The organism is Nocardioides panacihumi (genome assembly GCF_039530925.1).
Lineage (GTDB): Bacteria > Actinomycetota > Actinomycetes > Propionibacteriales > Nocardioidaceae > Nocardioides > Nocardioides panacihumi.
The window spans coordinates 139186-196217 of the sequence record NZ_BAAAPB010000005.1 but is presented as its reverse complement, the minus strand read 5'-3'; the positions used below and the strand labels follow the sequence as shown (position 1 = coordinate 196217).

General features: G+C 71.2%; 52 protein-coding genes (1 of these 52 running past the window's edge). 26 read left to right on the top strand and 26 right to left on the bottom strand.

Annotated elements, in window-relative coordinates; genetic code table 11:
* From ABD205_RS19890 to ABD205_RS19880, 3 genes are all read right to left on the bottom strand, one after another.
* Positions 1-564 carry the start of a multicopper oxidase domain-containing protein gene (locus ABD205_RS19890; RefSeq protein WP_344047900.1) on the bottom strand. 804 nt of this gene lie to the left of the window's left edge, so the window shows 564 of its 1368 coding nt (coding positions 1-564); it begins with the start codon at positions 562-564; its stop codon lies beyond the left edge, outside the window.
* A gap of 18 nt (positions 565-582) precedes the next feature.
* Positions 583-1854, bottom strand: coding sequence for a multicopper oxidase domain-containing protein (locus tag ABD205_RS19885; RefSeq protein ID WP_344047899.1), 1272 nt, complete (start codon positions 1852-1854; stop codon positions 583-585).
* Between the two features lie 97 nt (positions 1855-1951).
* Positions 1952-7327: an IPT/TIG domain-containing protein gene (locus ABD205_RS19880; protein WP_344047897.1), complete on the bottom strand. Its 5376-nt coding sequence runs from the start codon at positions 7325-7327 to the stop codon at positions 1952-1954.
* Positions 7328-7733: 406 nt separating this feature from the next.
* Between ABD205_RS19880 and ABD205_RS19875 the strand changes: the two genes are divergently transcribed.
* The 6 genes from ABD205_RS19875 (at position 7734) to ABD205_RS19850 (ending at position 11316) form a co-directional block, all read left to right on the top strand.
* Entirely contained in the window at positions 7734-8405 is a 672-nt protein-coding gene (locus tag ABD205_RS19875; protein ID WP_344047895.1) for a response regulator transcription factor, read from the top strand.
* 1 nt (position 8406) lies between these two features.
* A complete protein-coding gene (locus ABD205_RS19870; RefSeq protein ID WP_344047893.1) occupies positions 8407-9510 on the top strand; it encodes a sensor histidine kinase in 1104 nt (367 codons plus the stop codon).
* A gap of 88 nt (positions 9511-9598) precedes the next feature.
* Positions 9599-9946 carry a UBP-type zinc finger domain-containing protein gene (locus ABD205_RS19865; protein ID WP_344047891.1) on the top strand — a complete coding sequence of 116 codons (348 nt, stop codon included), beginning with the start codon at positions 9599-9601 and terminating at the stop codon, positions 9944-9946.
* 161 nt (positions 9947-10107) lie between these two features.
* Complete coding sequence (locus ABD205_RS19860; RefSeq protein ID WP_344047889.1) at positions 10108-10497, top strand: hypothetical protein; 390 nt, start codon at positions 10108-10110, stop codon at positions 10495-10497.
* 62 nt (positions 10498-10559) lie between these two features.
* Entirely contained in the window at positions 10560-10757 is a 198-nt protein-coding gene (locus ABD205_RS19855; protein ID WP_344047887.1) for a hypothetical protein, read from the top strand.
* 145 nt (positions 10758-10902) lie between these two features.
* Positions 10903-11316 carry a DUF5994 family protein gene (locus ABD205_RS19850; RefSeq protein WP_344047885.1) on the top strand — a complete coding sequence of 138 codons (414 nt, stop codon included), beginning with the start codon at positions 10903-10905 and terminating at the stop codon, positions 11314-11316.
* Between the two features lie 36 nt (positions 11317-11352).
* On the opposite strand, the gene ABD205_RS19845 is transcribed toward ABD205_RS19850, so the two are convergent.
* A complete protein-coding gene (locus ABD205_RS19845) occupies positions 11353-11907 on the bottom strand; it encodes an LURP-one-related/scramblase family protein (RefSeq protein ID WP_344047883.1) in 555 nt (184 codons plus the stop codon).
* A gap of 214 nt (positions 11908-12121) precedes the next feature.
* Here ABD205_RS19845 and ABD205_RS19840 point away from each other — a divergent pair, with 214 nt between their 5' ends.
* Positions 12122-13414: a cation:proton antiporter gene (locus ABD205_RS19840; RefSeq protein ID WP_344047881.1), complete on the top strand. Its 1293-nt coding sequence runs from the start codon at positions 12122-12124 to the stop codon at positions 13412-13414.
* Between the two features lie 15 nt (positions 13415-13429).
* Here ABD205_RS19840 and ABD205_RS19835 read toward each other — a convergent pair whose 3' ends face one another.
* Entirely contained in the window at positions 13430-14068 is a 639-nt protein-coding gene (locus ABD205_RS19835) for a hypothetical protein (protein ID WP_344047879.1), read from the bottom strand.
* Positions 14069-14108: 40 nt separating this feature from the next.
* Positions 14109-15137, bottom strand: coding sequence for a glutaminase A (gene glsA / locus ABD205_RS19830; protein ID WP_344047878.1), 1029 nt, complete (start codon positions 15135-15137; stop codon positions 14109-14111).
* A 167-nt stretch (positions 15138-15304) separates the two neighbouring features.
* Between glsA and ABD205_RS19825 the strand changes: the two genes are divergently transcribed.
* Entirely contained in the window at positions 15305-15700 is a 396-nt protein-coding gene (locus ABD205_RS19825; RefSeq protein ID WP_344047876.1) for a VOC family protein, read from the top strand.
* 62 nt (positions 15701-15762) lie between these two features.
* A complete protein-coding gene (locus tag ABD205_RS19820) occupies positions 15763-16743 on the top strand; it encodes a magnesium transporter CorA family protein (RefSeq protein ID WP_344047875.1) in 981 nt (326 codons plus the stop codon).
* Between the two features lie 28 nt (positions 16744-16771).
* On the opposite strand, the gene ABD205_RS19815 is transcribed toward ABD205_RS19820, so the two are convergent.
* Both ABD205_RS19815 and ABD205_RS19810 read right to left on the bottom strand, forming a co-directional pair.
* Entirely contained in the window at positions 16772-17371 is a 600-nt protein-coding gene (locus ABD205_RS19815; protein ID WP_344047873.1) for a GNAT family N-acetyltransferase, read from the bottom strand.
* Positions 17372-17432: 61 nt separating this feature from the next.
* Complete coding sequence (locus ABD205_RS19810; protein WP_344047871.1) at positions 17433-19343, bottom strand: hypothetical protein; 1911 nt, start codon at positions 19341-19343, stop codon at positions 17433-17435.
* Positions 19344-19495: 152 nt separating this feature from the next.
* On the opposite strand from ABD205_RS19810, the gene ABD205_RS19805 reads away from it, so the two are divergent.
* Entirely contained in the window at positions 19496-19618 is a 123-nt protein-coding gene (locus ABD205_RS19805) for a hypothetical protein (RefSeq protein ID WP_344047869.1), read from the top strand.
* 75 nt (positions 19619-19693) lie between these two features.
* On the opposite strand, the gene ABD205_RS19800 is transcribed toward ABD205_RS19805, so the two are convergent.
* Positions 19694-20764 carry an S-adenosylmethionine:tRNA ribosyltransferase-isomerase gene (locus ABD205_RS19800; protein ID WP_344047868.1) on the bottom strand — a complete coding sequence of 357 codons (1071 nt, stop codon included), beginning with the start codon at positions 20762-20764 and terminating at the stop codon, positions 19694-19696.
* Positions 20761-21459, bottom strand: a complete 699-nt coding sequence (locus ABD205_RS19795) for an SDR family oxidoreductase (protein ID WP_344047866.1) — start codon at positions 21457-21459, stop codon at positions 20761-20763. Before ABD205_RS19795 ends, ABD205_RS19800 begins: the two co-directional genes overlap by 4 nt.
* Before the next feature lie 56 nt (positions 21460-21515).
* Here ABD205_RS19795 and soxR point away from each other — a divergent pair, with 56 nt between their 5' ends.
* Together soxR and ABD205_RS19785 are read left to right on the top strand one after the other, a co-directional pair.
* Positions 21516-22004 (top strand): redox-sensitive transcriptional activator SoxR, encoded by a 489-nt coding sequence (gene soxR, locus ABD205_RS19790; protein WP_344047864.1) that lies wholly within the window; start codon positions 21516-21518, stop codon positions 22002-22004.
* 78 nt (positions 22005-22082) lie between these two features.
* Complete coding sequence (locus ABD205_RS19785; protein ID WP_344047862.1) at positions 22083-23453, top strand: dipeptidase; 1371 nt, start codon at positions 22083-22085, stop codon at positions 23451-23453.
* A 54-nt stretch (positions 23454-23507) separates the two neighbouring features.
* Here the strand turns inward: ABD205_RS19785 and ABD205_RS19780 are convergent, their stop codons facing one another.
* From ABD205_RS19780 to ABD205_RS19745, 8 genes are all read right to left on the bottom strand, one after another.
* Complete coding sequence (locus tag ABD205_RS19780; protein WP_344047860.1) at positions 23508-23951, bottom strand: hypothetical protein; 444 nt, start codon at positions 23949-23951, stop codon at positions 23508-23510.
* The gene (gene gadC, locus ABD205_RS19775; RefSeq protein WP_344047859.1) at positions 23948-25411 is read right to left on the bottom strand and encodes a glutamate/gamma-aminobutyrate antiporter GadC; all 1464 of its coding nucleotides are present in this window, start codon (positions 25409-25411) and stop codon (positions 23948-23950) included. Before gadC ends, ABD205_RS19780 begins: the two co-directional genes overlap by 4 nt.
* Positions 25412-25478: 67 nt before the next feature.
* Positions 25479-26603: a M24 family metallopeptidase gene (locus ABD205_RS19770; RefSeq protein ID WP_344047857.1), complete on the bottom strand. Its 1125-nt coding sequence runs from the start codon at positions 26601-26603 to the stop codon at positions 25479-25481.
* Between the two features lie 48 nt (positions 26604-26651).
* Positions 26652-27992, bottom strand: a complete 1341-nt coding sequence (locus ABD205_RS19765) for a threonine/serine exporter family protein (RefSeq protein ID WP_344047855.1) — start codon at positions 27990-27992, stop codon at positions 26652-26654.
* Positions 27993-28164: 172 nt separating this feature from the next.
* Positions 28165-28632 (bottom strand): methyltransferase family protein, encoded by a 468-nt coding sequence (locus ABD205_RS19760; protein ID WP_344047853.1) that lies wholly within the window; start codon positions 28630-28632, stop codon positions 28165-28167.
* Positions 28633-28648: 16 nt separating this feature from the next.
* Entirely contained in the window at positions 28649-29008 is a 360-nt protein-coding gene (locus ABD205_RS19755; protein WP_344047851.1) for a YciI family protein, read from the bottom strand.
* A gap of 183 nt (positions 29009-29191) precedes the next feature.
* Positions 29192-29635, bottom strand: coding sequence for a hypothetical protein (locus ABD205_RS19750; protein WP_344047849.1), 444 nt, complete (start codon positions 29633-29635; stop codon positions 29192-29194).
* Positions 29636-29725: 90 nt separating this feature from the next.
* Positions 29726-30616, bottom strand: a complete 891-nt coding sequence (locus ABD205_RS19745; protein ID WP_344047847.1) for an NADP-dependent oxidoreductase — start codon at positions 30614-30616, stop codon at positions 29726-29728.
* A 135-nt stretch (positions 30617-30751) separates the two neighbouring features.
* On the opposite strand from ABD205_RS19745, the gene ABD205_RS19740 reads away from it, so the two are divergent.
* Positions 30752-31204, top strand: coding sequence for a hypothetical protein (locus ABD205_RS19740; protein ID WP_344047845.1), 453 nt, complete (start codon positions 30752-30754; stop codon positions 31202-31204).
* A 180-nt stretch (positions 31205-31384) separates the two neighbouring features.
* Positions 31385-31687 carry an STAS domain-containing protein gene (locus tag ABD205_RS19735; RefSeq protein WP_344047843.1) on the top strand — a complete coding sequence of 101 codons (303 nt, stop codon included), beginning with the start codon at positions 31385-31387 and terminating at the stop codon, positions 31685-31687.
* 259 nt (positions 31688-31946) lie between these two features.
* Here ABD205_RS19735 and ABD205_RS19730 read toward each other — a convergent pair whose 3' ends face one another.
* On the bottom strand, positions 31947-33182 hold the full coding sequence (locus ABD205_RS19730; RefSeq protein ID WP_344047841.1) for a ScyD/ScyE family protein: 1236 nt from the start codon (positions 33180-33182) through the stop codon (positions 31947-31949).
* A 310-nt stretch (positions 33183-33492) separates the two neighbouring features.
* On the opposite strand from ABD205_RS19730, the gene ABD205_RS19725 reads away from it, so the two are divergent.
* Together ABD205_RS19725 and ABD205_RS19720 are read left to right on the top strand one after the other, a co-directional pair.
* The gene (locus ABD205_RS19725) at positions 33493-35877 is read left to right on the top strand and encodes a GH25 family lysozyme (protein ID WP_344047840.1); all 2385 of its coding nucleotides are present in this window, start codon (positions 33493-33495) and stop codon (positions 35875-35877) included.
* Between the two features lie 5 nt (positions 35878-35882).
* Complete coding sequence (locus tag ABD205_RS19720) at positions 35883-36197, top strand: hypothetical protein (protein WP_344047838.1); 315 nt, start codon at positions 35883-35885, stop codon at positions 36195-36197.
* A gap of 12 nt (positions 36198-36209) precedes the next feature.
* Here ABD205_RS19720 and ABD205_RS19715 read toward each other — a convergent pair whose 3' ends face one another.
* Positions 36210-37472, bottom strand: coding sequence for a lytic murein transglycosylase (locus ABD205_RS19715; RefSeq protein WP_344047836.1), 1263 nt, complete (start codon positions 37470-37472; stop codon positions 36210-36212).
* Between the two features lie 139 nt (positions 37473-37611).
* Positions 37612-39177 (bottom strand): caspase family protein, encoded by a 1566-nt coding sequence (locus ABD205_RS19710; protein ID WP_344047834.1) that lies wholly within the window; start codon positions 39175-39177, stop codon positions 37612-37614.
* Positions 39178-39356: 179 nt separating this feature from the next.
* Here ABD205_RS19710 and ABD205_RS19705 point away from each other — a divergent pair, with 179 nt between their 5' ends.
* Together ABD205_RS19705 and ABD205_RS19700 are read left to right on the top strand one after the other, a co-directional pair.
* Positions 39357-39755 (top strand): hypothetical protein, encoded by a 399-nt coding sequence (locus tag ABD205_RS19705; RefSeq protein WP_344047833.1) that lies wholly within the window; start codon positions 39357-39359, stop codon positions 39753-39755.
* Between the two features lie 64 nt (positions 39756-39819).
* Entirely contained in the window at positions 39820-40005 is a 186-nt protein-coding gene (locus ABD205_RS19700) for a hypothetical protein (RefSeq protein ID WP_344047831.1), read from the top strand.
* A 36-nt stretch (positions 40006-40041) separates the two neighbouring features.
* On the opposite strand, the gene ABD205_RS19695 is transcribed toward ABD205_RS19700, so the two are convergent.
* Positions 40042-41655 carry a DHA2 family efflux MFS transporter permease subunit gene (locus ABD205_RS19695; RefSeq protein ID WP_344047829.1) on the bottom strand — a complete coding sequence of 538 codons (1614 nt, stop codon included), beginning with the start codon at positions 41653-41655 and terminating at the stop codon, positions 40042-40044.
* 156 nt (positions 41656-41811) lie between these two features.
* Between ABD205_RS19695 and ABD205_RS19690 the strand changes: the two genes are divergently transcribed.
* Both ABD205_RS19690 and ABD205_RS19685 read left to right on the top strand, forming a co-directional pair.
* Positions 41812-42924: an S-(hydroxymethyl)mycothiol dehydrogenase gene (locus tag ABD205_RS19690; protein WP_344047827.1), complete on the top strand. Its 1113-nt coding sequence runs from the start codon at positions 41812-41814 to the stop codon at positions 42922-42924.
* Positions 42921-43532, top strand: coding sequence for an MBL fold metallo-hydrolase (locus ABD205_RS19685; protein ID WP_344047825.1), 612 nt, complete (start codon positions 42921-42923; stop codon positions 43530-43532). Before ABD205_RS19690 ends, ABD205_RS19685 begins: the two co-directional genes overlap by 4 nt.
* 2 nt (positions 43533-43534) lie before the next feature.
* On the opposite strand, the gene ABD205_RS19680 is transcribed toward ABD205_RS19685, so the two are convergent.
* Positions 43535-45226: a glycosyltransferase gene (locus ABD205_RS19680; protein WP_344047824.1), complete on the bottom strand. Its 1692-nt coding sequence runs from the start codon at positions 45224-45226 to the stop codon at positions 43535-43537.
* A 557-nt stretch (positions 45227-45783) separates the two neighbouring features.
* The gene (locus tag ABD205_RS19675; RefSeq protein ID WP_486348422.1) at positions 45784-46359 is read right to left on the bottom strand and encodes a phosphatase PAP2 family protein; all 576 of its coding nucleotides are present in this window, start codon (positions 46357-46359) and stop codon (positions 45784-45786) included.
* A gap of 183 nt (positions 46360-46542) precedes the next feature.
* Here ABD205_RS19675 and mptB point away from each other — a divergent pair, with 183 nt between their 5' ends.
* The 4 genes from mptB (at position 46543) to ABD205_RS19655 (ending at position 50209) form a co-directional block, all read left to right on the top strand.
* On the top strand, positions 46543-48033 hold the full coding sequence (mptB, locus tag ABD205_RS19670; RefSeq protein WP_344047822.1) for a polyprenol phosphomannose-dependent alpha 1,6 mannosyltransferase MptB: 1491 nt from the start codon (positions 46543-46545) through the stop codon (positions 48031-48033).
* Between the two features lie 59 nt (positions 48034-48092).
* Positions 48093-49019, top strand: a complete 927-nt coding sequence (locus ABD205_RS19665) for a slipin family protein (protein ID WP_344047821.1) — start codon at positions 48093-48095, stop codon at positions 49017-49019.
* Between the two features lie 34 nt (positions 49020-49053).
* The gene (locus ABD205_RS19660) at positions 49054-49728 is read left to right on the top strand and encodes a response regulator transcription factor (protein WP_344047820.1); all 675 of its coding nucleotides are present in this window, start codon (positions 49054-49056) and stop codon (positions 49726-49728) included.
* 100 nt (positions 49729-49828) lie between these two features.
* Positions 49829-50209 (top strand): response regulator, encoded by a 381-nt coding sequence (locus tag ABD205_RS19655; protein ID WP_344047819.1) that lies wholly within the window; start codon positions 49829-49831, stop codon positions 50207-50209.
* Here ABD205_RS19655 and ABD205_RS19650 read toward each other — a convergent pair.
* Together ABD205_RS19650 and ABD205_RS19645 are read right to left on the bottom strand one after the other, a co-directional pair.
* Positions 50162-52201, bottom strand: a complete 2040-nt coding sequence (locus ABD205_RS19650; protein ID WP_344047817.1) for a hypothetical protein — start codon at positions 52199-52201, stop codon at positions 50162-50164. The two genes, ABD205_RS19655 and ABD205_RS19650, sit on opposite strands and share 48 nt — an antisense overlap.
* 1 nt (position 52202) lies before the next feature.
* A complete protein-coding gene (locus ABD205_RS19645; RefSeq protein WP_344047815.1) occupies positions 52203-53498 on the bottom strand; it encodes a sensor histidine kinase in 1296 nt (431 codons plus the stop codon).
* Between the two features lie 202 nt (positions 53499-53700).
* Between ABD205_RS19645 and ABD205_RS19640 the strand changes: the two genes are divergently transcribed.
* Together ABD205_RS19640 and ABD205_RS19635 are read left to right on the top strand one after the other, a co-directional pair.
* Positions 53701-54480 carry an ABC transporter ATP-binding protein gene (locus ABD205_RS19640; RefSeq protein WP_344047814.1) on the top strand — a complete coding sequence of 260 codons (780 nt, stop codon included), beginning with the start codon at positions 53701-53703 and terminating at the stop codon, positions 54478-54480.
* 3 nt (positions 54481-54483) lie between these two features.
* The gene (locus ABD205_RS19635; RefSeq protein ID WP_344047812.1) at positions 54484-57030 is read left to right on the top strand and encodes an ABC transporter permease; all 2547 of its coding nucleotides are present in this window, start codon (positions 54484-54486) and stop codon (positions 57028-57030) included.
* The last annotated feature ends 2 nt before the right edge of the window (positions 57031-57032 follow it).

Below are 57032 nucleotides of genomic sequence, written 5' to 3'. Positions count from 1 at the left end.
CCCCGACTCGTAGAGGTAGGTCCCCGGTGAGCCGGCGGTGAACTCGTAGGTCACCGACCCGTCCGTCGCGTCGGCGGGCTGCACGAGCGACATCATCGCGCCCGTGTCGGTCAGCTGCGGTTGGGCGGGCTTGCCGTCGGCCGTGACCGCGCTCTGACCCGGGAACACGATCGACGTGGCCTCGCTGAGGGCGTTGTGGAGGATCACCCGGACGTGCGCCCCGGAGGGGACGCACAGGACCGGCCCGGGAAGCTGGAACGACCCGCTGCTCGGGCCGTAGCCCCACATGTAGATCGAGTTGCCGTCCGGCGTCGAGACGTAGCCGTCGCGAGCGGTGAGCGAGAACGTGTTGTGTGCGTCGGAGAGGCACTCGAGTCCCTCCGAGGTGGGCGCCGCCTCGGCGTGGGCCCCGAATGTGCCGACGGCCAGTCCAACGGTCGCGAGGGTGCCGGCCAGCAGCGCGGCGGCGTACCTTCGCTGCGCCAGCCGTGCGGTCAGCCGAGTGCTCAGCAGTGAGGTCAGGCCGCGGTCCGGCCGGCGCAGGTGCGTGGTGAGGGTTCGCATCGTGTCTCCTCGGTCCGGTCAGGCATTCGCGGCGGTCTGCGGGCCGAGGGTCCCGGCGGGATGGACGACGATCCGCGTCATCATGCCGCCGTAACCCGGCCCACCACCGTTGTCGAGGTAGGAGTAGTTGCGGTCGTAGAGGAGGAACTCGCCCGGCGAGGGAGCAGTGAAGATCAGGTCCCGGCTCTCGCCCGGGCCGATGTCCACGCCGTTGGTGACCAGGTAGTTGCTGGTCCCGTCCCGGCCCCGCAGCAGCGAGGCGTCCTTGGCGATGACGGTGAGGTCGAGGTTGTCCACACTCATCTGGTGGTTCTGGTAGCCGAGGTTCGACAGCCGTAGCAGCACCCGGTCGCCGGCGTTGCAGGAGACCATCGACGAGATCGGCTGGTACTGCAGGCGTCCCGCGGTCGTCACCAGCGGGTTGCCGTTGGGCTCGAGCGTGTCCGGGTAGCCCCGGCCGTTCATCAGCCAGAAGCTGGCCGCGTAGTCGGTCCAGTCGTTCACCTGGATGTGCGCATCGCGGTAGTGGGCGGCCGACCACAGCTCGGTGAGCATGAACGCGAACTCCCGGTCGTACCGGGTCGATCCGTCCCCGTCGTTGTAGGCGTACTTCGTGCCGGCCGGGTCGCCGTTGACCGGGGTCTTGTTCTGCCGGGGGCGGATGAACACCATGCCGGTCATGCCCATCTGCACGTGCTCGACGTCCTCGAAGTGGCAGTGGTACATGTAGGTGCCCGGGTCGTGGGGGCGGTAGAAGTACGTGAAGTCGCGGCCGACGGGCACCGCGAGCGAGAGCTCCGGGACTCCGTCGAACAGCGGGATCGCGTTGACGAAGCCGTGCCAGTGGAGGGTGTGGCCGTCGAAGAGGTCCGGTCGCTGCAGCAGCCCGAGGTTGCTCAGCGTGATGAAGATGTCGTCCTCCTCGTCGAAGCTCAGCATCGGTGCGCTGATCTGTGCGTGCCCGCGCTGCGCGGCCACCTGGGTGGCGGAGAGCCCCGTCACGTCGCGGAAACCGAAGACGTAGGTGTCGAAGCCTGCGGGCGCCAGGGAGTCGGGGAAGAACGGCGGGTCCGCAGGCGCGCCCTGGGGCATGGACACCCATCCGTCCGTGCCCGCCAGGTGGACGGTCTTCTGCGGGTGGACTCCGGCGGCCGTCGGGCGTAGGCCTCTGACCGGATGGGCGCCCTGGTTCGGCCGGCCGCCGACGAGGACGGCGGCTCCGGCCAGGCCGGCGGTGCCGGTGAGGAACATCCGCCTCGAGAGCGGTCCCGGGTGCAACTTGTCGGTCATCGTGTGCTCCTCGTGCTGTCACGGGTGGTGTCGCAGGTCGACAGGAGGTCAAGAAGGTGGCCGCAGGGCAGGGGGTCGGCTCCGCGGCCACCTTCAGTCAGGGCTTCAGCTGGTCCGATCCGGCGTCGTACCTGGGCTGAGTCGCGGTCCCGGAGGGCCGGGTCTGGCCGTCGATGTCGTCCGACGGCGCGGACACGGTGTAGCGGAACCCGAGGAGTCCCGTGCCCCAGGTGACCTGGGTGCTCGCGACGCCCCTGCCGTACGCCGGCGAGCCGGTGCCCACCAGGTGGTAGTCGCTCGACAGGTTGGGCGGCAGCAGCTCGCCGATGATGAGGGACTGCCGGAACGCCGGATAGCTGCGCGCGGCGAGCACGTCGACGAAGACGTCGGACGGGTCCTTGAACCCGGCGTCTGCCGCGATCGTCGTGCTGGTGCCGCCGTCCGTGCCCTGGTCGCTCGAGATGAGCGATCCGGCCGGGGAGAGGGTGCCGCCGCCGTCGACGACCCCCATGTCCCAGACGTTGACGTCGTTCGCGGAGCCGTCGGGCAGGGTGCCGCCGATGCCGGTCACCCAGCCGCCGCTGAACGCGCCGGCCCGGTTGTCGTTGAACACGTTGTCCAGCAGCGTCGGCCTGCTGAACGTCGTGGCCGCCAGCACCTGCGAGGCGGGGAACAACGTGGTGTTGCGCAGCCGTGCCTGGAGCGGGTCGCTGTTCTGCGACGTCGAGAGCCCCGCCGGGGCCGGCAGCCCGTCGCTGGTGATCGCCGTGGCGGTCGTGAGGTTCTTCGCGACGGTGTTGCCCGACACCGTCACGAACGGCGCGTCGTCGAGGGAGATGCCGCCGCCCTCGTGGGTCGACACGTTGTTCGTCACGGTGTTGTTCGTGATCGTGATCGTGCCGGGGGTGAGCCGTGAGATGTGCGACCCGGCGACCTGGAGCAGCCGGATCCCGCCGCCGTCGTCGTTGGCCAGGTTGTCGGAGATGACGTTCTTGTCGATCGTCACCGGGCCGGAGCCCTCCGACAGCTGGGCCGGGTCGGCGGGCAGCTCGCCGGCGATCATGACCGCGCCGCCCTCGTCGTAGGAGGAGTTGAACCAGATCCGGTTGCCCTGGATCGTGCCGCCTGCGATCGTCTGCCAGCCGAACGCGGTCATCGCGCCGCCGTACTCGGCGGAGAAGTTGCCGCAGATCGCGTTCTTGGTGACCTGGTAGTTGGCGCTGCCCGCGAAGATCCCGATGCCACCGGCGAGGTTGGTGCCACCGTTGTCACGGACCTGGTTGCGCGACAGCACGAACCCGGTGTCGAGGTTGTCCGTCCGGTAGGGCGTGCCGACCCGGACGCCGCCACCGTAGGAGCCGCCGTTGCCCTCGATGACGTTGTCCGTCACCTGCATCCCGGTCACCCGGCTGTGGACGTAGATGCCGCCGCCCTGCGTGACGATCGCACCGTCGCCGCCGTACGGCGTCTTCACGCCGCCGGTCACCTCGTTGATGTTCGTGGGGAAGTCGCTCTGCGAGCCGCCGGTGATGCGGAACCCGTCGATGGTGACCGGGTACGACGCGGGCGCGAAGCCGTTCGTCGGATCGTCGAGCACCGTGACGACCGCTGCATCGGGCACCTCGGGCTGCCCCGAGTAGGTCAGCGTGCCCAGCCGGGTGATCCAGGCCTGTCCCTGGGCGTTGTCCGGGTTGAAGCCGGACCCGTCCAGGATCGAGCCGCGGACGAAGCTGCCGTCGGGCCGGAAGCCACCGGGGCCGACGCCCTGGATGCGCGTGCGGTGGTGCACGATCAGGTTCTCGTTGTACTCGCCGCGCGGGTTGAGCGCGGTCTGGGCACCCGGCCACACGACGACCAGCCAGTACCGGTTGACCGACGTCGGCCGGGCGGCCTCGAGCGCGGCCTGCACCGTCGCGAACTGCTTGCCCGGTCCGACCTCCGCGAGCCGTGGGTTGGTCGCGGTGCCGCCGGCGGAGGTGGCCGACCCGTTGAGGATCTGCAACGTGAGGCCGTTCACGGTCTTGAGTCCGTTGGAGCCGCGCGTCACCTCCACCGTCGTCGGACCGGGCGCAGCCGTCGTGGGCACGGTGAAGACGATCTTCGTGTCGCTCCAGGTCGTGGTCGACACGACCGTGTTGTTGAGCCGGAGCGTGCCCGCGGCGCCGAAGCCGAAGCCGTTGAGGGTCACCGTGCGGTTGGCAGCCGTGTCCCCGAGTCGGATCCACGGACGGTCGGTGCTGAGCAGCTGCGGCCACGTCGCGCCGAGGTCACACTGCGTCGGGTTGACCGCGGTCGAGCCGGGCGTCAGCGCTGTTGTCGCGACCTGCGTCGGGGCCGTGTCGGTGACGGTGTAGAGGCCCGGCCAGCCCTGGAAGCTCGCGGAGATGGTCCGGAATCTCGGGTTGTAGTCGGCGTTGGGATGGTCGGGAGAGCCGGGGTCGTTGCCCGTGAAGCGATACATGTTCGGGCAGGGGCCGGCCGGGACCGGGCAGTTGTAGGTGCTCGTCGACGGCTCGAGGGCCTCGTAGAAGCCGTTGAAGTCCGTGTGCACCGTGTCGAGCAGGCGACCGGACCAGTCGTAGAGACCCATCGGGACGAACGGCAGACCCTGCGCCTCGCCGTACTCCACGCTGCGCTTGTCGAGGCTCAGCCCCAGGTCGTTGATCGTGAGACCCCAGAAGTGGGTGGGGATCGGCACGTCGGTGAACAGGTTGAAGTTGGGAGCCGCCGTCTGGCCCGCACGGACGGTCACCAGCTTGTCCTGGCACGACGGTCGGTCCTGGCCCTGGAACGGGCTACCCCCGGCGTCGAGGAAGTTCTGGTTGGTGACGTCGACCTTGTGCAGTCGCCCGGCGCAGGGGGAGATGATGCCGGCCTGCTGCGAGGGCGGCTGCGACGGGGGCGTCACGTCGGGCGTCGGCGGTCCCGGCGGGTCCTGCTCCAGGGCGGGCGTGATGGCGTTGATGTTCTCCTGGGGCAGGTAGCCGTCGCCGTCGAAGACGTTGACGTCCTCCTCGGCGGTCGCCTTGTACATCTGTCCGCCGCCCACCGGGTTGTCGGGGATCTCGACGGCGACGATGTAGTCGCCCGGCCTCAGGTCCTGCTCGGGGTAGCCGGCGGCGGCGAGGTCGCCGTACAGCGGGAACTGCTTGTCGGGTGCGGGGTTCAGAGCGCTGCCCGGTGCGTAGAGGTTCAGTTTGGAGCTCGAGAACCCGTAGTTGCCGTTGACGGTCTGCGACGCGTCCTCGGGTGTCTTGTCGCTCGGGCCGATCGCGACCCCCATCATCGGGGCCTCGACGCACAGCCGGTTCGCGTCCTCGCCGAAGTCCGGGAGCGCCAGCTGGTCGGTGAGTGGCTCACCGCTGTAGTCGCGCGCGGTGCAGCCGCGCGGCGGCGCCCACTCCTCCGAGGTGTAGGCGTCGGACAGCTCGGGACCCTTGACCATCGAGCCGCGGTCGGGGTCCGGGTTCTTCATCGTCTGACCGGGGTTCGCCGGGTCCGGCACGGTCAGCGGCACGATCTCCTTGCCCTGGCGGCACTCGTTGGCGACCGCGGCAGCGTCGGTGACCGCGCAGGGCACGCTGGCGTAGAGGTGCACCGGCAGGTCGGGGATGCCGGGCTGGTAGCCCTCGGAGGCGGCGTCGGCGGGGTCGAGCTCGTTGCGCGTGACGTCGTAGCTGACCGTGCCCGCGATGCCGCCGTTGGTCGACGACGTGTACGGCATGACGCCCCAGTCCACCTGGCCGGAGAGCCCGATCACTGGCAGGAAGTCGAGGTCCACGAGGCCGCCGCGCTTGGTGGTCGGCGTCGGGTCGTTCTCGGCCCGGTAGGTGATTCCGGTCGTGCGATATCTGGTGTTGAACGCCTCGAGCACCAGCCACTTGCTCAGCGGGTACGTCTCGCGGATGTCGTAGCTGCCGGAGGAGTCCGTGGACGCCGTGTTGGTGTACTGGTCCATCAGCGAGTTGTCACGCTCCCGGATGGTCAGCGGGAACTGCGGCACCCCCGCCTCGCCGGGGTCGCGGCGTCCGTTCTCGTTGGAGTCGATGAACACGTGGCCGTGCAGGTGGGTGAACCACCCGACCAGCATCTTGTTCCCGACGTCGGAGACACCGCCGTCAGACACCTCGACGTTGAAGCTCCACAGGATGTAGTCCTGGTCGTCGTCCCAGATGGTCAGCTGGTAGAGACCGTCGGGCACACCGGTGATGTCGAAGGAGCCGTCGGCCTGGCCGCGGCCGACGTACACCGCCGCGTCCCCGGCGTCGAGGTCGGAGAGCGCCACCCAGGGCCGTGCGATCGGCCCATCGATGTTGGCGCCCGCGAATCCTGTCTCCGGGACGACCTGGCCGTTCTGGCCGCCGACGTAGGGCAGTCCGGCGACGGCGACGCCCTTGATCTCACCGGTGGCGGCGGGCGTCCGTGCGGGCAGCCCGCGGACGTGCACGAAGCCGAACTGGACGCTGGCCACCGGCTCGCCACCCTTGACGAGCTCGGTGTCGTAGCCGGTCGCGCCCTCCTGGCTCCAGATGTCGTAGTCGTGGCCGCCCTCGAGGGTGGTGGTCTGCACCCACTGGCCCGTCTGCGCGGCGGGCGGCGCCACCGTGGCCGCGAGGCGGTTCGGGCCGAGGTTCGGGATCACGATGTGGCCGCCGGCGTCGCTGGTGCAGTGCCCGCTCGAGCGGGTCGTGTCCACGATCGGGTGGTTGTCGGCGTCGAAGACGAGCGGAGCGCTGGGGTTGCCACCGACGTGCTGGTACGCCGTGCACAGCGCGTTGCCGTAGTAGTCGGTGCTCACGTCGCCGAACACGTCGGTGAGGTGCGCCGTGAAGCCCGCCAGGGGCCGCTCGGCGTCGACCTCGAAGGTGCCGTCGACGGGCACGCTGTCGTCGAAGACGTCGATCCGGATGGTCGCGAGGGGAAGCGGCGTGGGGTCGAGGTCCACCTTGACGGTCTGGGTGTCGCCGGCGACCACGAAGTGCTGGCCGCCGATCTTGTAGCCGTCGGCGGTGACGGAGAGGAGGTACTTGCCCTGCGGCAGCCCGTCGAGGCTCGTGCTGCCGTTCAGGTCGGCGTCCGTGCCCTGGGCGACGATCGGGGAGTAGCCCGACGTCTGGCGCGTCGACGGCCACGGGCAGGTGTCGGCGTAGTCGGCGTTGCTCGATCCGCCGGCCGCACGGGGCGGCAGGCAGCGGTCGAGGAGCGGCGCACTCGCCGCGCCGGGGTCGCCGGTGTCGTCCTCGTTGACGATCCACTTGTACGACGTGACGGCATCGCCCTTGTGGATCAGGCCGGCGGCCGGTCCGACGCTGCGGGCGGCCACCACCTGGAGCTTGATGTTGCCGGGGCCCGTGGCGGCCGAGGCCGGCGGAACGAGCCGCGTGGCGCTCAGCGTCATCGGCAGCAGCACGACCACCAAGGTCAGCGCCAACAGCGTCTTGGGCGAGAAGCTGACGGAATTCGTGGTGCTCACGGTTCCTCCTCCGACACGCGGCTGGTGGCAGAGGCCACCGCGACACACGGTGGAGCGAGGGGAGGGCCGGTACCCGATCCGTGTCGGAGGGCTCACGCAACAGACAGGCGGCGGTCATGAGGCCGGAAGACGGTCGTCATCGGTCTGTGAGCGATGTGTCAGATCATCGTCAGAAACCTGTCATCCACCGCCTGCGTCAACTTCGGGGCCCTGGCCCGATCCGTGCCCGGATCTCATTCAGACTGGGTATATCCACCCGGGCCCGGCTCCGGAGCCCGCCGAGCGGCGCAGCATGCATCTGGCCGGCGGGGGCTCAGGGGCGAGCCGCTGCGAACGGGACCTCCCACTGCACCTCCCTCCGGCTGCGCGGGCCGTATCGGTCCGGTGTTCTTCGGGGGTGGTGATCGTGGGCAAGATCCTCGTGGCGGATGACGAGGAGCGGGTGAGGACGTTCCTCAGCCGCTCGCTCGTGGCCGACGGGCACTCCGTCGTGACCGCCCCGGACGGCCGCGCCGCACTCGACGTCTTCGATGCCGAGGCGATCAGCCTGGCGCTCCTCGACATCGTGATGCCCTACCGCAACGGCCTGCAGGTGCTCAGCGAGCTGCGCGGTCGCGGCGACAGGACACCGGTGATCGTCCTGTCCGCGGTCACGGAGGTGGCCGCCCGCGTGCAAGCACTCGACAAGGGCGCCGTCGACTACGTCAGCAAGCCGTTCCACACCGCCGAGCTGATGGCGCGCGTACGGCGGCACATCGTGCACGTGCCGGAGCAGCGGCCGAGGGAGGACCGTTACCTGACCGCGGCCGACATCGTGCTGGACCTCGACCGTCGCAAGGCGCGGGTGGGGCCCGCGGAGATCTCGTTGACCGAGCGGGAGTTCTCGATGCTCGCCCACCTGATGCGACGCCGCGGCGACGTCTGCCGACGCGACGAGCTGCTCAACGACATCTGGGGCCAGGCGTTCGGGCCGAACAGCAACGTCGTCGACGTCTGCGTCGGCCGACTCAGGAGCAAGCTGCGGGAGCTGCCGGTCGAGACCATCCGAGGCGTCGGATACTGCTTCTACGGCACCTGACATGTGGCGCCCACCCCCGTTCTTCATCGCGTGGAGCCTCTTCGCGGTCGCCTGCTGCGTGTCGATGACGGCATCGCCGGGCGAGGAGACCATCCCGCTGCACCTGGGCTGGATCAGTCTCTGCTTCGGCTACGGCTTCGCCCTGTGGCCGCCGGCCGTCACCTTGACGTCGATCACGGCATACGCGATCGCCAGTGGTGCCGTCCTCACGGTCCGGGCGTCCGAGGGGGTCATCGGCTGGCAGGAGACCGCCGAGATCCCGCTCATGGCTCTGATGGCGTTCGTGATGGCGTGGCATGTGGCTCGCCGCGTGGAGAGCATGCGTCAGCTCAGCGTGCTCACCGACGCCGAACGGCTTCGCCACCAGGAGCGGGAACGCCTCTCACGCATGTACTCCCACGAGATGCGCACACCTCTCACGATCGCGCGCGGCTACGTCAGCCTGCTGCAGCAGCAGGAGCTGACCCGGGAGGAGCACGAGGACCTGAGCGTGATCGACGACGAGCTGGGCACGCTCGAGCGGGTGGGCGAGCGCCTGGTGCGCATGCTCGCCGTCTCGGACCACCAGCACCGCCGACCGGTGAACGTCGACGCGCTGCTGAGCGAGGTCGCCACACGCTGGGGCAACGTCACGGCCCGGCGCTGGGTCGTCGACTCCCACGTCGGCACGCTCACGGTCTCTCGGGAACGGGTCCGGATGTGTCTGGACACGCTCGTCGAGAACGCGCTGCGCTACACCGACAACGACGACACGGTGCGCATCTTCGCGCGCCAGGTCGGGGACACGATCGAGCTGGGCGTGGCCGACTCCGGTCCCGGTCTGGCAGACGACGTGGTGGACGCCGTCAACCTCGGCGGCAGGAACACGGAGGGTCTCCGGCAGGACACGCGTCGACAGACCGGCCTCGGGTTGGCGCTCGTCCGGCAGGTCGCCGAGTCACGAGGCGGGACGATCCGCGCCGGACGTGCCCTCGAGGGGGGCGCGGAGATCACCATCGTCGTGCCCCGGACGCCGTCGATGCCGCAGGCCGCACCCGTCGAGGACGTGGGTGCGGCCTGGCTCGGCCAGCCGGGGATGCGGGCCGCCCTCGACGCCGAGGCCTGACGTCGATGGCCGTCGCCGGCCACGGGGCGCACGACCTCGGCAGGTCGGCGGCTATCGTCGTACGCGACCCCGGCCTGGAGGAATGAAGATGAGCGACAACCTCGGCATCGACGTCACCGTCACCCCTTCCGGGACCGGCTGTTCGGAGTGCGAACGGGCCTCCGGCTGGTGGTTGCACCTCAGGCGCTGCACCCAGTGCGGGCACATCGGATGCTGCGACTCGTCGCCGGGTCAGCACGCGAGCCGACACGCCGCGCGGACGGGGCACCCGTACGTCCAGAGCTTCGAGCCGGGGGAGACCTGGTTCTGGGACTACGAGAACGAGGATTACGTCGACGGGCCCGAGCTGGCCGACCCCCAGCATCACCCGTCGGACCAGGGCGTGCCGGGTCCCGCCGACCGCGTCCCCACGGACTGGCGCGAGCAGCTCCACTAGCGCTTTCCCGGGCACTTCTTCGGCACTCCTCCGGGCACGCGCTGAGGACGTCGCAGTTCGGAGCCGGACGGGCTCACCCCGTTTGGCGCCCACGGCTGTCGGTTAACGAGAACGAGGGTGGTCGGATCCCGCCGACAGCTCCCCCGGATCGAGGTTCGCGCATGACGGCAGCAGACGTCGTCGACGCCGGCGCCGAGCGCGCCCCCGTCGCCCCTGACCTCGGGTCGGCTCTCGGGTCCCTCGCAGAGGCCGCCGTGGGCAGGCTGTCGGACAAGGTCGACGAGTGGATCCAGGGGCTCGAGGAGTACGCCGCCTCCGAGGGCGCGACCGGGGGAGCCATCCTCGCCGGGGTGAAGGCCCACCTGCAGGGCAAGAACCCCGTCTGGGCGGCGATGAAGGGCGCTTGGTCGGGTGCCAGCGTCCAGCTGAGGGTCGTGGCGGTGCTCGTCCTGCTGCTCGTCCTCCTCCTCGCACCCGTGGCGCTGCTGGTGGTGATCCTCGGCCTCCTGATCGCCGCGATCGTCGCGGGCATCAGGGGCGCCACCCGCTGACAGGTCGAGCTCACGGCCCCGACACTGGTCGGGCGGGCCCGATTGCCGCTAGCGTCCTGACGATGGCGAACTTCGTGGTGTTCATGATCGGGGCCGAGAGCTTCGACTTCCGCGGTAACGCGAGCTACAAGCTGCTCGACAGCGGCGCACTGCAGGTCATCGACCCGGAGAAGGGTCGGCAGCTCCACTTCGGGCCCGCCGCCTGGAGCCACATCGAGGAGTCGGGTGGCGACTACCGCATGAACGACAGCGCCTGGTGATCGCGGACGTCGTCCGGTCCGTCGCGTGCCTCTCGATGACGGAAGTGCGCGCAGCTACGAGGTGCACGGGCTACTGTTGATGACGACCGCGATCTCCCGGATACACAGGTCCTGGCGAGGCGGCAAGCTTGAGGCGGCGGTCCACATGGGCGCCCATGACAATGCCCGGCTCGCGTTGAAACTGTCCGCGGATCGACACCAGCTCGACGGAGCGTGGTGGCCCCGAACCCGGGTCCTCGCCGACGAGCTCCCCTCGCTGCTGGCCGCCTGGCCGGCCGACGCGGGCTACATCTCCCGCGTCATCTACGCCCAGCCTGACTGGGAGGACCGGCCGAACGCGGTGCCGATCCCGAACCGTCGTGGCCTGCTGAAGGCCGTCAGCTTCCCGCCCGACGACTCACACCAGGTCGTGCTCATCATGCTCGACGGGCAGCGTCGGTCGCTCGTCGTCATCCAGCCGGACGCCGCGGACGCCACGGCGGTCTGGTACCTCCGGCACTTCGACCCGAGGGCCGGCCGCGTCCCCTGGGCGGCCGTGGCGAGCGTCGGCCCGGCCTAGCGGTACGTCGCCGTCGTACCGCTCAGGCGCCGCCACTCATCTGGCCGGGTGACTCATGGTGTCGATGGCGATCGCCACCGCGAGGATCAGCGCCTGGTTCTGGTCGGGGACGATCTCGACGCCGTAGGTGTCGCGCACCCGGAACCAGCGCTTGGAGATCTCGGCGATCTTGCGGTCGTCGTCCTCGATCTCGTACTCGTGGTCGACCACGTTCCCCTGCACCTTCCACTCCCGGTCGCCGGGCAGGTCGATCTTCCACCGCTCCCGGAGGGGCGAGATGAGCGCCTTGTGCACCAGGGCGAGCTGCTGGCCCTGCGGGTCCTCGATCGCCATCGAGTCGCGGATGTGCAGCACCCGGGTCTGGATGCGGCAGATCTTCGTGCCGTGGGCGTCCTCGAGGTCGAGGGTGTCGCGCAGCCGCAGAGCCTTCCCGTCGACCCGGAAGACGCGCTCGCCCGCGTCGTCCTCGATCCAGTAGTCGTCGCCGATCGAGACCAGCTTCTGGCGCATCTGGTAGTGCACGGCGTTGCCGCCCCGGCCGAACGCCTCGCGTTCCTGCCGACGGTTCTCGCGCCGGTCTCGCAGTCCCATGACTCCTCCGTTCCGTCCGCGCGCAGGTCGCCCCACGAAGGTCGAGCCCACTCGGTCCTGTCGACCGTAGGAGCAACCGTGCCGCGAGACATCACCCTGACCGTGTGAACCTCGCCCGACCCGTGACGGCTCGTCGCCCGGCTGGGCATACTGACGGTGGGTCCTCGGAGGAGTAGGCGGGCGCCATGGCGCGTGCGCGTCGGCCGGAACGGCCATGAGCTGGGCACTTGCGGTGATCGCGCTGATCCTCGTCGGCTATGCCGTGGGGGTCCGACGGCTGAGCGCCGTGAACGTGTCGGCCGCCATGTTCTTCACCACCGCCGGGCTGCTCGCGGGCCCGGTGCTCGGGGTCCTCGATCTCCACCTGCACGGCGAGGCGGTGAAGCTCCTGGCCGAGACCACCCTCGTGCTGGTGCTGTTCTCCGACGCCTCTCGGATCTCGCCGCGCGCTCTGCGCCGGGGGGCGGCCGTCCCCGTCCGACTGCTCGGCATCGGGCTCCCGCTGACCATCGCCGCCGGGGCGGCGGTCGGCGTACTGGTGCTGCCGGGCCTGAGCGGCGTCGAGGCGCTCATCCTCGCGGTGATGCTCGCCTGCACCGACGCCGCGCTCGGTCAGGCGGTCGTGACCGACGAACGGCTCCCGTCCCGCATCCGACAGGGTCTGAACGTCGAGAGCGGGCTCAACGACGGGCTGTGCGTGCCGATCTTCCTCATCGCGATCGGGTTCGCGGAGGCCGACGAGGGCTCCATGTCAGGACGCCACGCGCTGCGCATCGTGGGGGAGCAGCTGGGGTTCGGCCTGGTCGCCGGCGTGGTCGCCGGACTGCTCGGCGTCCTCGCGCTGCGCGCCGCGCTCCACCCCGAGCGACGCGAAGCCGGCTGGCTCCAGATCCTTCCCGCCTCCACCGCCGCCGCGGCGGCGGGTGGTGCCTCCGCCCTGGGCGGGAGCATCTTCATCGCTGCCTTCACCGCGGGGCTCGTGTTCGCCTGGCAGCACCGGGTGAGCCGCGTCGAGGCTGCCCCGGTCACGTATCTCGTCGACGAGACCGGGGAGCTGCTCAACGCCGTGACGTTCGTGGTGTTCGGCGCCGTGATCCTGGGTGACGCGCTGGCTCACCTGACCTGGCACGTGCTCCTGTACGCCGTCCTCAGCCTCACGGTGGTCCGGATGATCCCCGTGGCTGCCGCGATGCTCGGCACGCGCAGCCGCCCGGCCACGCTGCTGTACCTCGGCTGGTTCGGGCCCCGCGGACTGGCTTCGATCGTGTTCGGCGTCATCCTCCTCGACGACACGAGTCTCGCCGGCCAGAGCGAGATGCTGCTCGCGGTCGCCATCACCGTGGGGCTGTCGGTCTACGCACACGGACTGACCGCCGGGCCGATGACCGAGCGGTACGTGCGCTGGTCGGGCACGCGGCCGGACGCGGTCGCGGAGGAGGCGCCCGGGGACGTCTCGGCCGACGTCCGGCCGCGCTGGCATCGACCGGTCCCGCCGGCCGGCGGATGACGGGCGAGGCTCGGGTCAGACCGGCTCCTCGTACCAGACGGACCGGATGCTGGTGCGCATCAGCGCCCTCTGGGCGGCCTGGATGAGGATGCCCGCCACGGCGAGCACCAGCAGCAGCAACGACCAGCCGACGCTGTTCGAGACGGTGTCGGTGAAGTCGCCCCGGGTGAAGTCGGCGGTGTTCAGCGAGCCCACCAGCAGCATCAGGCCGGCGACGACGCCGACGGCGCCCGCGAACGAGCCGAGGACGACGAGCACGATCGCAGGCATGTTCGCGAGGACCGACACGAGACCGAAGACCGCGCCCACGACCAGGCCGATCAGGACGGCGACCCAGTTCCAGTCGATCCCGATCGCCACCACGAGGCCCGAGCCGATCGCGAAGCCGAAGGCGGTCATCGCGAGGACGACGGCCACGTAGTAGTACAGGTAGACGAAGACGGCGAAGATCAGGGCGAAGAGCAGCCCCAGCACCCATCCGAGTGCGGTGCCGAGGAAGCGCTCGTCCGCGATGCCGGCGACCAGTCCGGCGCCGAACGCGAATCCGGCGAAGAAGCCCCAGATGGGCAACATGAGCCGCAGCACGAACCGGCCTGCGAACAGCATGGCGGTCCCGGCGATGATCGCGAGGACACCGAGGAAGATGTCGGCCATGTTGACAATGTAGGGCCGCGAGACCTCGGCAGGCGGTACGTCAGGCCTGCGGGTCGACGGGCTCGGACGCGAAGAGGTTGAGGCCGAGCCGGTCGGACAGGTACTTCGTGACGAGCTGGCCCCGGACGCTGTTCCCGGCGACGTCCAGCGGCGGCGAGAACGTGGCCAGTCCGCCCTTGCCGGGGGAGACGGTGACGATGCCTCCGCTGACGCCGCTCTTGCCAGGCATCCCGATCTCGTACAGCCAGTCTCCCGACAGCTCGTACAGGCCCGCGGTCGCCATCACGGCGAGCACGCGCCGGCACACACCGGTGGCGATCACGCGTTCGTGCGTCTGCGGGTTGACCCCGCCGTTGGACAGGGTCGCGGCCATCACGGCGAGGTCGTGGACGGTCACCTCCAGGGAGCACTGCCGGGTGTAGACGTCGGTCGCCTCGTCGGGGTCGAAGTAGAGCCGGCCGTAGCTCTTCAGCAGGTGCGCGATGCCCTGGTTGCGCAGATTGGAGGCGGCCTCGGAGGCGTACACCTCCTCGTTGACGCTGAGGTCGCGGCCTGCGAAGCGCGAGAGGCCGGCGCTGATCCGCTCGAACTTCTGTGCCGCGTCCGCGCCGGGCACCAGGCTCGTCGTCGCTATCGCACCCGCATTCACGAGCGGGTTCATCGTCCGGTGGTCGTTGAGCTCGACGGCCATCAGCGAGTCGAAGGGGAAGCCGGTGCTGTTCACGCCGAGGTGGTGGCGCGCCGACTCGTAGCCGACCGCCTCGCACACGAGCGCGAACACGAACGGCTTGGAGACGCTCTGGACGGAGAACCGCGTGTCGACGTCACCGATCTCGAACGACCGACCCCGTGCGCCGACGACGCTGATGCCGAACAGGTCGGGGGAGGCCTCGGCGAGGACCGGGATGTAGTCGGCGACCGTCCCGTCGGCCGTGGCGCGGTAGCGCTCGTAGGCCTCGGTGACGAGCTGCTGGACCTCCTCGGCCCGGGGCAGCTCTCCGGTCGACACGCGCGACGGCGCCGTCCCTTCGTCGAAGGGGAGCTGCTCGTGCATCGAGAGGTCCGTCATCACATCCCGCCCTTGGTCGTCCGTGCGACTGACGCTAGTCCCGGCACGGAGGCCTGGCATCGCCCGATCCGTCGGAGGAGGCGCCGCCCCGCCCTCACGCTGCACCGCGACGACACGGCGGCCTGGCATGATCCGGGCGTCCCCGCCGTCAACGCTGAGGAACCCCCGTGACCTCCTACATCTCGCACACGACGATCGACTGCGCCGACGCCTACGAGCTCTCCGAGTGGTGGAAGGTGCTGCTCGGCTACGTCGACCTCCCCGACGACCCGAACGAGCCGGGTCACGAGGAGTGCATGATCCAGTCGCCGGACGGAGCCCACCGGCTGCTGTTCATCGAGGTCGCCGATGCGAAGCAGACGAAGAACCGTCTCCACCTCGACCTCCGACCCCGCGAGCGCACGCGCGACGACGAGGTCGCGTGGGCGCTCAGCATCGGCGCCACCCAGGTCGCCGACCACCGTGGCATCCGCGGCGAGGGCTCCGGATGGGTCGTCCTGGCGGACCCGGAGGGCAACGAGTTCTGCATCCTGCGGAGCGAGGGCGAGCTCGGCACCGCCTGAGACGTCCGGGCGGGGCCGTGAGCTCCTTTACGGCTGTGCCCGACTGGGGTCACGCTGGCCACATGGACGTCCGGTTCGTAGACGCGTCGGGGACCCATCAGCATCCGAGCGACGACCTGTTCCTGCTGCTCGAGCGCGACGACGGCTTCGTCTGGGTCGACGTCCCGCAGTGGGACGAGGAGGCCCCGGCGCTGCTCCAGGCACTCGGCTGTCACCCACGTGTGCTCGAGGACTGTGTCCGGCGCAACCACGTGCCGACCGTGCACAGCTATCGCGACCACTACTTCGTGATCACGCACGCTCCCCTGGAGGGCGCGAACGGTCACGTGCACATGCTCGAGCTCGACCAGATCGTCGGGGACCGCTTCCTGGTGACGGTCCACGGCCCGATCAACCCGGTGGTGGACCCCGCCGAGGCGCTGGTGGAGACGGCGGCGGTCTGCGGACGGATCGACGCCGGCCGGTTCGCCCCGGCGACGCCGGCCGAGCTGTCGTACGCACTCTCGTCCGCCCTGGCACGGCGCCAGCGCGCCCTGGTGGGTCTCGTCGCCGAGAAGCTCCCGGGCCTGGAGCAGGAGGTGATGCGGTCGACGCTCACCGCGCCCGAGGTCCTGCTGGAGCGGATGTTCCTGATCCGGCACGAGCTGATCACGGCGCGGACGATGGCGGCCCAGACGCACGACGTGTACGCCAGGATCGGCTCGCTGGACCGGTTCGTGCCCGAGCCCTCACGCCTGCTCGCCCGTGACCTGGCCGACCAGTTCGACCGCGTGCGGTCGATCGCGGACGGCGAGGCGCAGTTCCTCTTCGGAGTGATCGAGCTCTACCAGACGAAGGTCAACACCAAGATGACCGTCGCGATGGAACGGCTCGCGGTGATCGCGGCCATCACGCTGCCGATCACCGCCCTCGCGTCGGTCTACGGCATGAACGTGATCGTCAACCAGCGCACCCACCTGACCCAGCTGATCATCGTGGTCGCGGTGATGCTGACGATGTCCGGCCTGCTCCTGCACTGGGCGCACCGACAGGGCTGGTGGTGAGGCCGGACCTCCCGCGCGACGTGCCCGATCAGTGCGGCTGGAGGCTCGGCGCCGGTCGCCACTGACGCCTGATCAGACCGAACACCCACGAGTTCGACACCTCACCGTTGACGACACAGTCCTCCCGCAGCGTCCCCTCGCGCACGAACCCGAGCTTCTCCAGCACGTGGGCGGATGCCACGTTGCGTGTGTCGGTCTCGGCCTGGACCCGATTCAGGTCCAGCGTGTCGAACGCCCACTGCAGCAGCGCCCGAGCGCCCTCCGTCGCGTAGCCGTGGCCCCACGCCGCCTCGCCGAGGCAGTAGCCCAGGGAGGCGCTCCGGTAGTCGGGGTTCCACCGGGTCACGCCGCACCAGCCGAGGAACGCCCCGTCGGCGGCCCGCTCCAGGATCAGCCGCGCTCCGCTCCCGTCCTCCGCCATCTGGCGGCACGCCGTGATGAAGCGCTCGGCGCGCGCCGGCTCGGTCCACGGGGGCGAGTCCCAGTAGCGCAGCACGTAGGCGTTGCTGTGCAGGGCGAAGAGGGCGTCTGCATCCGCGCTCGTGACGGGACGCAGCCGCAGGCGGGCGGTGTGCAGCGTGGGGCTGGGCAGGGCGGGGTCGGGCAGGGCGGGGTCAGGCAGGGGCATGTCTTCCTCGTGGGGGCGACGAGACGGTCGGGTGTCGTCGCCGATCATCTCGCGTGTCGCCCTAGGGGTAGTCGACCACCGTCACCGGCACGTCCGGGTTCGCGATCGTCGAGGACCCGCCTGCGTCGTTCACGACATGCCGGATCCCGCCCATCCCATGGCTGGCGTCGAGGAAGATCGTGAGCAGGTCGTGCAGGTGGACACCCGGCGTGTTGGGCACCTCGTAGGCGTGGTCGGCGAAGATGTCGACGCCCTGGTTGAAGAAGCTGTAGGTCCCCATCCCGGCGCCGCTGAACGACCGGACGTCGGAGGCCACCTTCACAGCGGCGTACCCGTCCGTGGTGGGCGAGGAGCGCCACGCGGCCTGGCTCGGCACGTCGTACGGCATCTCGCTCTGGAAGAAGACGACCGATCCGTCCTCACCGTTCCAGATCACCTCGAAGCCCTGGTAGTGCTCGACGAACAGGCCGGTCGCATCCACGTGGTCGCCGTTCACCACGACCCCCGTGGTCGCGGTGTTCTGCGTCCATCCGACCCCGGTGCCGTGGTCGGCGCGCCAGGCCCAGATGTCGTCGAGCACGACGTTGCTGCTGTTGACCTCCAGGCTCGTCTCGGCGCGCCCCGCGTGAGGTCCGCCGATCCGGAAGAACACGTCCTGCAGCGCCGTCGGGTCTGCCGGGTCGTCGCTGTGGTTGTTGCCGTGGGCCTTGCCGATCCGGACGAGCACCGGCGAGCTCACAGCTCCCGCGTCGACGGTGAACCCGGCCAGGTCGACACCGGGGACGTCGGCCACGGAGAGCGCGACCGCGCCGCCCTGCGCTGTCAGCGTGGCCAGGCCGAGGCCCAGCACGACGGTGTCGGCGCGCTTGACCGCGATGGTCTCCGGGACGTCGTACACGCCCGGCGTGAGCAGGAGGTCGCGTCCCCGGGAGAGCTGGTTGTTGATCGCTGCCACGGAGTCGCCGGGGTGTGCCACGTAGAAGTCGGACAGCGGCAGCGACCGTCCGGGGGTCGAGCCCGTCGCCCAGGTGGTGCCCCGGGCGTCACGTCGCGTCGCCGGCACGAAGACCCGCCACTCGCCGGCGTCCGTCACGTAGAGGTAGGGCTTCTCGCGCGTCACGGGCGTGGTGTCGAACGTCGTGTAGTAGGTGGCGGGCGCGCAGCCGAAGCACTCGCTCGGCGCACCGACATCTCCGGAGAAGACCTGGTTCCAGACGCTGTTGGTCCAGCCGTCCAGGTCGGAGCTGCGCGTGTAGAACTGCTGCTGTGACCCGTTGATGACGGTGCCGCCGGTGAACCGCGAGTCGGCGATGAAGCCGCCGCTGGCGAACGACGGCCCCGAGCAGTAGTCCATCAGCGTGGTGTTGCCCTCGACGTGGACGCGACGCATCGGCGCGGCCTGCGAGACCGCCCAGAACTCACCGGCGTAGCAGCCAGCGTTGCCGTTGCTCACATGGATCGTCAGGTTCGAGAGCGACCGCCAGAAGTTGTTGAGCGCGACGCAGCCTCCGCTGTCGCACTGGTTGTAGACGTCGACCGAGCCGTTGATAACGACGTCCCCGGGATCGCGGCCGAGGCCGGCGACCTCGGTGTAGTAGCCGACCTGGAAGTTCAACGGTTGCTGGGCCGTGCCGTAGGTGCCCGGCTCGAACAGCAGGGCGTAACGCTGCGTCCCGAACTGGTTCGGCACCTGCTGCGCGGCGACCGCGTCGACTGTCGCCTGGATCTGGCTGACCGGCATCGACGGGTCGAACACGTAGGTGTTCGGGCCCAGGTCGGGCGCGCCGGGTGCCTGCTTGGCAGCCTGGAGCGGCGCAGCAGCCAGCGGCGGTGATCCGGCGGCCGGGGGCCCTGCCGCGCCGGCCGGGGCGGGCGAGACAGCGAGGAGGGCCGCGGCCAGCGCGGCGACGGCGGTGAGCGCGACTGGCGCGCGGCGTGCCGCGCCCTGCCCGAGACGGCTGCGGAGGGTCATAGCCGCAGCCTCCACCCTGGGTCGAGCGAGGGCAAGGGTTGACGCCCGGGCCACCCCTCGGGGTGAGGTGGAGAGGCCGCCAGCCTCACCCCCAGGGACCGAATCGGGGCGGCGGGGTTTCGAGCACTCGCTGCGATGGGGACGTAGGGGTCATGACCGCCGACATCGAGCACTACAGCAAGACCGCGTCGCAGCCCGACGCCGAGCTCCCCGGCCTCATCCTCCTGATCAGCCTGCTGGCTGTCCTGAGCGCTCTTGTGCTGGCCTTCTCCTGAGCTCACCACCGGCTGACCTCACGACCACCCGCTGACCTCACGACCACCCGCTGACCTCACGACGACCGGCTGACCTCACGGCAGGAGGAGCGCGGCGTCGCCGAACTCGTGCCAGAGATAGCCGGAGCGGACGGCCTCGTCATACGCCCGCTGGGTGAGCGATCGCCCCGCGACCGCCTCGACGAGCAGCAGATGTGAGGCGTGCGGGTCGTGCCAGCCGGTCACCAGCCCGTCGACCACGACAGGCGGGTGCTGAGGAGTCACGACCCGGTCGGTCCATCCACGGGCCGGCTGCACCGTCGGGCGGCCGCGGCCTCGGCGTACTGTCGCCGACTCCAGCGCGCGGGTGACCGTCGTCCCGACCGCGACGACCCGCCCGCCTGCGAGCTTCGTCTCCCGCACGATCCGCGCGGTCGTCGGTGTCACCTCGAACCACTCGGGCGGGGGCGCCTCGCCCGCCTCCTGGGATGACACGCCGGTGTGCAGGGTGACCGGCGCGATCTGGACGCCGCGCGCGACCAGCGCCGTGACCAGGTCGGCGGTGAACGGTCGGGCGGCGGACGGCATCTCCGCGCTGCCCGGACGCACGCCGAAGACCGACTGGTAGGCGGCGAGGGGGTAGCGCCGGTCGAGATAGCCGTACGCGATCGGGCGGCCGTTGTCGTGGAGCTCGCCGGCGACGTCGCCGGTGACCGTGGCGCGCCAGAGCCGGTTGCCTCGCCCGGTGGGGGAGGACGCTGCGCCGGGGTACGGCGCCGTGAGCGTGAGTCGCAGTCGGCCGGCCGTGACCACGTCGCCCTCGTCCGCGTCGAGCACCGCCCGCTGTGCGTCCGGCGCCGTCCGGAGCTCCACCGCCCAGGCGCCGTCGCGCAGACGCTGCGCGAGGTGCAGGACGACCGGTCCACGGCCGGCAAGCGTGGCGTCGAGCTCGCGAGCCTCCGTGGCCGAGTCGTTGACGACGAGCAGGTCACCCGGCTCGAGGTGCTCCGCGATCGCGCGGAAGTGGGTGTGCACGACCCCTGACCGACGGGCCACGAGCAGGCGGACCTCATCCCGGGCGAAGCCGCGCCACTCCGCCGGCGCCGGCGCGGTCGAGTCCTCGGGTGCTGGGAACTCGACACCTGGCTGCTCGGCCAGGAGCGTCATCGGGCCATCTCCGCGACGAGGTCGGCCACGCGGTAGCGGCCGGAGGGATGGTCGCCGGTGATCAGCGGGATCAGGTGCGGCACGACGGTCTCCGGCAGCGGGCGGTCGGAGATGTCCTCGCCCGGGAACGCCCGCTGGTGCATCGCGGTGCGGAGGTCGCCCGGGTCGACGGCGTAGCCGCGCAGGCCGCTCTCGGCCGCCAGGGTGAGGATCAGGTGGTCGAGGGCGGCCTTGCTGGCGCCGTACGCGCCCCAGGTGGGGTAGTGCTCGACAGCCGCGTCGCTGGAGATGCCGACGAGCGCGCCGCCCGACGCCTGCAGCAGGGGCAGCAGCAGCTGGGTGAGCGCGAGCGGGGCCAGCAGGTTGGTGGCGAGGACGTCCGCGACCACCTCGGGCGCGACCTCGCCGAGGGGCAGCATCGGGCCGAGCTCGCTCGCGCTGTGGACGAGGAGGTCGAGCTGTCCGTGGCGGCGTACCGCCTCGGCGAGCCGCTCCTGGTGCCGGTGGTCGCGCACGTCACCTGCGATGGCGGTGACGCCGGGGAGGGCGCCGGTCGCGGCAGTCAGCTCGTCGCCGTGACGGGCGTCGGTGACGACCCGCCAGCCGTCCTGCGCGAGTGCGCTGGTGAGGGCCAGGCCGAGCCCGGCGGAGCCGCCGGTGACGACGGCGGTGGGGGTTCCTTGGATCGATGACATGCCTCTATGATTCAAGTTCAAGTGAACTTGAGGTCAAGAGCGTGGGGAGACTTTCCATGGACGCACAGGATCGGCTTCCGATGGGGGAGGTGTCACGGCGCAGTGGCTTCGCAGCGTCGGCCCTGCGCTACTACGAGAGCCAGGGGCTGATCAGCGCAGAGCGATCCGCCGGTGGCCAGCGGACGTTCCAGCGGAGCGTGCTGCGACGCCTGGCCTTCATCCGGGCGGCGAGCAACATCGGGCTGACCTTGGAGGAGATCCGCGAGGAGCTCGCCTGCCTGCCCGCCGAGCGGACGCCGACCAAGTCGGACTGGCACCGCATCTCCCGGCACTGGCGCCGCCGGCTGGATGACCAGATCCACGCCCTCGAGCGGCTGCGTGACGGGCTCGACTCGTGCATCGGGTGCGGCTGCCTGTCGCTCAAGCACTGCGCCATCGCCAACCCCGGCGACGTCGCTGCGGGGAGCGGCGAGGGGGCGGCGTACCTCCCGCGCCTGCTGCGCCGCGACCCGGGCCCACAGGGGAGGACCACCCGCTCTGGGTGAAGTGGAGGGCCAGGGGATGTGGGCGGATGCAGGAGCGGCGCGTTCCCGCCGCGCAGCCGTCGACAGGAGGAGCTCACGATGGACGTCGAGGATGCTCGAGGCGCCGTCTCCGCCCTGATGCCCCGGGCCAGGTCCGACCTCAGCGACCTGGTGGCGATCCCGTCAGTGGCGGACCCGCGGCAGTTCCCGCCGGAGGAGTGCGCCCGGGCCGCCCGGTGGTGCGTCGACGCATTCACCGAGGCCGGGATCCGCGACGTCCGGCTGGAGCGCACGCCGGACGGGAGCGACGCTGTCGTCGGCCACACGCCCGGCCCTGACGGGTCGCCGACGGTGCTCCTGTACGGCCACTACGACGTGCAGCCGCCACTCGACGACGAGGCCTGGCGCACCCCGCCGTTCGAGCTCACCGAGAGCGACGGGCGCTGGCACGGCCGGGGCACGGCCGACTGCAAGGGCAACCTGGTGATGCACCTGACCGCGCTGCGCGCCCTCGCCTCCATGGGCGGCGGCGACCATCCGTTCCCGGTCGGTGTCCGTCTGCTGCTCGAGGGCTCGGAGGAGCAGGGCACCGGCGGCCTCGAGGCGTACGTCGAGCAGACCGCCGGCTCGCTCGGCTCGGATGTGATCGTGGTCGCCGACACCGGCAACGCCGCGGTCGGCGTGCCGACCGTCACCACGACCTTGCGGGGACTCGCGAACGTCGTCGTCCATGTCGAGTCCCTCGCCGGCGAGATCCACTCCGGGATGTTCGGAGGTGCCGCGCCCGACGCCTTGGCCGCGCTCATCCACATCCTCGCCACGCTGCGCGACGCGCATGGCAACACCACGATCCGCGGCCTCGACGCCACGGCCAGGTGGGATGGCGTGGCCTACCCGGCCGACCAGTTCCGCGCCGACGCCGGCGTCCTTCCCGGCGTCGAGCTCGTCGGCGAGGGGACGGTCGCCGACATGCTGTGGGCCCGCCCCGCGGTCACGGTGCTGGGCATCGACTGCCCGCCCGTCGTCGGATCGGCGGCGGCGATCCAGCCGCGTGCGTCGGCCAGGCTGAACCTACGGGTCCCGCCCGGCATGAACGCGAAGGCGGCCCAGGACGCGCTGGTCGCACACCTCACCGAGGCAGCCCCGTGGTCGGTCAGGGTGACGGTGGAGCCGGAGGCGGACGGCGAGCCGTTCCGCGCGGCGACCGACGGGCCGGCGTACGGGGTCCTCGCGCGGGCGATGGCCGACGCCTACGGCCGCGAGATGGTCACCGCGGGCCAGGGCGGGTCGATCCCGCTGTGCAACGTGCTCGCTGACACCTACCCGGGCGCCGAGATCGTGCTTCTCGGTGTGGAGGAGCCGTTGTGCCTGATCCACGCGCCCAACGAGAGCGTCGACCCCTCGGAGATCGAGAACATGGCGCTCGTCGAGACGCTCTTCCTCGCCCGCCTGGGCGGGCAGACGGATTGACCTCTCGGGCCGTGGGGATCGACGTCTCGGGCCGTGGGGATCGACGTCTCGGGGTCAGCTGGCGACGTCGGCGAACTTGAGGTCGGTCACCCACTTCTGGAAGTCGCTGAGCTGGTCCGGGCAGTAGATCTTCATGATGAGCAGCTGACCCGCGATGACGCGACGGTCGACGATCACGGGCCGCTGGCCAGGACCGGCGGCGCCGTTCATGAGCTGGGAGAGCAGGATCGCGCGCGACAGCTTCTTGTCCGGGTTGGTGCAGACCGCGCCGCCGTCGGTGCCCAGCGTGTTGACCACCTGGTCGGTCGTCGGGGTGCGGTAGCCGGCCTGGTCGAGGGCGCTGATGAGCTGGTCGGCCTTCGACTTCGCCTGCTGGTTGTCGTTGGCGTAGTCGAAGAAGATCAGGCCCAGGACCGCCAGTGCCACGACGATCGCGCCGGACACCAGGTACAGGACCATCCGCTCGCGTGAGCTGCTGGTCTCGCCCACGTCGCTCATGACGGCACCTCCTCGCTGTTCTCGGCGAGCTTCCAGCTCGGCTTGCGGAAGCGGTAGAAGAGGAAGGGCACCAGCAGCCCGAGTCCGAGCGCGCCGCCGCCGACGATGAGGATGTAGAGCCCCGTGCTGCCGCCACCGAACTGTGACGACGGGACGAACCCGATCAGCAGAGCCGCCATCGAGGATGCGAAGCCGATGACGCACATGCCGACGAGCCACGGCGCGCGGTAGCCACGGGGATGGTCAGGTGCCTGGCGGCGGAGCCGCACCGCGGCGACGAACATCAGCAGGTACATGATCAGGTAGACCTGGGTGGTGATCACCGAGAAGATCCAGTAGGCGCTGGAGACGTCCGGGATCAGCGCGTAGCCGAGGGCGATGACGGTGGTGACGATGCCCTGCGCGACGAGGATGTTCTGCTGGACGCCGTGCGCGTTGAGCCGCTGCAGGAACGGCGGGAGGTAGCCCTCCTGCCGGGAGATGAGCAGCAGGCCCTTCGACGGTCCGGCGAGCCAGGTCAGCATGCCGCCCAGCGACGCGGCGACCAGCATGATGCCGAGGATCGGCGTCATCCACTGCCAGCCGAAGTTCGCGAACACCGCGTCGAACGCCTGCATGACACCCGCGGTCAGCGACAGCTCCTCGGCCGGGACGATCCAGCTGATCGCGAGCGCGGGGAGGATGAAGATCGCCAGCACGAGGCCCATCGCGAGCCACATGGCGCGGGGGAACTCCTTGCCCGGCTTGCGCAGGGACGACACGTGGACGGCGTTCATCTCCATGCCGGAGTAGGAGAGGAAGTTGTTCACGATCAGCACCAGGCTCGACAGCCCGGCCCAGGCAGGCAGGAGGTGGCTGCTCGTCATCGGCGCTGCCGACGGGTGGCCCTGGCCGAGGAAGACGATGCCGAGCGTGACCAGGATCGCGCCGGGGATCAGGGTGCCGATGATCAGGCCGCCGCTGGCGAGCCCGGCGATGCCCTTGGTGCCGCGCGACGATATGAAGACCCCTGACCAGTAGACAACGACGATCACGACCGCTGTGTACGGGCCGCTGCTGGCGAGATCGGGGTTGAAGACGTAGGCGAGAGTGCTCGCGACGAATCCCAGCAGGCTGGGGTAGTAGAAGATCGTCATGGCGAACTGGCACCACACGGCGAGGAAGCCCATCGGCTTCGAGATGCCCTCCGAGACCCAGTTGTAGACACCGCCCTGCCAGCCGGAGGCCAGCTCGGCGGAGACCAGCGAGGTCGGCAGCAGGAACACCACCGCGGGCAGCAGGTAGAGGAACACGCACGCCAGGCCGTAGACGGCCATCGTCGGCGCCGCCCGCAGGCTGGCCACCGAGCTGGTGGTCATCAGGGCGAGCGCGGTCCATGAGATGTAGGTGACTGCGGAGGCGCGCTTGGCCCGAGCCGGGCTCGCGACCTCGCCGTTGGCGGGGATGTCTGCAGCGCTCATGGGCTCAGTCCTCCACCGAGGGCTCCTCCGCCGCCTCCCCCGGAGAGGGTGACGTCGGCTGGCGGGCTCAGCCGACCACAGCGATGTCGTGGTCGGTGTCGTTGAACCGCCGGCCGCCGTCCTCGGTGACCGTCACGATGTCCTCGATCCGGACCCCGAACCGGCCCGGGAGGTAGATGCCCGGCTCGATGGAGAAGCACATGCCGGGCACGAGCCGCTGCTCCTCGCCCTCGACCATGTACGGCGGCTCGTGGGTCGTGATGCCGATGCCGTGCCCGGTCCGGTGGATGAACTGGGGGCCGTAGCCGGCGTCGGTGATCACGCGTCGGGCGACCCGGTCGATCTCCTGGCACGCGATCCCGGGCCGCACGGCCTCGAATGCCGCCTGTTGCGCCTCCCGGACGATGGCGTGGACCTCGCGCACCTCGGCGCTCGGCGTGCCCACCGTCACGGTGCGTGTGGTGTCGGAGCCGTAGCCGTGCATCAGACCGCCGAAGTCGAGCACCACCGCATCACCCTCCTCGATCGTGCGCTCACCGGCCTCGTGGTGCGGGTTCGCGCCGTTCGGGCCGGAGCCGACGACGGTGAAGTCGACCTGCTCGTGCCCGTGCTCGCGCAGCAGTCGGGCCAGGTCGGCGGCCACCTCGGTCTCCCGGCGGCCGGCGAAGGCGACGTTCACGATGTCGCCGTACGTCGCGTCCGCAGCCGCGCCGGCGGCCGCGAGCCGTGCGAGCTCGTCGGCGTCCTTGACCGCGCGCAGCATCGGCATCCGGTCGGTGAACGAGGCGTACGACGTGCCCGGGAGCGTCCGCTGCAGGCCGAGCAGGTGCATGGACCACGCGGAGTCGGAGATGCCGAACGCGGTTCCGGCTCTCAACAGCGCGGCCGCTGCCGTGTAGGGGTCGGATCCGTCGGTCCAGTCGTGGAGCGTGAGGGCCCCGGCGCCCGCAGCGGCCTCGGCGTCCGGGCGCTCGAGCACCGGCACGAGCAGCTGGGGGTCCTCGCCCGGCCTGAGGACGAGCAGGGTCAGACGCTCCGTGATCGCGGTGGGCCGGTAGCCGGTCAGCCAGACCAGGTCGGGGCCCGGTGTGACCAGCAGTCCGGCGAGGCCCGCCGCTGCCGCGTCGTCGGCTGCGCGCCGCATCCGCTGGGCGAAGGTCTCCGTGGTGAACACGGTGATGTCGGTCGTCATCTCGCTCTCCTCAATCTTTCGCGAATCGCTTCACGATCTCGTCGGTCGTCACGTGGCCTGCTGGTCGCCCGGCTGCGTTCCGGCGTCGTCGGGGTGGCGCCGGGTCCGCGGTCCGACCAGCCGGGGGAGGGCGAGCCGGGCGCCGAGCCGCTGCGCCTCCTGCCGCACGGGTTGGGCCAGGTAGTGCCCGAGGATGACTCCTGCTGCCAGGGAGACCGCTGTGAGGGCTGCCGTGGCCAGGTCGGGCACTCCGTCCTTGCCGTCGGCCAGCAGCGCCAGGCCCCGGTAGATCGCCAGGCCGGGCAGGAGCGGTGCGATCGAGGGCACGACGATGGCGAGCGCGGGCACGCTCACCCTGGAGGAGAGCACGTAGGAGGCGAGTCCGATACCGGTCGCGGCCACGGCCGCGCCCCAGGGTGCGCCCAGGCTGCCGCCGGCGAACGCTGAGGAGACGCCGCGCGCGACCGCGCCCACGCCCGCGACGACGACCACCGCACGCAGTGGCGCGTAGCACCCGTAGGCGTGCGCTGCAGCAGCGATCCCAGCGCCCGCCATCATCACCCCGACGGCGGCCAGGCTGCTCGCACCGGGCTCGAAGTTGGTCAGCTCGACGTGGAGGAACCCTCCGACCGCGAGTCCACCGGCCACACCCGCGATGATCCCGACCGTGGCCAGGGTCGCGTCGACCAGCCGGGCGCTCGCCGTGACGGGGAAGGACATGATCGCGTCCTGCATGGCCCCCACCAGCCCGATGCCGGCCAGCAGCACGACGATGCCCGCGGTGACGACCTGCGAGGGGTTGACGTCCAGCGGGGTGGCCGCGGCCACGACTGCGAGCACCGAGGCGATGAGGCCGCCGGCGACCTGTTGGTAGAACATCGGCAGCGCCTCGCCGGCGAGGCGGACCTTGGTGCGATCGATGGCGCACGCCGCCACGAAGGCGAGCGTGCACACCAGGACGTCGCCGCCGAGGGTCATCGCGATGCCGGCGCCAGTCACGCCGAGCGCCAGCGTGACGGTCCAGCGCGGGCGGGCATGACCGGTCGACACGACGCGAGCCAGCCGGGCCCTCGCCTCCTCGCGGTCCGCCCGCCCGTCGACGAGGTCCTGCACGATCTCGTCGACCTGCGTCAGCTGGCCGTAGTCGACCGGACGCCGGCCGACCCGGCGTACCTGCGTGGCGGCCGGCTCGTCCGCGCTCGGCTGGTGGTGGAGCGTCAGGTCCACGAACGTGACGTCGGCCGTGACCCGCCGCACCCCGCAGGCGTGGGTGACGGCGACCATCGTCGCCACCACGTCGGAGGCGCCGGCACCCGAGCTGAGCAGGACCTCGCCGACCCGCAGGGCGAGGTCGAGGCTCTGGTAGACGTCGGCGCGCTCACCCGCCACAGCCGTCTCCTCGCTCCACGGTGCGCCTGATGGCCGACACGGCGCACAGCCTAGGAACGGGTCGGTCTCGCGCGATGGTCCGATTCGGGTGGTGTCAGCGGACCCCTCCTTCGCCACGGACGTCATACGCGATGGCTCCCTGGACGGCCACCTCGTATGACGTCACGGGCCCTCACAGCCAGCGACGGACCCGCCTCGCATAGTCGTCGTACGTCGCACCGAACCGCTCGTGCAGGAAACGCTCCTCAGGCCCGATCGCGCCCCAACTCAGGAGCAGCACCGCGACCGGGAGCAGCACCAGGCCCCAGAACGTCGGCGCCAGCAGCGCCAGCCCGACGTAGAGCGCGAGCAGGCCGACGTACAGCGGATTGCGAGACAGGCGGTACGGCCCCTCCTCGATGATCTCGCGTGTCGGCTGGCCCGGCAGGAGTCCGGTCCGGTGCCGCCCGAACAGCCAGAGCGACCAGCCGTTCCACACGGCGAACGCCAGCACCAGCGCCGAGCCGACCGGGACGCGCCACCCGCCGAGGTCGACCGGATCGCCCCAGAGCACCGTGGCGAGCCATCCGACGAGGAGGGGCCCACCGACCGCGATCGGCGGCCACAGCCGGAAGCCGACGGTCTTGCCAGATCCGTCCATCGGGCGGCGGTCGGCGTCAGACGGCCGGAGGCTGCGGCTTGAACCGACGTACCTCCTGCGGCCAGCCACAGGCCTCCGCGAGCTTGCCCGCCCACATCTTGGCGGCCTCGTCGTCGGCCACGTCCACCACGGCGAACCCGCCGAGGAACTCCTTGGTCTCGACGTACGGCCCGTCGGTCACCAGCACGCTGCCGCTCGTGGGGTCGGCGTTGTAGATGGGACCGTCCTCCTCCTCGAGCCCGCCGGCGAAGACGTACACCCCCGCGGCCTTCATCTCGCCGACGACGGCCATCGCGAGTGGTCCACGTCCGCGGAACCAGTCGGCGGTGTGGTCTCCCACCCACTGCTGGTGGAAGTAGATGAGGTATTCGGTCATCACAACTCCTTCTCCTCGGGCGGACCCGGTCGTCCGCTCCACCTGTCCCACGAACGGCGACAGTCGAATCCGACACGGTTCGTCACCGAAATGGAACCCCGGTGGGCGTGCGTCGGGCACGGTCCGTACGCCGACGACGCCCCTGCGTCAGCGGGGCGCCCGGGCTGAAGGCTCGGACCGGCGTCACGCTGAGGATGCAGCCAACCACCCGCGGGTCGACGGCAGGAGCAGGAGGACGAACACTGCCGTGGCCGCGGCCGCGACGCCCAGCGGAAGGAGGAAGCGGCCAGCCACGGCGCCGGCCACGACCGTGACCGGCGTGAGCGCGAGCAGCGCCCACCACGCCCAGCGGCGTCGTCGGAGCAGGCCGACGGAGGCGACGACGGCGACGGAGCTCAGCGCGAGCACTGTGACGGCGACGCCGAGGAACCAGGCGACGAGGGAGCCGGTGTCGTCGAAGAACTGGAGGACGGCGCGCCCGATCACCGCGGCGAACACGGCCGTGACCAGCGTCAGCCCGCCGCTGATCGTGGCCGCCACGATCGTCGTGACGGCGGCGGCGGTGACGGCGCCGGGGCGCGTCGACGCGACGTGCGCAGGGGCGGCGGCGGGCGCGGGAGCTGTCACCGGCTGATTCTGACGGATGGGCGCTCCACCCGTCCCGCGGACGCCGACTCTCACCGGGTCACCGTGGATCTCCTCGTGGATCGGCGGGCCTCACGGCACCAGGGCGAGCTTGCCTCCGGGGTGTTGCGCGCGGATCACCTCGACCGCGGCGAGGGCCTCGGACAGAGGGAACGTCCGCGCGATCGGGACCTCGAGCCTTCCTTCGGCGGCGAGCCGGACGAGCCGCGCCCGGGCCTCGTCCCGGAAGGCCTTGCTCGCCGGGCGGTTGCCGGCCAGGGCGGCGAAGCCGTCGACCTCTGCCCGGGCGGCTGCGGCGATGGTGACGATGCGGGACCGGTCGGCGACCAGCGCGAGCGACACGTCGACCGCCTCGTCGGTGCCGACGCAGTCCAGCGCAGCGTCGACCGCTGTCGGCAGGCGGGCGAGCAGCCCGTCTCCGTACGCGACCGGCGTGGCGCCGTACCGCCTGACGACGTCGAAGCGGGACGGGCTCGCCGTCCCGATGACGGCGGCGCCGAGCAACGCGGCCTGCTGCAGCACGCTCACGCCGACCGCACCGGAGGCGCCGTGCACGACGATGGTGTCGCCCGCACCGACGCCGGCGACGTCGAGCATCTCGGCGGCGGTGCAGCCGGCGAGCAGCAGGTTCGCCGCCTCGGGGTAGGTCAGCCGGTCGGGCTTCGCGAACACGTCGGTGTCGGGGACGGTGATCGAGGATGCCCACCCGCCGCTGACCCTGAACGCCAGCACCGGGTCGCCGACGGCGAAGGAGACCGAGGGGCCGACCGCGCTGACGACCCCCGCGACCTCGTAGCCGATCGGCACCGGGAACGAGTCGGCTCGCGCCGGATGCTTCGCGTCGGCCGGGTTCACGCCCGCCGCGCGCACGGAGATCGTGAGCTGCCCGGGACCGGGCGGGGAGACGTCGTACTCCTCGAGCGTGAACGTCCTCGGCCCCGTCGCCACCCAGTGCTCAGCCATGCCTGCGACGGTACGACACCGTCATTCACCCGGTTCGGGTGTGCTGGGAACCGGTGCTCGATCCGTTGGCTGCTGGTGGCAGGTCCGCCGCGCGGCGGTCACGTCAGTCGAGCCGAGTGTTCGAGGAAGGGTCCGATGGCCACCATCCACATGCACGAATCCACGCGTGTGACGCCGGAGCAGTTCGTCGCCGCGCTGACCGACTTCGGCCCGGGCCGGGCGAAGACCTTCGGCAACAGCGCCGACAAGGACCTGCGCGTCCACTCGCTCGACCAGGATCACGCGGACGTCACGGAGGGATCTCGGGGCATCTGGGAGCGGCTGTCCTACGACTGGTCCGACCCGAGCCACGTCGTGCTCACCACGCTGGACTCCAACGCCTGGGGCGGGAGGTCGAGCCACGTCTACGACCTCACCCAGCGCGTCGACGGAGGCACGGACATCGACTACACCGTCGTCCGTGAGGGCAAGAACCTCCGAGGCCACCTGATCGGCGCCTTGGTCGGCACGGTGGGGAAGGGCGTCCTGGTCAAGGCGTTCCGGGACTCGATCAAGGCCATCGAGGCGCGCAACGGGCTGAGCAGCTGAACTGGGCGGCTGAACTGGGCGGCTGAACTCAGCACCTGAACTCAGCACCTGAAATGGGGCTGAGACCTGGCGCGCGCGGTCGCGTACGCCGCGGCGAGACCGTATGGTTCGGGGTGAAGAGTCCGAACATCCTGAAGCCGACCAGGTCGTCGGACCTGGACGAGCAAAGGCTGAGATGGCATGGAACTGACGATCGCGCGCGAAGGCTCTGAGCTGAGGCCGGAGGGCTCCATCGACCTGGTGAGCCGCCAGCAGCTCGTCGACGCAGGCCTCGAGGTCCTGCAGCACAGCCACGCGCTGACTCTCAACATGAAGGGTGTCGACTTCATGGACTCGGTCGGCCTCGGTGCGCTGGTGGAGCTGGGCAAGAAGGCCTCCGCCCAGGGCAGCCGCTTCGCGGTGGTCGAGCCGTCGCCGACGGTCCAGCGGGTGCTGGCCGTGACCGGACTGGCCGACGCCTGGCTGCCCACCCTCGACAGGTAGCTGTCCGGCTCGCCGCGACGCCAAACTGTCACGGTGATAGTTCGCGCGGTCGGTGATACCTCGTAAGTGTCACTCGTAGCGCGAACTGTCACGGTGATAGTTCGCGCGGTCGGTGATAGTTCGTAAGTGTCACTCGTGGCGCGAACTGTCACGGTGATAGTTCGCAGGGGGGCCGGTCCGACCGCACGCGCGACGAGGCGCGCCCCCGGTCCGAGGACCGGAGACGCGCCCGAGGAATCACTCGTCAGGCACCCGCGGGTCACCTGCCGACGCGCATCACCCCGCCGGAGACACCGGGAGCCGACGAGCCGACGGTGACGTACATGGCACCGTCAGGACCCTGGGCGATCCCGCCCGGGAGGGCCAGCTGGCCAGCGCCGATCCGGGTGTGCGAGCTCGGATTGCGGAACGGGATCTTGACGATGTCGCCGGGAGGGCTCGCCTCGAGGCCGCCCTGGAACATCTCGGTCGCCCAGAAGTTGCCGGAGCGGTCGAAGGTGCACGCGGTGACGGTGGTCAGTCCGGACGTCCAGAGCTGGGGCGCCGTCGGGTAGTTCGCGTTCGGGTTCACGCGCCACACGTCGGACTGGTTCCCTCCGCTGCCGGTGAACAGGTTCGACACGAAGTGCAAGGTGCCGACGTAGAGCCAGCCGTCCGGGCCCTGCGCGATGCACGTGGGCGTCGAGTCGCGGAACGGTGCGGCCGTCTCGTTCGGGATGTAGGCGATGATCCGCGCCGTGCCGTCGCGCATGACCTCGGAGATCGTGTTGGCACCGGCGTCGGCCACGAAGGTGCGCGTCCGGCCGTTGCGGTGGTCCTGGGTGACGAGCACGCCGTACGGGTTGGAGTCGGGGAAGTCGTCGGGGAACAGCGCCTTGTTGTCGCCGGTCCACTTGTACATCTGGCTGCCCACGTCGGCCTTGTCGGTCGCCGCGCCGGTCGCACCGTTGAGGCGGTAGAGGTGGCCGGCCTGCGGGGCGTTGACTGCGCCGCCCGAGGCCGCGGCCACGCCCGGGGTGGACTCGGACATGATCATGGACACCTGGCACGCCTTGTTGTGGCTCCGGTGGTGCCACCGGTACCTGCTGTGCGAGGAGCGATCGTCCCTGCGATGCGTCGAACACCGGCTGCTCGTCGCGCTGAGCCCCTCGGGGCCGAGCACGTCCGGCGGTGCTGAGGGGTCCTCGGTGGCGTAGACCGAGGAGAACGGGGTCGACCAGCTGGGGGTCGTGCTGCCCCATCGGTACTTGCTGACCTTGCCGGTCTGAGTGAGACCGGCCGGGCCGTCGCCGGCCACGCCGGACTCGGCGACGTACATGCTGCCCCGGCCGTCGAAGGCGATGCCCCGCGGCGCTGCCAGGCCACCCAGCACCGGCGTGATGGACACCGAGTGGGCCGGATGAGCGACGGCTGCGGTCCCGAAGAACGGGGCGACCGCGATTGCGGTCGTCGTTGCCGCGAGGATCATCCTGCGGCGGGTGCTTCTGATCATCATGTGACCTCCCACGTTCGGTGTGTGAGCCAGCGTTGCTGGCGGCCCTCTCGTCGACAGCGGACCCGCCGGCCAGACTCGACCCAGAGCCACGGCCGGGTACGACGGCCGCGAGGAGATACCCGAAATTGGTCTTGTCCGCGCACTGACGTCGGGTAAAGGGGTCGCCGCCCACGTGATCGGCGGGCATGTCAATAGCCCGAACGGGTCATTGACCCCTAGTTCGACCCCGGACGACCGTGGAATGCGATCCTGCAGGCGCCAACCCCGGTGTGAAGCTCATCCTCGCCGCGGGATCGTCGAGGTGATCACGATGGACAGCACGACGTTGACCGACGTACTGGAAGGGCTGCCGTCGCCTGTGACGCTGGCGCCCGGCAACGGCGCCCGCCCGTCCGCGACGCCGATCCGGGTCGTCACCGCGAACGTCCAGTCCTTCCCGGACAACGCCCTCACCCTCGCCGAGGCGCAGGAGGACCTGACCCGCAATGCGAGTGTCGGCGATCTGGTGCTCCTCCAGGAGATCGCGGACCGCTACCGCCCCCTCGTGCAGCAGGCGTTCCCGCCGGCCGAGTGGTTCGTCTTCTACGGGCGTCGCGACAACACCACGCCCATCGCCTGCCGCCGCAGCCAGTTCTCCAAGGTCGCCGGTCGGGTCCAGCTCCTCCACAACGCCGTCGCCGGCCTGCACACCAGGCGCTACTGCACCCACCTACGGCTGACGTCCGACGCCCTCGGTCGCGACTTCCACGTCACGAACGTCCACCTCGTCGCGGGCGCGTTCAACAACGTCCAGGAGCCGGACCAGGCGGTCCGGCTGCAGGAGTGGAACGAGGCGATCGCCAAGCACCAGCTGTTCCTCGCGAGGCTCGTGGCCAGCGGGCTGCCGGTGATGGGTGGCGGTGACTACAACCGCCAGCTCAGGCAGAGCCGGTCCGCGGGCGAGAGGATCGCGGGCAAGCCGGTGACGTACGCCGTGGGCCCGAACTCGATCGACCTCATCTGGTTCGTCGACGGCGACGACCTCGGCTGGTCGGTGCGCTCGACGAAGATCTTCCAGGGTCGCGACGGGCAGAACCCGCGACGCCACAGCGACCATGCCGCGCGCCTGGCCAACGCCGTCCTCGGACCCGTCAGCGCGACGCCGCAGGCGCCTGGGGCGTCGTTGCCGGTCAAGGTGACCGTGCCGCCGCCCAGGTCGAAGAAGCCGCGCCCCCGGCCGCCGGTTCAGGCCCAGGTGGGACCGAAGCCCCCCGTCGCCGTGCCGCCGCACCCGCAGGATCTGCCGGGTCCGTTCGAGCTGACCACGTTCGGCGACCGCAGCCCCAAGAAGGTCGACTGGAAGACCCGCGCGGCACTGGAGGAGGCGCAGCGCCGACTCGGCTATCCGCTGACGATCGTGCAGGGCTCCTACAACGCCGGTGGGGTCTCGCAGTCCGCCGGCACCCACGACGGCGGCGGGGCCGTCGACCTGCTGCCGTGGGACTGGCGGCGGAAGGTCCGCGTCCTCAGGTCGATCGGCTTCGCCGCGTGGCACCGGCCGACGATCCGGGGCCTGTGGAACGAGCACGTCCACGCGGTGATGATCGATCACGGCCGTCTGTCGCCCTCGGCGGCGCGCCAGGTGGTCGCCTACCGCGCAGGCCGCGACGGCCTGGTCAGCAACCGGCCCGACGACTTCTGGCGACCCGACCCGATCCCGGTGTTCTCCTACCCGCCCACGCCGTCCGCAGTGAGCGTGGGGGAGCGGAGCACCGGCGAGGCGCCGGTCGCCGCCTTCCCACCGAGGCGCTCGCTCGACGGCATCGACACGAGCCACCACCAGGACGGCCGCATCGACATCAGGGCCGCGCAGGCGGCAGGGGTGCGGTGGTGGTACCTCAAAGCCACCGAAGGTACGACGGTCGTGGACCGGATCTACCGCAAGCGGGTGCGCCAGGCGCGCGCGGCCGGCATCCCGGTCGGGGCGTACCACTTCGCCCGGCCCGATCGCGGGGACGCGGCGGAGGAGGCGCGCTTCTTCCTGAAGAACTGCGACATCCGCGCCGGCGACATGCTCCCGATGCTGGACCTCGAGTCACTCGAGGGGATGTCGTTGGCGGCGGTGACCCGGTGGACCGGCAACTGGGTCGCCACGGTCACCAACGAGCTGGGCCGCAGGGGCCTGACGGCCAGGCCGATCATCTACACGCCGTTCGACCTCGGCAACGGGTTCGGCTGCCTGCTGTGGGTGGCGCGCTACAGCGACGACTTCCGGCCGCCCCGGATCCCGAAGCCGTGGACGCGGGCCGCCATCTGGCAGCACTCCGACGGCAGGTTCGGGCCGATCAAGCGTGTCCCCGGCTTCGGGCCGGTCGATGTGAACGCCGTCCACCCCGACATCCCGCTGTCCGCGCTGCGGATCAGGTCGACGCGGCCGGCGAGCGTGCCTGCTCCGCCTGCCCCTCACGCGGTAGCCCCGGCCCCGGCACCGGCGCCCGCGCCCGTGGTTCCCGCCCCGGCACCGGTCCCCGCCCCCGTGGTTCCCGCCCCGGCCCCGGTGCCTGCCCCCGCACCAGCCCCGGTGCCTACATCCGCCCCGGCCCCGGTGACGAGCGCCGCCACCGACGAGCCGACCGACCTCGAGGCGGTGCGGCATCGACTCCAGGAGGCCGTGACGAGCCTCCAGGCCGCACTCGACAGCCTTCCCGAAAGGTGAGACCGATGACCCCCATCCACTCCACGGCCGAGCTGCTGCGACGGTTCAACCCGCGCGTGCGCACCACCATCTACACGGCACTCGTGCTCATCGGGGCCGCCCTGAGCGCGTGCCAGGCGTTCGGGATCGACAAGCTGGGCTCCGTCACGATCGACCAGGCACTGACCGTCTACGCCTCACTGGCCCCGCTGACCGGCGTCGTGGCCGTCGCCAACGTCACCGGCCCGGCGGCGGGGGAGGAGTACGCCGACCTGGAGGAGCCCGCCGACCTGTCACTGTTCGAGCCGATCGGCAACCCCGAGGACGTGTACGCCGTCTGAGCCGGGCGGCCGTCAGCTACCGGGAGACGCCTCGGCGGTCGGCGTGGCCGCGGGCCCGATCGAAGGGCCGGCCGACGGGACGGCCGGCGCCGTGTCGGCGGCCGCAGCGCCGCCCCCGACGCGGGCGGGGTCCGCTGACGGGTCCGCTGTCGGGGACTCGGTCGGGGTCTCGGTCGGCGTGGGGTCGGCGGCCGGAGCTTCGGTCGGCGTCGGGACGGGACTCGGGGCCGGGCCCAGGTCACCGCCGGTGCCCGTCCCGGCGCCGTGGACCGGCGACGGGACGCCGACGGTCGAGCCGTGGTGACCGGGCTGACCGTGCCCTGCGTGCTGGCCGTGGTGACGGTGACCGTGCTTGCCGTGACGCGTCTTGGCTGAGCGCACGTCGGCCGGACCGGCGTCGCCCGGAGTCACGAGGGCGCGCGCGGCGGCGTACCCGATCTGGCCGGACGGGAAGGCGTCGATGAGCGCCGCCGAGGACCGGTAGGCACGCGCCGTGCGCAGCACGGTGGACACGTACGACGGGCTGTGGTTGTAGCGCAGCACGGCCACACGCTGCCCGGCGACCGAGGCGAGGTCCTCGGCGCCAGCGCACAGGTAGACGCCGGCGGCGAGGGAAGCGTCGTCGATGTCCTGGGGGTCGCGGCGCCCGTCGCCGTCCGCGTCGACGCTGACCATCGACCAGGTCGAGGGGATGAACTGGAGCGGGCCGACGGCGCGGTCGAAGCGGCGGTCGCCGTCGTACCTGCCCCCGTCCGAGTCGGGCACGAGCGCGACGCCGTGGCCGTCGAGCACCCGTCCGACGATCGGCGGGGTGGCGATGCCCGCGGCGGAGAGGGAGTGCCCGCGAGCCGATCCGTGGTCGGACTCGACGCGCCCGATCGCGGCGAGCAGCGGCCAGTCGAGGTGACAGGTGGGATCGGCCTCGTCGATGACGACCGCGGCCCGCTGGTAGGCCGCGAGCGCGACGGACGGGATGGCGGTCGACACGGCGCTGGCGACGATGGCGCGGGCGTGCCCGGGCGACATCGCCGCGGCGGTCGTGGGTCGCGCCGAGACGCTCACCGGCGGGCTGAACGCCTGGGCAGGCACCGTCACCTCCGGCTGCACGGCCGGGGGCATCGGGGCCGACGGCGACGTGCGCGTCGGCGCGGTGACGGCGTCGCCCGCCTGCGCCCCGGTCAGGCCGAGTCCGGTGGCATGGACCGCCCACGCGCACGAGAGCAGCGCGAGCGAGACGATCGTCGTGGACTTCGATACCGGACCGCGTCTCACCATCAGTACCTCCCCCCTTGGCCATCAGACGGTGACACGCCGGGCGAGCCGGGTCAGCCGAACGCGACGAGATCGCCCATCCGAGGGAAGTACGAGCCATTCGGCCGCACGGGCCCGGGTGAGGGAGTACCGTGCAGCCCTCCTACGGGGCGGCGACCACCCGGATCGAGCACGTCGGCGCTTTGACGAAGACCCGACGCGGGCCGTCCGACTCCAACGTCACCGATGCCTGCTTGTCGCTCGCCTCACGGTTGTCGACGGCGCGGCCGTCGGCGTCGGCCATCAGGAAGAGGTCGCAGGTGGGCGTGCCTTGGAAGTCGGTGACGCTGACGGTCACCCGGCCGGGGCTCTCGAAGACGGCGGAGTCGCCGTCGGCCGACGACCACAGGAGGGGCAGCGGCGCCACGCCGCCGTCTCCGCGCTGCGGCAGCAGCAGGCAGCCGCGGTCGCTGACGTGGTAGTCGAACGTGCCGGACTCCCTCATCTGGAAGGTCTTCACGCCGTAGAAGTCGTCCCAGCTGCGCACGTTGCCCGACCCGCGGTTGCCGAGCGTGATGCTGCATCCGACGTCGTCGCCCCCGCTCACGTTCGAGATGTCGTCCTTGATGCGCAGCCGCCATGGCGAGCTCTGGGTGATGGTGCCCGACGTGCTGATCCCGGCGGTCCCGTCGCCGCCGCCTCCCGGCGACCCGGGATCGCCTCCCTGCAGGACCAGGAACACCACGAGGCCGGCGACGGCTGCCACCCCGACGCCGATGGCGGCCAGGACCGACGGCCGGCGCCATCTGCGCGCACGTGACGGCGGGGCGGGTGACGGCGGGACGGGCGGGGCGTCGGCCGGACCGTCGGTGCCCGACGGGAGGGGGACGGGCGCCGGCTCGGCCGGGGGCGGGGCCGGGGGCTCGGCCGGAGTGAGGACCGGCGGCGTACGCGCCAGGAGGATCGACCCTTCGGCGCCGTACAGCCATCGCTGCGGAGTCTGTTGCGTGCCCGACCGGCGGACCTGCTCGAAGGCGTACGCGTAGGCGTCCTCTACGGAGATCTCGCCGTCGTGGTCCGTGTCGGCCCGTCCGGTCCGGATGCCGTCGATGAGCGCGCTGGTGAAGACCGAGCCGCGAGCCGCGTCGTCGCCCTGCAGCGGCTCACCCTCGAAGGAGTACTCGCTGCCGCGGGAGGCGGTCAGCACCACCCTGCCGCGACCCTCGCCGACGAGGTGCTCGCCGAGGTTCATGTCGTCGTCGCCCTTGGCTCCGCGGGCGAAGGCGCCGCTGAAGCAGCAGTCGAGGATGACGACCTGCCGGCGCGCGCGGCAGTCCTCGAGCTGGTCGAGCAGCCAGTGCGACTCGACGCCGGAGGAGGCGAGGCGGTTCTTGAAGGTGTCACGCGCCGCGAAGTAGAGGCGTCGTCGGGCGTCCACGAGCCCGTGGCAGGACAGGTACACGAGCAGCAGGTCGTCGGGCTCGCGATCAGCCAGGAAGTCCTCGATGGCCACCCGGAGCTGATGGGCCCGTTCGTTGACCACCGACGTCACGGAGAAGCCTCCGACCTCGGGGTCGGCCAGCAGGTCACGCAGCTCGGCCGCGTCTCCCGCGGGCGCGCGCAAGGCGCGAAGCGATGTGTCGAGATAGTCGGTGACCGCCACGACCAGCGCCAGTCGACGCCCTGGTGCGCCTCCTGGTGGAGCGGGTCCGGCGAATGCTCCGGCCACCACCGACCTTCTTCCCGGCCGGGCCGGCGGCCCAGCGCCCTGCGTCCACGGTATCGGCAGCGACGCGGTCCCGGCGAGTGCGATCTCCGGCCGGGTCGGAGGTCCGCGACGACGGTTGACGGTGGAGGTCGCGTGTGGTGCCCTCTCAGGAGAGTCCTCGACTCAACGAGGTGAGCGTGGTGACCAGGGAACTGAAGATCGAGCTCTTCGAGCCGGGCGCCGATCCCGAGATGGTCGACGACCTCGCCGCCGACCTCCGGCTGGAGCTCCTCGAGCTCGACGTCGAGTCCGTGTCGCCGGTCGTGCAGGGTCCGCCGGCGGACGGGAGCAAGGGGATCGAGGTCGCGACGCTCGGGGCGCTCCTGGTGTGCATCAAGGACTCGGTCTGGTTGGTGGAGGAGGTCGTCGGCACGGTGAGGTCGTGGCTGTCGCGGGGCTCCTCGTCACGCCGGTCGCTGAAGATCACCGTCGAGGGCCGCAGCCTCGAGCTGTCCGGCGCCACCGACGAGCAGCAGCAGCAGCTCGTGGCCGAGTTCGTCCGTTCGCTGGGCGCGCCGACGCGGCCGGATCCTGCCTGACTCGCCTGACTCGGGTGACCCGGGTGACTCGGGTGACGTTGCAACATGAGGAGGGGGTCTCGACATGGCGCAGGCAAGCGGAGCGAAACGGGTGACGGGTGCACTCGCCGAGGCGACGGGCAGGTCTGACGACGAGGTGCGCCTCGCCCTGACGATCGCGGCGGTGGTCGCCGGCCTGATCGCCACGCTGCGGCTCCTCAAGTCTCTCGGGGAGCTGGGTTCGGACCTGTTCGCGCGCTCCAGAAGGTGAGCCGTGGGCGGCCCGCACGGGCGGGCCACCCACCCATCAGTGGATCGCCACCGGCGGGACGCCCTCGTCGTCGAGGAGATGACTCTCCTCGTGCTTGCGCGGGAGCATCAGGGCCGGGATCAGCGCGACCACGAGGACGATCCATGCCACCCAGTAGGTCTGGGCGAACGCCTCCGCGGCGCTCGCCATGCCGTTGGCGACCGCTGCCGGGTCGAGGTGCAGCTTGGCGAAGACCTCCGGCTGGGTGTTCTTGAGGATGGCGGCCGTGGTCTCGGTGATGCCGTCGGGGAAGCCCGGTATGTGGCTGGTGCCCGGGATCACCGGGGAGTTCTTGAGGTTGTTGGTCAGGACCACCGACATCGTCGCGACGCCCACCGAGCTGGCGATCTGCTGGTTGATGTTGAGGAGGGTCGAGCCACGGGCGACCTCGTGCGCCTTCAGGTTGCGCAGGGCGGTCGTCATGATCGGCATCATCGTGGCGCCCATGCCCCAGCCCATCACGACGAGCATCGCGATGATCTCCGGGTAGGGCGTGGTGTCGGTGATCTGCGTCAGCCCGAACATGCCGACGATGATCAACAGCAGCCCGATCGGGACGATCCGGCCGATCGGGACCTTGTCGGAGAGGCGTCCTGCGATCGGCATCGTCATCATGGCGCCGAGGCCCTGGGGAGCCACGAGCAGACCGGCGTGCAGGGTCGACTCTCCGCGCACCTGCTGGAAGTAGGTCGGCACGAGCAGCAGGCCGCCGAAGAAGGCACTCGCGAACAGGAACATCGTGATCAGCGAGAGCGCCAGGTTGCGGTTGGCGAGCAGCCTCAGGTCCAGGAGGGGGTGCTTCGGCTTGAACGACCACCACACGAACGTCGCCATCAGGGCGAGTCCGACGGTCGCCGGCAGCCACACGTGCGGATCGCTCAGGTCGCCGCCGTGGCTCGGCAGCGACGAGACGCCGTACAGGAACAGCGCCAACCCGGGCGACATGAGCAGCATGCCGACGACGTCGAGGGACTCCGAGGGCTCGGGGGCGTCCTTCTCGAGCACGAACCAGGCGTAGACGACGGCGATGATCCCGAGCGGGACGTTGATCAGGAAGATCCAGTGCCAGCTGGCGATCTGGATCAGCCAACCGCCGAGGATCGGGCCCATGATCGGGCCGAGCAGCATCGGGACGCCCAGGATCGCCATCAGCCGACCCATCCGGTGCGGGCCTGCCGCGCGGGTCAGGATCGTCATGCCCAGCGGCATCAGCATGCCGCCGCCGAGACCCTGCAGGACGCGGAAGCCGATGAGCGCGTTGATGCTCCAGGCCGTCGCGCAGAGCGCGGATCCGGTCGTGAACAGGAGGATGGCGGTCATGTAGAGCCGCTTGGTGCCGAAGCGGTCGGCGGCCCAGCCGGTGAGAGGGATGACGGTCGCCAGCGCGAGGGTGTACGCCGTGACGGTCCACGCGACGTGCGAGTAGTCGAGCTCCTGGCCACCGGAGCCGAACACCCGCTGGAAGGTCGGAAGGGCGACGTTCACGACGGTGATGTCGAGGATCGACATGATCGCGCCGAGCACGACCACGCCGGCGATCTTGAGGACGGCCGCGTCGATGTGGTCCGGGTAGTCGAGAGGTGAAGCGGACTGCGATGTGGAGGAAGCCATGTGAAGGTCCTTCCGAGGTCCGGTCGATGGAGGATGCCGGGGATGTGCGAAGGTCGCAGATGAGTCGCGGGCTGGTGAGTGCCTGAAAAGCGCCTAACGTCGGCAACCCGGTGCTCGTCCCAGTTTGTTCCCGTTCCGGGGCAGAGAGGAAGTCAGATGCAGCAGGTCCAGGCGGTCATCGCCCGCGCGAAGGGCGCGCCGGTCGAGGTGGTCACGATCAACGTGCCGGACCCTGGTCCGGGCGAGGCGGTCGTGAAGGTGCAGGCGTGCGGGGTCTGCCACACCGACCTGCACTACCGGGAGGGCGGGATCAACGACGAGTTCCCGTTCCTGCTCGGCCACGAGGCGGCCGGCATCGTCGAGGCGGTCGGCCCTGAGGTCACGGGCATCGCACCCGGCGACTTCGTCGTCCTCAACTGGCGTGCCGTGTGCGGCGAGTGCCGCGCGTGCCGACGGGGTGCGCCGCAGTACTGCTTCAACACCCACAACGCGAAGCAGCGGATGACGCTCGCCGACGGACCGGACGCCGGCACCGAGCTCTCCCCGGCGCTGGGCATCGGCGCGTTCGCCGAGAAGACGCTCGTGGCGGCCGGCCAGTGCACCAAGGTCGACCCCTCGGCTCGGCCCGCGGCCGTCGGCCTGCTGGGTTGCGGCGTGATGGCGGGGATCGGGGCGGCGATCAACACCGGTGCCGTGACGCGCGGCAGGTCGGTGGCGGTCATCGGCTGCGGCGGCGTCGGCGTCGCCGCGATCGCCGGCTCGGCGCTGGTCGGAGCGAACCCGATCATCGCGGTAGACATCGATGCCCAGAAGCTCCGGACGGCCACGACGATGGGCGCCACCCACACCGTCGACTCCTCGCAGGTCGACCCGGTCGAGGAGATCAGGCGGATCTCGGCCGAGTTCTACGAGGGGGCCGACGGCGCCGACGTGGTCATCGAGGCGGTCGGTCGCCCCGAGACGTGGAAGCAGGCGTTCTACGCCCGCGACCTGGCCGGCACCGTCGTCCTGGTCGGCGTACCGACCCCGGACATGAAGGTGCCCGACCTGCCGCTCATCGACGTCTTCGGGCGCGGCGGCGCACTCAAGTCGAGCTGGTACGGCGACTGCCTGCCCAGCCGCGACTTCCCGATGCTCGTCGACCTCTACCGGCAGGGCCGGCTCGACCTCGACGCGTTCGTGACCGAGGAGATCGGCATCGGCGACGTCGAGGCCGCGTTCGAGCGCATGCACAGCGGCGGCGTCCTGCGCAGCGTGGTGATCCTGTGACGTCGCGGGTCGACCATGGCGTCACCTCGGGCACCTTCAGCCTCGACGGCGAGACGTTCGACGTCGACAACAACGTCTGGGTCGTCGGGGACGACGCCGAGTGCATCGTCATCGACGCCCCGCACAGCGTCGACGACATCCTCGAGGTCGTCGGCGACCGCACGGTCAAGGCGATCGTCTGCACCCACGCGCACGACGACCACGTCCGCGTCGCGCCCGCGCTGGGGGAGGCCACCGGCGGCCCCATCTGGCTGCACCCCGCCGACCAGCCGGTGTGGGAGCTCACCCACCCTGACCGGCGCTGGGACGAGGACCTGGCCGACGGCCAGCAGATCAGAGTCGGCGGCACGACGCTGCACGTGCTCCACACCCCCGGGCACGCGCCGGGCGCGGTGTGCCTCTACGCACCCGAGCTCGGCTGCGTCTTCACCGGCGACACGCTCTTCCAGGGTGGCCCGGGCGCGACAGGACGTTCCTACTCCGACTCCGACCTCATCCGGGAGTCGATCGGGGCGCGGCTGCTCACCCTCCCCGACGAGACCGTGGTGCACACCGGGCACGGCGCCGACACCACCATCGGTGCCGAACGCGTCGCGCTCGCCCGCTGACGTCAGGGCGAACGGCTTGCGCGGCGCAACGGCGGCAGGATCTGGAGCAGGCTGAGCCCCGCGAAGACCAGGGTGTTGAAGCCGACCCAGACGCACAGGATCTGGTACCAGTCGGTCGACAGGATCGAGGTCGGGAGCAGGATCCCCAGCGAGGTGATCGCGTACGGCGCCAGGAGCACCGGCGCGAGCCCTTGCTCGGCCGACCGGGGGACGTAGTTCCAGCCGGCCTTGCGACCGGAGGCGATCTGGAGCAGCGAGACGACGAAGCAGACCTGCAGGAACATGGCGTACGCCAGCTCGATCACGATCGGCGCGGCGATCGCCCGCCCGCGCCAGCCCACGGCCCAGACGGTGACGAGCCGCTCGACGACGAACACCAGTCCGATGGTCACCCAGAACGGCGACCACCGGATGGTGTCGGCGGCGAGCAGGGTGATGACCATCAGCGCCAGGTAGGACCAGAGCGCCAGCACGCCGTAGCCGAGGCCCAGCTGCTGGACCCAGTACGGCGTCGTGGCCCGCGTGAGCCCGTAGACCCCGATGTTCTCCAGCGCGCCGCGGTGCCACCTGAGCCGCTGGCGCCACAGGTCGCGCCAGCGGGGCATGACCTCGGTGGTGACCCGGCACTGTGGCGGCGAGGTGAGCTTCGCGCCGAGGGTCTTCAGCGCCAGTGTCAACTCGTTGTCCTCGGTCATCGCGAGGGTGTCGTAGACCATGCCCGCGGGACCGGGGATCAGCTCACCGCGCGAGTCGGCGACGGCGCGCAGGGCGTAGGCGCGCATGACGGCCGCGGTGCCGGTGAGCACGAAGACCCGGTTGCGACGCCGCGCGACGATGCGCTGGTAGCGGGTGAACTCGTTGCGCTGGAGCTGTGCGATGAGACCGGCGTCGTCATCGCCGTAGAACAGGCCGCCGACCGCCATCAGGTCCGCGTCGTGCTCGAGGAGCGCGAGTGCGACCTCGAGGAACTCCGCCGAGATCGTCGAGTCCGCGTCCATCACCATGACCACGTCGGACGACCCCGCATCCGGGAGGAGCCGCTCGAGCTGCTGGTTGAGCGCGCCCGCCTTCTTCTCGGTGTTGCCGACCGTCTCGACGACATCCACACCGTGCGCTCGGGCAAGCTCGACGGTGCCGTCGGAGCAGTTGTCGGCGACCACCACCACGTGGTCGGGTGGGCGGCGTTGGGCGGCGAGGGACGCGAGGGTCGCGCCCAGCACGGCCTCCTCGTCGTGAGCGGGGATCAGGACCGTGCAGCGGAGCCGGGTGGACGCGGCGACCGCCGGCCGTGCCGAGGGGAGTGCCACAGGGATCTCATCGATCCCGAGCGCCTGCACCACGGGCGGCGTGAGGAGGGTGAGGCGGGCTCGTCGCGCGGCCTCGGGCCCGAGCCGGTGGCGCTGCCGTGGCCCACCGCGCCTGCCGAGCACCTGAGCGGCGGCCGCCGTCTGCAGAGCGGTGATGCCGATGACGGCGGCGGCCGCCAGGAGCGCGGCAGCGAAGAGCGCGCCGACTCCCGGCCAGCTGATCCTCACCGGCACAGGCACGACCGCCGAGAACGTCCGGTCGGGTGTCTCCCACGCCGTGAGAAGCCCGGCCAGCACGATCAGGGCCACCGCCGCGAGCGCGATGATCGCGCTCAGCCAGCTCAACCGTGCGACGCGGATCCGCAGGGGGGCTGCCGATTGCGTCATACCAATGATCCTCGCCGCGGTCATCCAGCCCGGTACGCCCGATTCAGGTGAGCAGCGTGGGCCGGGTGAGATCCGGATTTCCAAATTTCTGGCCGATCGCGCCGATTTCGAGACAAGCCGTCGACTGCGGTGGCACTCTCATGAACGAGCATCTGATGATCCGAGAGGCCAGTGCTCGCGGGTCGTCGGCGATCGGGGGATTCGCCGACGGCCCGCCATTCATCGTGCGGAGCCGGTCACCCCGTGTGCCCCGACGCCTCGACCCGGTGCCGAGGGCGCACGGTCGGCAGCCGATGGACGACGTTCTCGCAGCCACACCGGGCCGCGTGGCCGTGCGCGTCAGTGCTCGGGCCGAGGGCGCGGCACGACTGCTGAGGATGACGGACCGGCACCACGAGCGGCCGATAGACCGGGTGCCCGCAGTCTGGGCACGAGGTCGGCTCCACGGCGTCGGACGGCATGCCCCGATCTTGGCGCTCGCTCATCGCGAAGCAGCCGCTGTCTCACGTCCGTGACGACAATCTGGGGTGGCGATGCCTCAGGTGGGGGGTCCCGGACTACGACCGCTGGGTCGAGCCCGAGGACGTCGCGGTGAGCAGCGGACGCAGCGGCGTACGTGTCATCGCGGTCAGGACCCGGCGCAGCAGCGGCCAGACCACGAGGAAGGACGCGACGGCGATCGCTGCGCCCACGAGGAGACCGGCCGCCACGTCGAGGGGGAAGTGTGCCCCGACGTAGACCCGGGTGAACGCCATCAGGAGAGCGAACGCTCCACCCGCCAATGCCAGCCGACGGTGGGCCAGTGCGATGCCGGCGACGACCGCACCGGCCATGACCGCGTGGTCGCTGGGGAACGAGGCGTCCGCGCTGCGGTGGACCAGCACGAGGGCGTCGGGCAGCACCGCGAAGGGGCGGGGTTCGGCGACGGACGCGATCAGGAACTGGTTCACCCACAGCGCCAGCAGGACTCCGAGCGGTGCCCACAGCGCCGCCGCGACCGGGCGGAGATCGCCGTTCCTCCGGGCGAGCCACCACGACAGCAGGAGGAGACCGGCGAACAACGCCACGCCGTACGTCGCGTAGAGGCGTGCCGGCTCGTGGGCCCAGGCGGTGTGGCGGGCGAGCTGGTTCACCGCATGGAACCAGTGTTCCGATACCCGGCCTCCGACGACCGTTCCATCACTTGCGAGCATGCCCGTCCTCTCCGCGGCGTGCCGGACGGCCCGCCGACGCAGGACGCTACGACGCGCGTCGTGAAGCGAGGATGAAGAGACGGCCTTCATCTCCCGCTCATGCCCGAGTCCTAGCGTCGAACCGTGTTCGGGGCTCGAGCCGGGACGGCTGCGCGGTTGCGGACGTCGGTCGGCATGCTCGGAGCGGCCTGCATGGCCGCCGGTGGCTTCTCCTACGCCAAGATCCCCTCGGGCGGGACGGTCGGACACCTCGACGCACTGCGCGACCTGAGGGCCTGGCCCGGTGCCGAGCGCTGGGGGCCGGCCCTGTGCTTCGCAGGCGTCGCGCTGCTGACCGTCGCCTGGCTGCTGCTGGGATCGGCCGTCCGCAGCCGCGAGGCGACGGTCGCCGCGGTGCACCGCGCGGCGCTGCTCTGGGCGGTCCCTGTTGTGGTCGCGCCCCCGCTGTTCAGCGCCGATGCATGGAGCTATGCCGCGGACGGTTTCCTGACGGGGCACGGCGCCTCGCCCTACGTCACGCCCCCCGCCGTGCTGCACGGGCCGATCGTCCAGGCCGTCTGCCTGTGCTGGCGTCACACCCTGGCGCCGTACGGTCCCGTGCCTCTGCTCTGGGGAGGCGCGGTCGACCAGGTGACGTCCAGCCCGTGGCTGCTGATGCTGGCCTACCGGGCGCTCGCGATGGTCGGGCTGGGCCTCCTCATGTACGCCGCGCCGCGACTGGCCGGACTGGCAGGACTCCCCGCCGCCGAGGCGTCGTGGCTCGCGGTCGCCAGCCCGTTCGTGCTCGCCGACGGCGTCGGCGGGGCCCATGTGGACCTGCTGCTCGTCGGTCTGGTGGCGACGGCGCTGCTGGCGACGGTGACCCGCGGATGGCTCGTCGGCGCCGTGATCATCGGGGTCGCGACCGCGGTGAAGGCGCCGGCCGTCGTCGCGGGGCTCGGAGTGGCGCTGGTCTCGGCGCGATCCCTCGGCGGCGGGCCCCGGATCTGGGCCGCGGTCCGGGTCGCGGCGGTGGCGCTGGGCACGGCCGCCGGCATCGGGATCGTCAGCGGCCTGGGCGTCGGCTGGGTGAGGACGATGCACGTCGCCTTCGTGCTGCACACCCCGCTCTCGATCACCTACGAGGCGGGCCGGAACCTGCGCTGGCTGTTCCACTCCGACGCTGCGACGGTCGCGGACGCCGTCGGGGTCGGCCTGATGGTGCTCGGCTGCGCCCTGCTGCTGACCCGCGCTCCCGTTGGCGGCGTCCGCGGGCCGTTCACCGCAGCCGGCGTCGCGATGCTGCTGGTCACCGTCCTCAGCCCGGTGACCAACTACTGGTACTTCCTGTGGTGCCTGCCGCTGCTGGCGATGTGCCGGCTGCCGCAGACCGCGCGGCGCTGCCTCGTCGCTCTGGTCCTCGCTCTCGGGCTGATCACCCCGCTCGACCCCTCGCTGCACGTCCCGAACGGCTGGATGATCATCGAAGGGTCGGTCGGTGCGGCGCTGCTCGTGGCCCTCGCCTGGGAGCGCGTGCTGGTCCCGAGCATGGTGCCGCTCGCGGCACACGCCGGCTTCGTGAGTGGCTCCGGCGCTGCGGGTGATGGCCGGCCGCGCGGCCCGCGCCGAGGCTGAGCCGGGGCTGTGCGAGCGGCGTACGCTTGATGTGAAACTCGTCCCGCTAGGGAGTCGCCATGGACGTGGTGCTGATCATTCTGGTGATCGTGGTCCTGCTCGCAGGCCTCCTGTTCGCGGGGAGTGCCCGCGTCGTCAAGCAGATCGAGCGCGGCGTCGTCTTCAGGCTGGGGCGGGTCCTGCCGGACGTCAGGCAGCCCGGCCTCACCGCCCTCATCCCGGTCGTCGACCGGTTGCGACGGGTCAACATGCAGGTCGTGACGATGACCGTCCCGGCCCAGGACGGCATCACCCGCGACAACGTGACCGTGCGGGTCGACGCGGTCGTCTACTACCGGGTCATCGACCCGGTGCTCGCGGTCGTCCAGGTGCAGGACTACGCCTATGCCATCTCGCAGGTCGCGCAGACGTCGCTGCGGTCGATCATCGGCAAGAGCGAGCTCGACGACCTGCTGTGCAACCGCGAGCACCTCAACCAGGGCCTCGAGATCATGCTGGACAGCCCGGCCCTGCCCTGGGGCATCGAGATCGACCGGGTGGAGATCAAGGACGTCGCGCTGCCCGAGACGATGAAGAGATCGATGTCGCGCCAGGCGGAGGCCGAGCGCGAGCGCCGCTCCCGGATCATCACCGCGGACGGCGAGTTCCAGGCGTCGAAGAAGCTGGCCGAGGCCGCGCACGCGATGTCGGCGACACCGGCCGCGCTCCAGCTCCGGCTGCTCCAGACGATGGTGGAGGTGGCGGCCGAGAAGAACTCGACGCTGGTGCTGCCCTTCCCGGTGGAGATGCTGCGCTACTTCGAGGCCGTGGCCACCGGCGAGCCGGCCCCCGTGCGACGGAGCGTGCAGACGGCAGCCGAGCCGCCTGCCGAGCCGCCGGCCGGCGAGGCGGTCGACGAGGCGGTCGACGGCGCTCTCCCGGCGTTCACGGACCCGCCACCGTTCGAGGTCCCGATCGAGGTCCCGATCGAGCAGAACGGAAGGTGACGGCCCCCGGCGCCGCGCGCTCTACAGTGTGCCCATGACGGTGCGCGTCGTCTTCGCCGACGACAACTACCTCGTGCGGGAGGGCGTCGCGGGCCTGCTCGCCGAGGCGGCCGAGGTCGACCTGGTGGAGACCGCGGCCGACACCGACGCGCTCATGCGGGCCGTGGCGCTGCACCGGCCGGACGCCGTGCTCACCGACATCCGGATGCCACCGACGTTCACCACCGAGGGCATCGACGCGGCGAAGCGGATCCGCTCGGACTTCCCGGGCACGGGTGTCGTGGTGCTGTCGCAGTACGTCGAGGAGGAGTACGCCCTCGAGCTGCTGTCCGACGGCGTGGAGGGGCTGGGCTACCTGCTCAAGGAGCGCGTCGCAGAGGTCGACGAGCTGGTCCGTGCCCTGCACGACGTGGCGCGGGGCGGGTCGGCGCTGGACCCGAAGGTCGTCGAGGGGTTGTTGCGCCGGAAGAACCAGGACGTCGGCTCCGCGCTCCGCGGCCTCACCGATCGCGAGCTCGAGGTCCTCCGAGAGCTGGCCGGCGGCCGGAGCAACTCCTCCACCGCGAAGGTGCTCTTCATGAGCGAGCGGGCGGTCGAGAAGCACGTCGGGTCGGTCTTCCAGAAGCTCGGCCTGGCCAACGAGGCCGACGTGAACCGACGCGTGATGGCGGTCCTGGCGTACCTGGAGGCCACCGGAGGTGTCCGGTGACGTGGCGGCAGGTGGGCGGTCGTCCGCCCCGAGCGTGTGGCCAGCCCCCGCGACGGATCGCCCGGCAGGCGTACAGGATGCGGGGGAGGAGGTGGTCGACGTGGACGTCCGAGTGCTGATCGTCGACGACCAGGAGCCCTACCGGCGGGCGATGGCTGCGGTGGTCGAGGCCACCGACGGGTTCAGGGTCGTCGGCACCGCGACGACCGGCGAGGAGTCGCTGGACGCGGTCGACGACCTGCGTCCCGACCTCGTGCTGATGGACGTCAACCTGCCCGGCCTCGACGGCGTGGAGGCCACTCGTCGGCTGGCGGGGCGGCGGGACGGACCGGTGGTCCTCCTGCTCTCGACGTACGACGTCGACCAGGTCGACATCGAGGGCAGCGGCGCGGCGGCGTACCTCCCGAAGGCCGAGCTCGGACCGGACCGGCTCTCAGCCGCGTGGCAGGAGGGTCGCGGGCGACTCCTCGACCGCGGCTGACGCCGGGACGGAGACGAGCAGGACGCCGTCCCGGACGACCACGTCCCCGCCGGCCGCACCGATCCGGTCCGTGATCGTCGGGAGGTCGAGCCCGTGCGGGTCGACCTTCTCTATCCGCAGTCGCACGTCGGGACCGTCGACCCCCAGCGACAGCGACGTCACGTGCTCGCCGGAGCGCACGGCCTCGGCGCAGCAGAAGTAGAGCGCCGCCTCGACACGAGGAGGGAACCGGTGTCCAGCGACGCCGTCGCACTCCAACGTGGCCGACCGCGCGGCGCGAGCCAGCAGCGAGCGAACGGCCGGCTCGAGCCCCGACCTGGCCAGCTGGGAGGGGAAGACGCCGCGGCTGAGGTCACGCAACGCGCTCAGCGCGGTGTTCGTGTCGGCGACGAGCGGGTCGATGCCGGTCGCGGGCCCACCCGACGCCACCGTGGCCCTGACGCGCGCGATCCGGGCCGGCAGGTCGGAGATCAGCGGCAGCACGTCCCGCGCGATCGTCGCCTCGAGCCCGCGCCGGGCCGCGTCGTCGGCCTCGACCAGGCGCAGCCGCGACTCGGCCAGCTGCCGCGTGGTGCGGTCGAGCTCGTCCACCCGGTCCGCGAGCTCGCTGGCGAGGACCGTGTTGCGGAACGCCATCGCCGCCTGTTGCGCAACGGCTTCCAGGACGGCGTGATCGACGGGGCCGAGCTCGCGACCCCGAGGGACCGCGACGGCGATCGTGCCGAGCTGGCGCTCGCCCAGGCGCACGGGGACGGCGTGGTCCCACGGCCCTGCGGCCGTGCCCCAGGTGCCACGCAACGGCTCGCCACCCGGGACCTCGAGCTCCGCGAGCGCGCCGCTCGCCGACACCGCCCGGGCCGCGCTCTCGGCGACCGCCGGCATCAGGTCCCCGGGGCCGGGCGCGTCGGCGAGGCGGCGGTTGAAGTCGGCCAGGGCCTCGTACGGCTGGGCGCGAGGCCCGTAGGCCAGTCGGTTCGCCAGCCGGACGACGCTGCGGCGCAGCGGCTGGAAGGCCAGCGCGACCAGCGCGGTGGCGAGCAGGGAGAGCCAGAACCCCCTGCCGGTGTCCTCCACCCAGCGGCCCGACGCCACCACGAGGGCGGTGTAGCCGAGCGCGGCGAAGGCGAATCCCGCGACCACCACGACGGTGCGATTGATGATCACGTCGAGCTCGTAGAGCCGGTGGCGCAGCACGGCGACGGCGAAGAGGATCGGCATCAGGAAGTACGACACGAAGAGCGGCAGCGCGGCCGTCCAGGTCTGGTCGCCGCCGTTCGTGCTCTGCACCAGGAGGAGCCAGAGCACCCCGACGGTCGGCAGCGCCGCCGCCAGCGCGATGAGCCGGAGCTGGTCACGCTGCTCGCCGCGGCTGCGATGCAGCCGGACCAGCATCGAGACGAGTGACAGGACGAGGCCCGCGAGGATGGAGAGGAAACCGATCGACAGGGCGAGGCGTCGCGCCGGCCCCATCTCCGCCTCGGCGGTCACCAGCTGGAACCTGGCGGGGGGCACGGAGAGGATGGCGAGCATGCACAGCAGTGCGCCCGCCGTGGTCAGCCAGGCGGCGTACCGCCAGCGGCGCGAGAGCAGGTGACCGTCGGGAGCCAGCAGGAACATCAGGGCGATGCCGGCGAGGACGACCTGGCCTCCGAACAGCGTCGCGATCCACGCCGCGACGCCGCCGAGCGCGGCCGGGCCGGGCCCGTCGTTCTCCTGGACCCAGAAGGCGTAGGCCTCCGAGACGAGCGAGACCGCTCCGGCCGCACCCACCACGGTCAGCAGCCAGCCGATCGGATGCCGCTCGTAGCGGGAGATGATCAGCGTGCCCATCACGGCAGAGCCGACGACCGCGCCGTGGATGAACGGGAAGCCGTGCACGGCGATCGCCGTCTCCGACGTCAACGACACGGCGTGCGACGCGACCACCACGTCCGCGACGACGAGTGCCACGGTGAGCCACGCGAGACCGCGGGCGACGCGGGCGGGGCGCACGTCAGACCGCCGATCCGGCGGGAGCGGAGGCGGGTAGCACCGCTCTGACCCGCGTGCCGAGTCCCGGGGCGGAGCTGACGGTGAGCACGCCTCCGACGGACTCGACGCGTTCGCGCATGTTGGTCAGCCCGGTGCCGGTCTTGCCGATGCGCGGGTCGAAGCCGCGCCCGTCGTCCACCACGACGATCTCGAGCGCGTCGTCGGTCCCCACGAGCTCGACACGGGTCGAGGACGCGTGCGCGTGCTTGGCGGCGTTCTGGAGCGCCTCCAGGGAGCAGAAGTACGCCGTCGCCTCGATCGGCGACGCGTAGCGGCCCACGTCTGTCGCGTGCACCTCGACTCCCGACTCCGACGCTGCGACGGCGGCCCTCAAAGCCGCCGCGACCCCGGCGACCTCGAGCTCGGCTGGGTAGATGCCTCGCGCGAGCCTGACCAGCGTGCCGATCGCGTCGGCGGCGGCCTGCTCCTGCTCGGCCAGCAGGGCGTCCGCGCGCTCGGACGAGCGTGCCGCGAGGGTGCCGGCGAGGCGCAGGTTGACGGCCAGCGCGACGAGGTGCTGCTGGGCGCCGTCATGGATGTCGCGCTCCAGCCGTCGGCGCTCGGCGTCGTGGGCATCGACCAGCCGCTCACGAGAGACCCGGAGCTCCTCGGCCCGGGTGGCGAGGACGGCCAGTCGTTGCTCCAGCTCGGCGCGGAGGCGGGCGCCACGCAGCACCAGCGCCGCCTGGTCGGCGAGTCCGGCGAAGAGCCGCTCCTCGACCGGCGTGAACGGCACACCCGGGCGCTCACGCACGACGAGAGCGCCGAGGTTCTGGCCGCCGTGCAGCACCGGCATCCGGCGCGCCACCGAACCGGGGGCGGGCACGTGCGCCGGCGGCCAGGTGGCAGCGAGCGCGCCGTGGTCGTCCATGTCCACCCACACCTGCGCCGACTCGGCGCCGATGCCCTCGGCGAGCACCCGCGCCATCCGTTCGGGCAGCTCACGGTCGGGATGCTGGCCAGCCAGCGTCTGGGTGAACCTCCGCACGACGTCGTACGGCGACGGGCGACCGCCGAGCACCACCCGCGTCGCCCACCGCTCGAGCCGCCTCTGGGCGGGGTCGAACGCGACGGCGACGATCGCCGTGGCGACCACCGAGAGGAGCAGGCTCGGGCTCGACGCGCGGCCGATCAGCGCTCCGCCGCCGAGCACCACCACGACGTACACGACCGCTACGAACGCCGTCAGCCCTCCCGCGACCACGACGATCGCGAGCAGCTCGCGTCGGGAGCGCCGGCGCCACCGCAGCGGGGTCATGTCTGCAGTCTGCGCGCTCGGCGGGCTGTGGGGGAGGAGGAAACCCGAACCGTGCGGTGAGGACAGCCGCACGGGCAGCCCATCTCGGCAGGCGGCCAGCGCCCGCGGCCCTGCGCTCAGCCCGATCGCCCGCTGCCACCCGGTCGCGGTGTCCTCGTCACATGCCCTCCGATCGGAGGGTCACCCGACAAGGAGAACCGCCATGACCCCCATCACCACCACGACCGCCCTCGATCGCGTCGGCGCCCCCGCCGGTGCGGACGTCGCCGCCCGCGCTGAGCACCTCAGCAAGCGGTACGGCGCCGGCGAGGCCGTCGTGACGGCGCTCGACGACGTCAGCGTCGGACTGGACCGTGGTCGCTTCACCGCGATCATGGGTCCGTCCGGCTCGGGCAAGTCGACGCTGCTGCACCTGCTCGCCGGACTCGACCGCCCGACGTCAGGCACGGTCCACCTCGGCGACACGGAGATCACCGCGCTCCGGGACAAGGCGCTCACCACCCTGCGGCGCGACCGGATCGGCTTCATCTTCCAGTCTTTCAACCTGCTGCCCACCATGACGGCTGCCGAGAACATCGTGCTCCCGATGCGGATCGCGGGACGGCGGCCCGACCCGCACTGGGTGGCCTCGATCGTCGAGACCGTGGGCCTCACCGGTCGACTCGGCCACCGCCCGTCGCAGCTCTCCGGAGGCCAGCAGCAGCGGGTCGCCGCCGCTCGCGCCCTCGCGTCCCGCCCCGAGATCGTCTTCGCGGACGAGCCGACGGGTGCCCTGGACTCCCGCTCCGGCTCCGAGCTGCTCCAGTTCCTCCGCACGGCCGTCGACGACCTCGGTCAGACGGTCGTCATGGTCACCCACGACCCGGCCGCCGCCTCGTATGCGGACCGGGTCCTCTTCCTCGCCGACGGCCACCTGGTGGACGAGATGCTCGCCCCCTCGGCCGACGACGTCCTCGACTACATGAAGCACCTGGGGGACTGACCCATGTTGACCGCAACCTTCCGCAGCATGGTGGCGCACAAGCTGCGCCTCCTGCTCACGACGGCGTCGATCGCGCTGGGCGTCGCGCTCCTCGCCGGCACGCTCATCCTCACCAACACGATGGGGATCGCGTTCGACATGCTCTTCGGCAAGATCTCCTCCGGCACCGACGCGGTGGTCCGCACGCACGCGCCGTACACCTCGACCGAGGGTGTCGGCACGGACCGCGGGCCGATCGCGGCCTCGGTGCTCGACCGCGTCCGCCAGGTCGACGGCGTCCGTGCCGCCGAGGGCTCGGTCAGCGGCTACGCGCTGCTGACCGACACCCACGGCCGGGCGGTCACCACCAACGGCGGCGCGCCCACCAACGGCTACTCGATGCCGGCTGACGACGAGCTGCGTGGCCAGGTCGAGCTCCTCTCCGGGCACGCCCCGCACGGGTCGCACGAGGTCGTCATCGACGCCACCAGCGCCGAGGACCACCACATCTCGCTCGGCTCCGACATCAAGGTGCTGTTCCAGGGTCCGACCCGCGAGTTCACGGTCGTGGGCACGGTCGGTTACGGCGACGGCATCAAGGACCTCGGCGGGACGACGTCGGCCTACTTCGACACCGCCACCGCCCAGCAGGTGCTCGGGTCACCCGGCCAGTTCGACAGCATCGACGTCAGTGCGGAGCCCGGCGTCAGCCAGGCCGAGCTGGCGCACCGGCTCTCCTCGGTGATCCCGTCGGGCACCGAGGCGGTGACCGGCGCCGCGGTCGCCCAGGAGAACTCCGAGGCGACCAAGTCGAACTTCAAGATCGTGGGCATCGTCTTCGGCGTCTTCGCCGCGATCGCTCTGTTCGTGGGGTCCTTCATCATCTGGAACACCTTCACCATGACGGTCACCCAGCGCTCGCGGGAGATCGCTCTGCTCCGCGCGATCGGCGCCCGCCGACGCCAGGTCCTGGGCAGCTTGCTGCTCGAGGCGCTCGTCCTGGGTCTGGTCGCATCCGCGGCCGGCATCGGGCTCGGCATCGCCGTGGCGAAGGGCCTCAAGGCGCTCATGGACGTGGTCGGGCTCGCCCTGCCGTTCACCGCGCTGCAGGTGCCGGCGTCCGCGATCTGGGCGTCGTTCCTGGTCGGCACCGGAGTCACGGTGGTCGCGGCCCTCGTGCCTGCCCGCCGGGCGACCCGGGTGCTGCCGATCGAGGCGCTGCGCGAGTCCGCGCCCGGCGCCGAGAAGGCGTCGTTGGTGCGCGGTCTGGTCGGCCTGTCCGTGCTCGGCGCAGGTGTGGGCGGGATGCTCTGGTCGCTGTACGGCGACGCACCCTTCAAGGTGTTCGGCCTGGGCCTGCTCGCCGCCATGGTGGGCGTCCTGGTGGCTCTGCCGCTCGCCGTACGACCGCTGGCCGCCGCCATCGCCACGCCGCTGAGGCTGCGCGGCATGCCGGGGGAGCTCGCGCGGCAGAACGCGACACGCAACCCGCGTCGCACCTCCGCCACGGCGGCGGCGCTCATGATCGGGCTCACCCTGGTCGTCAGCATGGGGGTCTTCGCCTCCTCGCTGAAGGCGTCCTTCGGCGACGTGCTGGCGGACCGCACGGACGCGGCCCTGTACATCGCGCCGTCGAGCGCGGCGGCCCCGGGGTTCAGCCCCTCCGTCGTCGGTGCGGTCGCCGCTGTGGACGGAGTCGCGCAGGTCTCGGCGAACGGCTGGGGAGAGGCACACTTCGCCGGTACGCCGGCGAGCTACTCGGCGGTCGACCCGAGCAACGTCGATGACGTGATGAACCTCGACGTCTCGCAGGGCTCGTTCGCGGACCTCGGCAAGGACGGCGTCGTCGTCTCGAAGTCGGCCGCCACGGCGCACGGCTGGGGTCTGGGCGACCGAGTCCAGGCGCAGTTCGCCCAGAGCGGTGACCACACCCTGCGGATCGTGGGGGTGTACGACTCCAAGGGCTGGATCGGCGACGACTACGTGATCAGCATCGCCGAGCAACGTGCGCTCGCCGGCCCGCAGCTCGTGGCGACCGCCCTGGTGACGCTGAAGGACGGCGCGGACGCCGGTCAGGTCCAGGACGCCATCGACAGGGCTCTCGCGGACCACCCCGACGCCCAGGTCCTCGACCGTGGCGGCTACCAGAAGTTCGCGAGCGGCTTCATCGACGGCCTGCTGACGCTGGTCACGGTGATGCTGGCGCTGGCCGTGCTGATCGCCCTGCTGGGGATCGTCAACACGCTGGCCCTGTCGGTCTTCGAGCGCACCCGCGAGCTGGGTCTGCTCCGAGCGGTCGGCATGACCCGCGGACAGGTCCGGGCGATGGTCCGCTGGGAGTCGGCGGTGATCTCGCTGATCGGCGCGGTGAGCGGGGCGGTCCTCGGGATCGGCATCGGACTGGCCCTCTCGCAGGTGCTCAAGGACGAGGGCATCAAGTCCGTCTCGGTCCCCGTGGCACAGATCGTCATCTACCTGGTGGTGGCGGCTGTCGCCGGTGTGCTGGCCGCGGTCGGTCCGGCACGGGTGGCGGCCAAGGTCGACGTGCTCAAGGCGGTGGTCGCCGACTGACA

Bases quoted from the DNA above. Each gene is read 5' to 3' on its own strand.
- ABD205_RS19780 (WP_344047860.1), bottom strand. From the start codon at position 23,951: ATGAGCGACGTGGGCGAGACCAGCAGCTCACGCGAGCGGATGGTCCTG.
- ABD205_RS19690 (WP_344047827.1), top strand. From the start codon at position 41,812: ATGCAGCAGGTCCAGGCGGTCATCGCCCGCGCGAAGGGCGCGCCGGTC.
- ABD205_RS19720 (WP_344047838.1), top strand. From the start codon at position 35,883: ATGACCCCCATCCACTCCACGGCCGAGCTGCTGCGACGGTTCAACCCG.
- ABD205_RS19700 (WP_344047831.1), top strand. From the start codon at position 39,820: ATGGCGCAGGCAAGCGGAGCGAAACGGGTGACGGGTGCACTCGCCGAG.
- ABD205_RS19770 (WP_344047857.1), bottom strand. From the start codon at position 26,603: ATGACGACCGACATCACCGTGTTCACCACGGAGACCTTCGCCCAGCGG.
- ABD205_RS19745 (WP_344047847.1), bottom strand. From the start codon at position 30,616: ATGGCTGAGCACTGGGTGGCGACGGGGCCGAGGACGTTCACGCTCGAG.
- ABD205_RS19760 (WP_344047853.1), bottom strand. From the start codon at position 28,632: ATGGACGGATCTGGCAAGACCGTCGGCTTCCGGCTGTGGCCGCCGATC.
- ABD205_RS19795 (WP_344047866.1), bottom strand. From the start codon at position 21,459: ATGTCATCGATCCAAGGAACCCCCACCGCCGTCGTCACCGGCGGCTCC.
- ABD205_RS19665 (WP_344047821.1), top strand. From the start codon at position 48,093: ATGGACGTGGTGCTGATCATTCTGGTGATCGTGGTCCTGCTCGCAGGC.
- ABD205_RS19835 (WP_344047879.1), bottom strand. From the start codon at position 14,068: ATGGCCGACATCTTCCTCGGTGTCCTCGCGATCATCGCCGGGACCGCC.
- ABD205_RS19870 (WP_344047893.1), top strand. From the start codon at position 8,407: ATGTGGCGCCCACCCCCGTTCTTCATCGCGTGGAGCCTCTTCGCGGTC.
- ABD205_RS19735 (WP_344047843.1), top strand. From the start codon at position 31,385: ATGGAACTGACGATCGCGCGCGAAGGCTCTGAGCTGAGGCCGGAGGGC.
- ABD205_RS19820 (WP_344047875.1), top strand. From the start codon at position 15,763: ATGGACGTCCGGTTCGTAGACGCGTCGGGGACCCATCAGCATCCGAGC.
- glsA (WP_344047878.1), bottom strand. From the start codon at position 15,137: ATGACGGACCTCTCGATGCACGAGCAGCTCCCCTTCGACGAAGGGACG.
- ABD205_RS19715 (WP_344047836.1), bottom strand. From the start codon at position 37,472: ATGGTGAGACGCGGTCCGGTATCGAAGTCCACGACGATCGTCTCGCTC.
- ABD205_RS19640 (WP_344047814.1), top strand. From the start codon at position 53,701: ATGACCCCCATCACCACCACGACCGCCCTCGATCGCGTCGGCGCCCCC.
- ABD205_RS19725 (WP_344047840.1), top strand. From the start codon at position 33,493: ATGGACAGCACGACGTTGACCGACGTACTGGAAGGGCTGCCGTCGCCT.
- ABD205_RS19730 (WP_344047841.1), bottom strand. From the start codon at position 33,182: ATGATGATCAGAAGCACCCGCCGCAGGATGATCCTCGCGGCAACGACG.
- ABD205_RS19865 (WP_344047891.1), top strand. From the start codon at position 9,599: ATGAGCGACAACCTCGGCATCGACGTCACCGTCACCCCTTCCGGGACC.
- gadC (WP_344047859.1), bottom strand. From the start codon at position 25,411: ATGAGCGCTGCAGACATCCCCGCCAACGGCGAGGTCGCGAGCCCGGCT.
- ABD205_RS19845 (WP_344047883.1), bottom strand. From the start codon at position 11,907: ATGGGACTGCGAGACCGGCGCGAGAACCGTCGGCAGGAACGCGAGGCG.
- ABD205_RS19860 (WP_344047889.1), top strand. From the start codon at position 10,108: ATGACGGCAGCAGACGTCGTCGACGCCGGCGCCGAGCGCGCCCCCGTC.
- ABD205_RS19680 (WP_344047824.1), bottom strand. From the start codon at position 45,226: ATGACGCAATCGGCAGCCCCCCTGCGGATCCGCGTCGCACGGTTGAGC.
- ABD205_RS19885 (WP_344047899.1), bottom strand. From the start codon at position 1,854: ATGACCGACAAGTTGCACCCGGGACCGCTCTCGAGGCGGATGTTCCTC.
- ABD205_RS19810 (WP_344047871.1), bottom strand. From the start codon at position 19,343: ATGACCCTCCGCAGCCGTCTCGGGCAGGGCGCGGCACGCCGCGCGCCA.
- ABD205_RS19785 (WP_344047862.1), top strand. From the start codon at position 22,083: ATGGACGTCGAGGATGCTCGAGGCGCCGTCTCCGCCCTGATGCCCCGG.
- ABD205_RS19660 (WP_344047820.1), top strand. From the start codon at position 49,054: ATGACGGTGCGCGTCGTCTTCGCCGACGACAACTACCTCGTGCGGGAG.
- ABD205_RS19805 (WP_344047869.1), top strand. From the start codon at position 19,496: ATGACCGCCGACATCGAGCACTACAGCAAGACCGCGTCGCAGCCCGAC.
- ABD205_RS19755 (WP_344047851.1), bottom strand. From the start codon at position 29,008: ATGACCGAATACCTCATCTACTTCCACCAGCAGTGGGTGGGAGACCAC.
- ABD205_RS19645 (WP_344047815.1), bottom strand. From the start codon at position 53,498: ATGACCCCGCTGCGGTGGCGCCGGCGCTCCCGACGCGAGCTGCTCGCG.
- ABD205_RS19815 (WP_344047873.1), bottom strand. From the start codon at position 17,371: ATGCCCCTGCCTGACCCCGCCCTGCCCGACCCCGCCCTGCCCAGCCCC.
- ABD205_RS19635 (WP_344047812.1), top strand. From the start codon at position 54,484: ATGTTGACCGCAACCTTCCGCAGCATGGTGGCGCACAAGCTGCGCCTC.
- ABD205_RS19695 (WP_344047829.1), bottom strand. From the start codon at position 41,655: ATGGCTTCCTCCACATCGCAGTCCGCTTCACCTCTCGACTACCCGGAC.
- ABD205_RS19740 (WP_344047845.1), top strand. From the start codon at position 30,752: ATGGCCACCATCCACATGCACGAATCCACGCGTGTGACGCCGGAGCAG.
- ABD205_RS19800 (WP_344047868.1), bottom strand. From the start codon at position 20,764: ATGACGCTCCTGGCCGAGCAGCCAGGTGTCGAGTTCCCAGCACCCGAG.
- ABD205_RS19840 (WP_344047881.1), top strand. From the start codon at position 12,122: ATGAGCTGGGCACTTGCGGTGATCGCGCTGATCCTCGTCGGCTATGCC.
- ABD205_RS19850 (WP_344047885.1), top strand. From the start codon at position 10,903: ATGGGCGCCCATGACAATGCCCGGCTCGCGTTGAAACTGTCCGCGGAT.
- ABD205_RS19855 (WP_344047887.1), top strand. From the start codon at position 10,560: ATGGCGAACTTCGTGGTGTTCATGATCGGGGCCGAGAGCTTCGACTTC.
- soxR (WP_344047864.1), top strand. From the start codon at position 21,516: ATGGACGCACAGGATCGGCTTCCGATGGGGGAGGTGTCACGGCGCAGT.